Origin of the sequence: Labrys monachus (assembly GCF_030814655.1) — a bacterium.
Lineage (GTDB): Bacteria > Pseudomonadota > Alphaproteobacteria > Rhizobiales > Labraceae > Labrys > Labrys monacha.
The window spans coordinates 683,707-739,096 of the sequence record NZ_JAUSVK010000001.1 but is presented as its reverse complement, the minus strand read 5'-3'; the positions used below and the strand labels follow the sequence as shown (position 1 = coordinate 739,096).

Sequence of the window (55,390 nt, the reverse complement as noted above, 5' to 3'; positions counted from 1 at the left end):
CGCTTGGGATGTTCCAGCGCGCGGGACAAGGCCTCGATCTCCCCCTGCATGGCGCGGCCGGCACAGGCGGGCAGCACATGGCCGAGCCCTTCCGTGGAGGCATGGGCGCGGTGGGCCGCCGAGAACGCGTCATTGACCCAGATGTCGCCATTGGCGGCGAGCGCCTTGACGAAGTCGGGATCGTTCTTCTCCTCGCCCTTGTGGAAACGGGTGTTCTCCAGGCAGAGGATGTCGCCCGGCTGCATCGCCGCCACGGCGCTCGAGGCGGCCTCGCCGATGCAGTCCTCGGAGAAGGCGACCGGGCGCTTGGCGATCTCGGCAAGCTTGGCGGCGACGGGCCTGAGGCTTTCCTTGGGATCCACGCCCTTGGGCCGGCCGAAATGCGCCAGCAGGATGACCTTCGCCTTGGCCCGCGACAGCTCCAGGATGGTCGGGATCACGCGCTCGATACGCGTGGCATCGGTGACCACCCCGTTTTCGGCGGGCACGTTGAGGTCGACGCGCACCAGCACGCGCTTGTTTTCGACATCGACGTCATCAAGGGTACGGAAAGCGCTCATCGGACGGCGGTCCTTGCTCGTAGAGTGGGAAGGGTTTGCGTCGAAACGCCGATGGGCGGATCGACCGCGAAGACGCAACTGGCTCCCCCGGAAGGGAAGGAACGGTCCGGACGCCCTGAGGCCGGGCTGCGGGACGTCCCGCGCGTTCTTTCGCCGTCGGAAGGGCGGGCCGGCAGCCCGCCCTCCATGCGGCCGCGGCCCGCCTCAGATCAGGCCGGCCAGAACCACGGCCGTATCGGCCATGCGGTTGGAGAAGCCCCATTCATTGTCATACCAGCTCAGCACGCGCACGAACTTCTCGTCGATGACCTTGGTCTGGTCGAGCGCGAAGATCGAGGAGGCCGGGTTGTGGTTGAAGTCGCGGCTGACCAGCGGCTCATCGGTGTAGGACAGGACGCCCTTGAGGGGCCCGCGCCGGGTGGCCTTGAGGATCGCCTCGTTGACCTTCTCGACGCTGGTGCGCTTGCGGGTGTTGAACTTGAAGTCGACCACCGAGACGTTCGGCGTCGGCACGCGGATCGAGGTGCCGTCGAGCTTGCCCTTGAGCTCGGGCATCACCAGGCCGACCGCCTTGGCCGCGCCGGTCGAGGTCGGGATCATCGACAGCGCCGCCGCACGGGCGCGGTAGAGATCCTTGTGCATCTGGTCGAGCGAGGGCTGGTCGTTGGTGTAGGAGTGGATCGTGGTCATGAAGCCACGCTCGATGCCGAAGGCGTCGTGCAGCACCTTGGCCACCGGCGCCAGGCAGTTGGTGGTGCAGGAGGCGTTCGAGATGACCAGATGGTCCTTCGTCAGCTCCTCGTGGTTGACGCCGTAGACGACGGTGAGGTCGGCGCCGTCGGACGGAGCGGACACGATGACGCGCTTGGCGCCGGCGGCAAGATGCGCCGCCGCCTTGTCGCGGGCGGTGAAGATGCCCGTGCACTCCATGGCGATGTCGATGCCCATCTCCTTGTGGGGAAGCTGGGAGGGATCCTTGATCGCGGTGACCCTGATCTTCTGGCCCTGCACGATGATCGAATCGCCCTCGACCTTCACCTCGGCCGGGAACTTGCCGTGGATGGAGTCATAGCGCAGCAGATGGGCGTTGGTCTCGACCGGCCCCAGATCGTTGATCGCAACGATCTCGATGTCCTTGCGCCTGCTCTCGACCACGGCACGCAGAATGTTGCGGCCGATGCGGCCGAACCCGTTGATCGCGACACGAACTGCCATGCGAACCTTCCTTCCTGTTCTGTCCCAAATATCGATCCGAAATGCCAATCCAAAAGCGTCGGTCCCAGGCCCCCCACCCCTGGGCCCGGGCGCCTCCGGTCAGACAGCCCTAGAGCAAAGCGCGTTTAGGCAGAAACGCCGCTTTGCTCTAACTCTTTGTTTTTCGACGCGTCTTTGCGTTCTGCCGAGTCCGTCAAAACGCAAAACGCTTTAGCCATTGTGGCGGCGCAGCGCCGTCTCGGCCACCGCTTCCGGCGTGATGCCGAAATGGTTGTAGAGGTCCTTGATCGGCGCGGAGGCGCCGAAGCCGCTCATGCCGACGAAACCGCCCTCCGGGCCGATGATCGCATCCCAGCCGAAGCGCACCGCCGCCTCGACCGCGACCTTGACCGGCGCATCGCCGATGATCCGCGCCTTGACCTCGTCGGACTGGCCGATGAAGAGCTCCAGCGAGGGCACCGAGACCACCCGAGTCGGCAGGCCGCGCTGGTTGAGGATGGCGCGGGCATTCATCGCGATCTCGACCTCGGAGCCCGAAGCGAACAGCGTCACCTCGGCCTTGCCGCCGACGGGCGCGGCGATCTCGTAGGCGCCCTGGGCGCACGGATTGTCCGCCGTGGCCTCGCGCAGCAGCGGCAAGTTCTGGCGGGTCAGCACCAGGATGGTCGGCCCGGACCGGCGCTCCAGCGCCAGCTGCCAGCATTCGGCCGTCTCGATCGCGTCGCAGGGGCGGAAGGTGCGCACATTGGGGATGGCGCGCATCGCCGCCAGGTGCTCGACGGGCTGGTGGGTCGGCCCGTCTTCGCCGAGGCCGATGGAATCATGGGTCATGACGTAGACCGGCGATGTCCCCATCAGCGCGCCGAGGCGGATCGCCGGACGGCAATAATCGGTGAAGGCGAAGAAGGTGCCGCCCGCCGGCACGAAGCCGCCATGCAGCGAGATGCCGTTCATCGCCGCGGCCATGCCGTGCTCGCGGATGCCCCAATGGATGTAGCGGCCGCCGAAATCCTGCGGCGAGATCTCGACCAGCCCCTTGGCCTTGGTGTTGTTGGACGGCGTCAGGTCGGCGGAGCCGAGCACCAGCTCGGGCATGATGCCGACGATGGCGTTGAGCGCGAGTTCGGAGGATTTGCGCGTCGCCATGGCGGCCGGCGCGGCAGCCAGCGCCTTCTTGTGGGCGAGGATCGCCTCGCCCAGCCCGGCGGGACGCTCGCCCGCCATGCGGCGGGTGAATTCGGCCTGCAGGTCCTCCGCCAGCGCGCCGAAGCGCCCTTCCCACTGCTTGCGGGCGGAAACGCCGCGGCTTCCTGCTTCCCGCCACGCCTTGAGGATGTCGGCGGGCACCTCGAACGGCGCACCCTCGATGCCGAGATTGGCCTTGGTGAGAGCGGCCTCCTCCTGCCCGAGCGGCTCGCCATGGGCCTTGGAGGTGCCGGCGCGGTGGGGTGAACCGAAGCCGATCGTGGTCTTGCAGGCGATCAGCGTGGGGGCGTCGGACTTCCGGGCGCTCTCGATCGCGGCCGCCACGGCATCCTGGTCGTGGCCGTCGACGTTCACGGCGTGCCAGCCGGCCGATTCGAAGCGCTTCACCTGGTCGACGGAGTCCGACAGGCTGAGCGGCCCGTCGATCGAAATGCCGTTGTGGTCCCACATCACGATCAGCTTGTTCAGCCTGTAATGGCCGGCCAGCGCGATCGCCTCCTGGCTGATGCCCTCCATCAGGTCGCCGTCCGAGGCGATCACATAAGTGTAATGGTCGACGACATCCTTGCCATGCCGGGCGGCGAGCATCTTCTCGGCGAAAGCGAAGCCGACGGCCGTCGCGATGCCCTGGCCGAGCGGGCCGGTGGTGGTCTCCACGCCGGCGGTATGGAAATTCTCCGGGTGTCCGGGCGTCTTGGAGCCGAGCTGGCGGAAGCGCTTGAGTTCGTCCACCGTCATGCCGGGCGCGCCGGTCAGGTAGAGAATGGAATAGAGCAGCATCGAGCCATGGCCGGCCGACAGGATGAAGCGGTCCCGGTCGGGCCAATGCGGGGCGGCGGCATCGAACTTCATGAAGCGCGTGAACAGGACCGTCGCGACGTCCGCCATCCCCATCGGCATGCCGGGATGTCCGGATTTCGCGGCTTCGACGCCGTCGATCGCCAAGCCACGGATGGCGTTCGCCAAGCGGTTCTGCAATTCGCTGAGTGCCATGGAGTGTTTCCTGATGAATCCGCCGGACACGGCGAAATGGGCGGTGGGTTCTTAGCACCTCATCCCCGACTGTCAATGACAGCGGGATTTCCGGCACTTTCCGGGAGAGAATCGCACCCCATATGGGTGGCATGACGGCGAAATCTATCGCGTTGCGTGCCGGCGGTACAGTCTTACGCTCGTGGCGGGAGGCGCGGCGTTCCGGCTTGGCCCGGCGGGCAATGCGCGGTAATTTGCTGTAATATTGCTGGAGGCCGCGTCTCGATTCGAGCGCGGCCGTCTTCGGAAAGTGAGTACGCTCTTGTCCCTGGAAGCAGCCCTGCAACGACTGAACGACGCGTTGGCCCGGCTCGAGGAGGCGGCCGAGCATCGGATCGAGCTCGATCTCACGATCGCCGGTCGCGGCATCGAGGTGCAGGCCCTGTCGGAGGACCGCAGCCGCCTCGCCCGCGAGCTCGATGCGAGCTATGCGCGCTTCTCCACCCTGGAGACCGCCAATCGCGACGTCTCCCGCCGCCTCGACCAGGCAATGGAGTCCCTCCGCCACGTTCTCGAACCGCAGGACAGGTAACCCCGCCATGGCGCATGTTTCAGTCACCATCGCAGGGCGGGCCTATCGCATGGCCTGCGACGAAGGGCAGGAGGAACACCTGCTCGAACTCGGACGGCAGCTGGATGGAAAGATCGACCAGTTGCGCAGCGCCTTCGGCGAGATCGGCGACATGCGCCTGTCCGTGATGGCCGGCATCATGATCGCCGACGAATTGTCCGAGACGCAGCGGCGCGTGGGCGCGCTCCAGCATGACCTCGACGAGCTGCGCAACGATCGCGCCGGCGTCCTGCAGCGCGAGGAGGAGACGCAGGCCCGCGTCACCCAGGCCCTCGACGAGGCCGCCAACCGCGTGGAGAAGCTCGTCGACGCCCTCTCGCGCACCGGGGTCTGACCGGGCCGCCCTTCGGGAGGCCGCCGCGGAGCTGTGAATCGGCGCCGCAAGGGGATTTCTCGGTTCATCCGGGCGGTGCCATGTCGCGGCACCGCCGCTCACCGGCGAATACCAGCCGGCGTCCGTCAGGCAAGAGCGGAGCGCCATCTAGATCGGTGTCCGCTCAGCACCCCCCTACACCATCGTCACAGTCAACGAGACACTGCCGCGATTGTTGTCATAGGCCTGCCAGGCATCATTGGCGAAACCGTAGAGATAGCCGCTGCTCCTGGGCGCGAAGGAGGTGCCGTCGCCGATGAAGAAGGTCTCGCCGGCTGCGAGATTGGAATCGGGTGCGGTCACCGCGTTGGCCACGAACCCCATCAGCGCGAACCAGGGCCGGCCGTCATCTCGGCGTGTCCACCAGAAATCCACGTTCCCTCGCCGGGTCAGCAGTTTGTAGTCCGTCTCGAGCGAGCCCAGGACGCTCGACGCCAACCGGGCGACGTCGCCGAAATGAAAGCCGCTGGGCTCCTTGCCCGCCGGAGAGAATTTGTCCTCCTGATCCATCCATTCGCCCGTCGCCGCAAAGCGGTACGCCTTGCCGCCTTCCAGGAAGAGGCCCGTCGCATTCCAGCGTTCCCGGGCGAAGATGTCACAGGTGGCCGACTGGCCGGGCTGAAGCACGATCGTCCGCCAATAGCGCCCCTGGCGCAGGACCGGCGTGCCCCAGCGGATGCGGGCGGACTCGTCGAGATCGGCGCTCTCTGTCTGCAGCAATGGGGTGGATCGCGGCTTCGTCTTCAGAAACTTGAAAATTCCATCGCATGAATCGTGCACGATCCCGAGAGGGTCCGACCTGAGTTGATCCTCGACGCCGGCATGAATTTGGAGGCCGCAATCCGACGCCTCCTTGATCATCCATTTCAGCGCCCTGTCGGAGAGCTCGCTCTGCAGATAGCCCCCGCCGACATCGCCATGCGATCCCGGAAACCAGATTTGTTCGATATCCTGTCCGGAACCGATATTCGACCAAAGCGTCGGAGCGAAGCTCGCCCTTCTTTCATCCAGCGCCACGGCATGGCGGCCATGCGCAACGATGGGACTGAGGTCCGTGTTGTGGAAACGGTATTTCTCGGCATTGTCGAACAATCCGAGAAAGGCGAGATCCTCGGGTATGCCCAGGGCTCCGACCGTGTCCCAGACGCCGATGAAGTGAATCGCCGTGGAATCCTCGACGGCTTCGCCCGGACGGACGTTGTGGAACTCGTAGCCGCGAATATTCTTGTATGGCACCTTGTTCCTGTACGCGTCGAAGACGTCCGCGACCCTCGCCCAGCCTGTCGGTGCGTCGACCCCGGCGTCACCGAGATCCAGAAGGCCGCAATGTGCGATCAGGCCGCCGAGGCTGCGGACCGTATAGGCGCCACGGCTGAAGCCGAATAGAAAGATGTTATCGCCGGCACGATAGTGCCTGGAAAGCCAAGCATAGGCGCTTTTCGTATTCTGATCCAATCCTTCGCCGGTTCCGCCGCCGACCAGATGGTCCCACCAGCTGCTTCCGGTGCCGACGCCGGGATGGTAATACATTATCTGATCGTCATTGTTCTCGATTGAATTGTAGATCTTGACGACATTTGTCGGTGAAGGAAGGCCGTTATCCTTCTCGTCCGGCGTATTCCATGTTCCATCGCAACATACGATCAGATTCTTCATCGCGCACCACTCGGATCGAGGGACTGACGGATCATGACGAAACACTACATTGCGAACTTGCCTTTCACAAGAGGCAATGATAATGTCGATCTCTTGAATATATCGATTTTCTTGTAATTAAAACATATATAAAATCGTTATATTATGTTATTTTATTTATATTAAAGATACTTTCGTCGTTTTAAAATTTTAAAGGGTGGGGAGAAAATCGATATGAAAAAGAGAATGGCTTTTTTTCTGGCATCGGCGATGGCTCTGGCGTCGATCGGCTCCGCAAATGCTTGGGGCGATCGAGGACATTCGATCGTTGCAGAAATAGCGCAGCATCATCTGAACCCGCAGGCCGCCGCCGCCGTACAAAAGCTGATCGGCCCGTCGTCGATGGCCGGCGTTGCGAGCTGGGCCGACGACTTCAAGAACACGCCGGCCGGCACGGGCACCAAGCCGTGGCATTACGTCGATATCGACATCGCCAAGCCGGGCTATTCCGAGGACGACTGCAAGGGCAGCTGCCTCGTGTCGGCGCTGCGAGACCAGAGCAGCCTTCTTGCCGATATCAAGCGCAGCGACGCCGACCGACGAAAGGCGCTGCTCATGGTGATTCACCTCGTCGGCGACTCGACCCAGCCGTTCCACTGCAGCGAGCGCAACGGCGATGGGGGAGCCAACAACGTCGACGTCTTTCTCAGGATCAATGGCCCTGACGGAAAGGAGCTTCCCATCCTGCCAACCAACCTGCACGCGGTCTGGGACGAGAGCCTGGTCAATGCGCGGGCTTACGGGTGGGGTGGGTATGCGGACGACCTCGACAGCAAGGTCTTGCCGACCTTGCCGAGCCCTCGGACCGACCAGGACTTTGCGAAGGCATGGATCGACGAATGTCACATCGTCGCCCAGGGCGTCTATGCTCTGACGCCTCCGTCTTCACGGGCCGGTTCGAAAGCGCCGATCGCGCTTGGTCCTGACTATCAGAAGGCGGCCGAGCCGGTTCTCGACAAGCAGCTCGCAACCGGCGGTCTTCGCCTCGCCGCCCTGTTGAACAAGCTGCTGGGGCCGTAGACAGGGGAAGCCCGCCGCTTCGCGGCCCTTCGCACGCCGGACGTCCGTTTTCATGAGCCTGCTAAATCTTCGCCGACCTCTGGCGCTTGGGGCGGCGCAGCCCTATTATCATTAGGCGGTGCTGCCTGGTGCGTCAGGACACATCAATCCCCGGGGCCATACGACTCCCAAGGGAGCTGTCACTGTCCCTGCCCGTGGGCTTGGACATTACGGCGCCCACCTACATTAGTAGGCACCCGGGATCGAACAGTCCAACGGCCGAGGTGGCCCGCTCCTCATTTTCCTTCCCCGCGTGATCATGGCCTCCACCGACCAGAAGACCGAGCTTCGCCGGAAGGCGATGGCAGCGCGCGCCGAGTTGCGCGGGCCCGCCCGGCACGAAGCAACGGCGAAGGCCGCGGCACGCGCCTTCGAGCGCCTCTCCGGCACGACCGGCATCGTCGGCCTCTACGAAGCCTTCCGCGACGAGATCCATCCCGGCGAGGTCGCCCGCCGCCTGGCGGCCGGCGGACGCAGGCTGGCCCTGCCCGCCACGCCGAAATTCGGCCAGCCCCTGGTCTTCCGCGCCTGGGCCCCGGGCGATCCGCTGGTGCAAGGGCGCATGAACATTCCCGAGCCCTCGCCGGATGCGCCGGAAGTCTATCCGCAGGTCCTTCTGGTGCCGCCGGTCGCCTTCGACCGGCGCGGCTATCGCATCGGCTACGGCGCCGGCTTCTACGACCGCACCATCCCGATGCTGCGCGCCCGCCATCCCGTCTTCGCGCTCGGCTACGCCTTCGCCTGCCAGGAGACCGAGGACCTGCCGGCCGAACATCACGACGTTCCGCTCGACGCCATCGCGACCGAGGCCGAGATCATCGCCGTGGCGGGCGCCTGACATGCGCCTGCTCTTTCTCGGCGACATCGTCGGCCGCTCGGGGCGCAATGCCGTGGCCGACCGCCTGCCGGGCCTGCGCCAGGCCTGGAAGCTCGACGCCGTCGTCATCAACGGCGAGAACGCCGCCGGCGGCTTCGGGCTGACGGAAGCGATCTACGACGATATCATGGCGGCCGGCGCCGATGTGGTGACGCTCGGCAACCACTCCTTCGACCAGCGCGAGGCGCTCGTCTTCATCGAAAGGGCGCCGCGCCTGCTGCGCCCCGCCAATTATCCCAAGGGCACGCCGGGGCGCGGCGCCACCCTGATCGAGACGCGGAGCGGCGCCCGCCTGCTCGTCGTCCAGGTCATGGGCCGCATCTACATGGATGCGCTCGACGATCCCTTCGCCGCGCTGGAGCGCGAGCTTGCCGCCTGCCCGCTCGGCCTCGGCGCCGATGCGGTCATCGTCGACGTGCATGCCGAGGCGACCAGCGAGAAGCAGGCGCTCGGCCATTTCGCCGACGGCCGCGCCAGCCTCGTCGTCGGCACCCACACCCATGTGCCGACCGCCGACCACCAGATCCTCAATCACGGCACCGCCTATATGTCGGATGCCGGCATGTGCGGGGATTACGACAGCGTGCTCGGCATGGACAAGGAAGAGCCGGTGCGCCGCTTCGTCCAGAAGACGCCGGGCCTGCGCCTGGAACCGGCCACCGGCGAGGCCACCCTCTCCGGCATCGCTGTCGAGACCGACGACCGGACCGGCCTCGCCATCCGCATCGCGCCGGTGCGCGTCGGCGGACGGCTGTCCCAGGCAGTGCCCGACTTCTGGTGACGCGATTTTGGTGGGCCGGTCCCCCGACCGGCCCCTTCCGGAAGCATCGCACGTGTCGAGAGGGCGGTTCGGGACCCGCCCACCCATGCAGAGCCTCCCGCCCCGCACCGCGAAAATATCGGCCGCGATGGATTTTTCCGGCGTTCGCTTCTATAAGCCGCGCCACAAATCATCCGACTCCCCTATCGAGTTCAGGACCCGATTAACGAAGGACAAGAACAAATGGCAGGTCATTCGCAGTTCGCCAACATCATGCACCGCAAGGGCAAGCAGGACGCCAAGCGCTCCAAGCTCTTCTCCAAGCTGGCGCGCGAGATCACCGTGGCGGCCAAGCTCGGCGTGCCCGATCCGAACATGAATGCGCGCCTGCGTGCCGCCGTCCTCGCCGCCCGCGCCGAAAACATGCCCAAGGACAATATCGACCGCGCGATCAAGAAGGCTTCAGGCGCCGACAGCGAGAATTACGACGAGATCCGCTATGAGGGCTATGGCCCCGGCGGCGTCGCGCTGATCGTCGAAGCCCTGACCGACAACCGCAACCGCACCGCCTCGGATGTACGCTCCTACTTCACCAAGGCCGGCGGCAACCTCGCCGAGACCGGCGCCGTCTCCTTCATGTTCGACCGCGTCGGCCTCGTCGAATACGACGCCGACAAGGGCACGCCCGACGAGATGCTCGAAGCCGCGCTCGAAGCGGGCGCCGACGATTGCATCTCCTCGGAGAGCGGCCATGAATTCATCTGCGCCGCCGAAAACCTCGCCGATGTCGTCAAGGCGCTGGAGGAGCGCTTCGGCGAGGCGCGCAAGTCCGGCCTGGTCTGGCGTCCGCAGACGGCGATCGCCGTCGACGACGAGACGGGCGAGCGGCTCCTCAAGCTGGTCGACACGCTCGACGATCACGACGACGTCCAGAACGTCTATGCCAATTTCGAAGTCTCGCCGGCGCTGATGGCCAAGCTCGGGGCCTGATGTCGACGATTCCCCTCCGTATCCTCGGCGTCGATCCGGGCCTGCGCCGGACGGGATGGGGCGTGATCGAGGCCTTGGGCAACCGCCTGAGCTTCGTGGCCTGCGGCACCGTGCTGTCCGACGAGAAGGAGGAGCTCGCCCATCGCCTGCTGGCCCTGCATCGCGGGCTGACCGAGGTGCTGGCGAGCTTCACCCCGGACGAAGCGGCGGTGGAGCAGACCTTCGTCAACAAGGACGCCGGCGCGACGCTCAAGCTCGGCCAGGCGCGCGGCATCGCCATGCTGGTGCCGGCGCAGGCCGGCCTGCTCGTCAGCGAATACGCGCCCAATCTGGTGAAGAAGACCGTCGTCGGTTCCGGCCATGCCGACAAGAAGCAGATCCGGGTGATGATCAAGGTGCTGCTGCCCAAGGCCGACCCGAAATCCGACGACGCCGCCGACGCGCTCGCCATCGCCATCACCCATGCCCATCACCGCACCAGCCGGGCCCTGCTCGCCTCCCTGAAATGAGCGGCCTCCGGAGCCCCTCCCCGGGACCGCCGGCGTCCCGCCGGCCTCTTCCTCAAGCCATCCCGGCATCGCCGGCCCTGCGCCGCATCCGCCCGGAAAATCCTTGCGGCCCGCGCCGTCCTTGCCTAGAACAAATCATGAATGATGGGAGAGGTCGATGTCACAGGCGCAGCGCGCGGCGGAATTCGCGGAGCTTCACCGGCGCGAGGGGATGTTCCTGCTGCCGAACGCCTGGGACGGCGGAACGGCCAAGCTCATCGCCTCGCTCGGCTTCGAGGCGATCGCCACCACCAGCGCCGGCCTCGCCTTCGCCCTCGGCAAGGTTGACGGCGAGGGCGCGGTGACGGGCGAGGAAACGCTCTCCAACGGCGCGGCGATCTCCGCCGCGACGGATCTGCCGGTCAATGCCGACCTCGAAAACGGCTTCGGCGACGCGCCCGCGGACTGCCGGCGCACCATTCTGGCGGCCATGGCGGCGGGTCTCGCCGGCGGCTCGATCGAGGACGCGACCGGGCGGGCCGATACGCCCATCTACGAGCTCGGCCATGCCGTCGAGCGGATCGCGGCCGCTGCCGAGGCCGCCCGCAGCGGCGCCTTCGTCCTGACCGCCCGCTGCGAGAATTTCCTGCACGGCCGGCGCGACCTCGCCGACACGATCCGCCGCCTGCAGGCCTATCAGGAGGCGGGCGCCGACGTGCTCTACGCGCCCGGCCTGACGACGATCGAGGAGATCCGCAGCCTGGTCGCCTCGGTGGACAGGCCGGTCAATGTCCTCGCCAGCGTCGCGGGCCAGGACTTCGCCGTCGCCGATCTCGCCGCCGTCGGGGTGAAGCGCGTCAGCATCGGCGGCTCCTTCGCCCGCGCCGCCTTCGGCGCCCTGCGGCGCGCCGCGCTGGAATTCCGCGGCCGGGGCCGCCTGACCTATATGGCGGACGCCATGACGTTCGCCGAACTCGGCGCGCTGTTCCGGACATGAGCGCGCGGACGAATCGCCGCAAGACGATAGAGAGGACCGGGAGGGTTCCATGATCGGCAAATTGCGCGGCATCGTCGACAGCTATGGCGAGGACTGGGTGATCCTCGACGTGCAGGGCGTGGGCTATATGGTGTTCTGCTCGAGCCGCACGCTCGCCGCCCTCCCCGCCGCCGGAGAAGCCGCCATGCTCGCCATCGAGACCTATGTCCGGGAGGACCAGATCCGCCTGTTCGGCTTCGCCGGCGATCTCGAACGGGACTGGTTCCGCCTGCTGCAGACCGTGCAGGGCATCGGCACCAAGGTGGCGCTCGCCATCCTCTCGACCTTCAAGCCGGGGGACCTCGCTTCCGCCATCGCGCTCGGCGACAAGGCTGCGGTGGCGCGCGCGCCCGGCGTCGGGCCCAAGGTCGCCCAGCGCATCGTCACCGAGCTGAAGGACAAGGTGCCCTCCTTCGGCGGCGTCGCCTCCGACGTCATCGCCCTGCAGGGCGGCATCGGCGAGAGGAGCGCGCCGGGGCCGGCGAGCGACGCGGTGTCGGCGCTGGTCAATCTCGGCTATGCCCAGATCCAGGCCTCGGCTGCCGTCGCCGCGGCCCTGCGCGAGGCCGGTGAGGATGCCGAGACCGCCAAGCTCATCCGCCTCGGCCTGAAGGAATTGTCGCGATGAAGCCGACGCGCCGGACGACAGGCGGCGAGGCGCCGAAATCGGGCCGCCTCGTCACGGGCGACACCCGCGAGGAGGATGTCGCCGATTCCACGCTGCGGCCGCAGAACCTGTCCGAATTCGTCGGCCAGGCGCAGGCGCGCGCCAACCTCTCGGTCTTCATCGAAGCGGCGCGGGGGCGCGGCGACGCACTCGACCATGTCCTCTTCGTCGGCCCGCCGGGCCTGGGCAAGACGACGCTGGCCCAGATCGTCTCGCGCGAGCTCGGCGTCAATTTCCGCGCGACCTCGGGCCCGGTGATCGCCAAGGCGGGCGACCTCGCCGCTTTGCTCACCAATCTGGAAGAGCGCGACGTGCTCTTCATCGACGAGATCCACCGCCTCAATCCCGCGGTCGAGGAGATCCTCTACCCCGCGATGGAGGATTTCCAGCTCGACCTCATCATCGGCGAGGGGCCGGCGGCGCGCTCGGTGCGCATCGACCTCGCCAAGTTCACGCTGGTGGGGGCGACCACGCGCGCGGGACTGCTGACGACGCCGCTGCGCGACCGCTTCGGCATCCCGGTGCGGCTGCAATTCTACACGGTGGAAGAGCTGGAACTGATCGTCAAACGCGGCGGCCGGGTGCTGGGCGCGCCGATCAGCGAGGACGGCGCCAACGAGATCGCCCGGCGCGCGCGCGGCACGCCGCGCATCGCCGGCCGCCTGCTCCGCCGCGTGCGCGACTTCGCCTCGGTCCTCGGCGCCGATACCATCACCCGCGCCGTTGCCGACAAGGCGCTGCGGGCCCTCGAGGTCGACGAAGCCGGGCTCGACGCCATGGACAACCGCTATCTGCGCCTGATCGCCATGAGCTTCGGCGGCGGCCCGGTGGGGATCGAGACCATCGCCGCCGCGCTCTCGGAACCCCGCGACGCCATCGAGGACATCATCGAGCCCTATCTGATCCAGCAGGGCTTCCTCCAGCGCACGCCGCGCGGGCGCGTGCTGACGCCCCATGCCTTCCGGCATCAGGGCCTCGCCGTGCCCTCGGCCGCACCCCAGATGCAGCTTTTCGCCGACGACGAATAGAAGAGAGACTCTGGGGAAGACGCTTGCGCGTTGCCGCCCGCGCCGTTGAGCACCGTGACGGCCTCGCCGGCGACGAATAGAGTGGAGATCCCGGGACCGCAGGCATCTCGCCCATATGCGCTAACTTTGCCGACAATAGCGCGATTTTCCTTCTCCCATGCGGGACTTCGCATTTCCTGCGGAAATGCTGGGGGTGGCGCGAAGCGCCGGATGAGGGTCTGGACTTGTGCAATTCCAGCGCGACTATTGAGCTATCTGCGTTGAAGTTTAGACCCTCATCCCCCTGCCGGGACCCCAAGCATTTCCAAAGGAAATGCGGTGTCCCGAACCGGGAGAAGGCGGGTATTTCCGTTATGTCAGCGCATATGGGCGTCTCGCCTGCTCTTTCCGGCAAGCACCCGTTTTCAAGAGCAGGCTGGAAGCCTGCGGTCCCAGGGAAGACGTTTACGAGTTGCCGCCCGCACCGTTGAGCACCGTGACGGCGCGACGGTTCTGCGACCAGCAGGAATTGTCGTCGCAGGTGGCGACCGGCCGTTCCTTGCCGTAGGAGATCGTGCGCATGCGCGAGGCGGCGATGCCCTGCGACCGCAGATAGTCGAAGGCGGCCTGGGCACGGCGGGCACCGAGGCCGAAATTATATTCGCGCGTACCGCGTTCGTCGGCATGGCCCTCGATCGTCACGGTGTAGCGCGGATAGGCGCGCAGCCACTGGGCCTGCTTGCCGAGCGTGGCCTGGGCCTGGCCCGTGAGATCGGACTGATCCTGCTCGAAGAACACGCGGTCGCCGACATTGACCACGAAGTCCTGCTGGCTGCCGGGGCTCGCCGCGCCGCCGGCGCCGTAGCCGCCGCCCGCGCCGCCCATGCTGCCGTCGGCGGTGCTCGAACTGCTCTTACAGGCCGCCAGGGCGAGGACACAGGCGATCGCGGCAGCGAAACGCAGTCCATGGACTGCGCGAAGGGACGTCATCATTCCGGTTACTCCTCCGGTCGAAATTGGTGATTCAGCCATAGTGGCACTCGGTTAATCGAACGTTCTGGAAACCCTGTTCGCAGAGTTTTTCAGTGTGTGGCGGCCCGGCAACAGCACTCAACCGCGAGCGACCTGATTCTATGGTTAACGGAGTGCTGCCGGATTCTGGCACAAAGGTGGCCTTGGTCCGCTGCCGGGCGATTAGGGCATACCGATGCAGAAATGTCACACATCGTTTTTCTGCGGATTGCCGCGTTTCACACATTGACAATGTCGATTGATTTAGTAGACGATAGCCCAATGTTGATTTCGGGTCCCGTCATGACAAAGCCTCTCAGCCTCGCCCGCCTCCGGGATACGGCCGCCGTCCTCGTCGCCCTCGGCTTCGTGCTGTGGATGACGTTCGGAGCCCATGCAGCCGGACTGCTCAACGTGAGCTACGATCCGACGCGCGAACTCTACAAGGACATCAACAAGGCCTTCGCGGCCGACTGGAAGGCCAAGACCGGCGAGGATGTCACCATCCGGCAGTCCCATGGCGGCTCCGGCAAGCAGGCCCGCGCCGTCATCGACGGCCTCGACGCCGATGTGGTGACGCTCGCCCTCTCCGGCGACATCGACGCCATCGCCGCCCAGACCAAGAAGATCCCCGAGAACTGGCAGAGCCGCCTGCCGCACGGCTCCTCGCCCTATACCTCGACGATCGTGCTCGTGGTGCGCAAGGGCAACCCCAAGGGCATCAAGGACTGGGACGACCTCGTCAAGCCCGGCGTTTCCGTGATCACCGCCAATCCGAAGTCGGGCGGCGGCGCGCGCTGGAACTATCTGGCGGCCTGGGGCTATGCCCATGAGAAGTTCGGCGGCGACGAGGCCAAGACGCGCGATTTCATCGCCGCGCTCTACCACAATGTCGCGGTGCTCGATTCGGGGGCCCGCGGCTCGACCCTCACTTTTGCCCAGCGCGCCACCGGCGACGTGCTGATCGCCTGGGAGAACGAAGCGTTCCTGACCCTCGACGAGTTCGGCGCCGACAAGTTCGAGATCGTGGTGCCCTCGATCTCGATCCTGGCGCAGCCGCCGGTCGCGGTCGTCGACGGCAATGTCGACGCGAAGGGAACCCGCAAGGAGGCCGAGGCCTATCTGCAGTTCCTCTACACGCCGGCGGCCCAGAAGATCATCGCCCACGACTATTATCGCCCGATCGACGAGGCGGCCGCCGATCCGGCCGACCTCAAGCGCTTTCCCAAGCTCAAGCTGCTGAACATCGACGATCCCGTCTATGGCGGCTGGAAGACGGCGCAGCCCAAGCATTTCGGCGATGGCGGCGTCTTCGACCAGATCTACAAGCCCAAGGGCTGACGTCCTCAAGCGCTGACGTCCCCAAGGGCTGATGCCGCTCCGTCCTCGCAGCCGGGCGGCCCGGAAAACACCGAAATCCCCTGCCCTGCGAAGGGCCAGGGGATTTCGACCGTAAGCGACACCAAAGACAGGCATCATCGATGGCTTCGACCATGACTTCGGCATCGACAGGGAGATGGAGAGACGCCTTCGTCAAGCCCAGTGCCCTGCCGGGCTTCGGCCTGACCATGGGCTACACCATCCTCTATCTCAGCCTCCTCGTGCTGATCCCGCTGGCCGCTCTGATCCTGAAGGCGGGCACGCTCGGCCTGTCCGGCATCGTGGCGGTCGGCGTCGATCCGCGCGTGACCGCGGCGCTGCGCGTCACCTTCGGGATCTCCTTCCTGGCGGCGATCGTCAACGTCGTCTTCGGCACGGTGGTCGCCTGGGTCCTGGCGCGCTACGACTTCACCGGCAAGCGCCTGGTCGACGCCGCAGTCGACCTGCCCTTCGCGCTGCCGACCGCGGTGGCGGGGCTGGCCCTCAGCAGCCTCTACGCGCCCAATGGCTGGCTCGGGCAGTTCTTCGCGCCCTTCGGCATCAAGATCGCCTATTCGCCGATCGGCATCTTCATCGCGCTCGTCTTCATCGGTCTGCCCTTCGTGGTGCGCACGCTGCAGCCGGTGCTCGGGGAGCTCGACAGCGAGATCGAGGAGGCATCCGCCACGCTTGGCGCCTCGCGGCTGCAGACGGTGACGCGGGTCGTGCTGCCGCCGCTGGTTCCCGCCATCCTCACCGGCTTCGCGCTCGCCTTCGCCCGGGCGATCGGCGAATACGGGTCGGTGATCTTCATTTCGGACAATCTGCCCTACCGCTCCGAGATCGTGCCGTCTTTGATCGTGCAGGAACTGGAGCAGAACAAATATGCGCAGGCGACGGCCATCGCCATCATCATGCTGGCCATATCCTTCGTCATGCTGCTGGTGATCAACCTGATCCAGGCCTGGAGCCGCAAGAGGATGGGCCATGTCTAGACCTGCCGCCTCCGAACTCGCCATCGAGCTCTACCGGGATCCGCCGGTCTCGCGCGAGCACAACGTCACCACGGAAGCACGCTGGTTCCGCTGGCTCCTCACCGGCATCGCGCTCGTCTTCCTGGCGCTGTTCCTGGTGATGCCGCTGCTCGACGTCTTCTACGAAGCGTTCCAATACGGCGTGGCGACCTATCTCCAGGCGCTGGAGGACCCCGACACGCTCGACGCCGTGATGATGACACTGCTCGTCGCGGCCATCGCGGTTCCCCTCAACATCGTCTTCGGCATCGTCGCCGCCTGGGCGGTGGCGAAGTTCGACTTCAAGGGAAAGAGCCTGCTGACGACGCTGATCGACCTGCCCTTCTCGGTTTCGCCCGTCGTCGCCGGCCTCGTCTTCGTGCTGCTGTTCGGCGCGCAGGGCGTTTTCGGCCCCTTCCTCGCCGCGCACCGCATCCCGATCATCTTCGCGGTGCCGGGCATCGTGCTCGCCACCCTCTTCGTGACCTTCCCCTTCGTCGCCCGCGAGCTCATTCCCGTGATGGAAGCGCAGGGCAAATCGGACGAGGAAGCCGCCCTCACCCTCGGCGCCTCGCCGCTGAAGATGTTCTGGACGGTCACCATACCCAACATACGCTGGGGCCTGCTCTACGGCGTCCTGTTGTGCAATGCGCGGGCCATGGGCGAGTTCGGCGCCGTCTCCGTGGTGTCCGGCCACATCATCGGCGGCACCAACACCATGCCGCTGCATATCCAGATCCTCAACGAGGGCGGCGACACCGCCGCGGCCTTCTCGGTCGCGTCCCTCCTCGCCTTGCTCGCCCTCGTCACCCTCGTCGCCAAGACGCTGCTCGAATGGCGCTACGGCGACGAGCTGGCGCGCAGCCATAAACATTGACGGAGACCGCCATGGACATCCGCGTTACCGGCCTCACCAAGAATTACGGCGTCTCCCCGGCGCTGCACGGCGTCGACATCGACATCCGCTCGGGCGAGCTGCTCGGCCTGCTGGGCCCCTCCGGCTCCGGCAAGACGACGCTCCTGCGCATCATCGCCGGCCTCGAGCAGCCGAGCGGCGGCACGGTGTTCTTCGGCGAGGAGGACACCGCCCGGATGAGCGTGCAGCAGCGGCGTGTCGGCTTCGTGTTCCAGCATTATGCGCTGTTCCGGCACCTGTCCGTCGCCGACAACATCGCCTACGGCCTGCGCGTGCGCAAGCGCGCCCAGCGGCCGCCCGAGGCCGAGATCGTGAAGCGGGTCGCCGACCTGCTCGACCTCGTCCAGCTCGGCAGCTTCGGCACGCGCTTCCCCGCCCAGCTCTCCGGCGGCCAGCGCCAGCGCGTGGCGCTCGCCCGCGCCCTAGCCGTCGAACCCAAGGTGCTGCTGCTGGACGAGCCCTTCGGCGCGCTCGATGCCAAGGTGCGCAAGGACCTGCGCAGCTGGCTGCGCACCATCCACGATAGGACCGGCCACACCACCATCTTCGTCACCCACGACCAGGACGAGGCACTCGAACTGTCGGACCGCATCGCCGTGCTCGACAAGGGACGGATCGACCAGCTCGGCGTGCCCGACGAGATCTACGACCACCCGGCCTCGCCCTTCGTCTTCGGCTTCATCGGCGAATCGAGCCGCGTGCCCGTCATCCTCTCGGCCGGACGCATCCTGTTCGAGGGCTCGACCCTGCCCTTCGACGCCGAGGGCCTGCCCGACGGTCCAGCCAGCCTGTTCGTGCGCCCGCACGACGTGGCGCCGGTGGAACCGGTCCCGACCACGCTGAACGGGCTCGTGGTGGCGCAGCGCCGCGTCGGCGCCACGCGGCGGCTCGAAGTCGCGCTCGGGGCGCAGCGCACCATCGTCGAAGCCGACCTGCCGAGCCTGCGCAGCAGCGAGCTCAACAACAAGCCGGTCGGCCTCAGGATCCTGAACGCCACGGTCTTCGCCGCCTCGGGCGAGGCCCGTTATTTTCGCAGTTCCGCCAAGGAGCCCGTGATCGTCAGGCCCAGCGCCTTCCACCGGGCCTGACGCGGAGACGCGCCCTGCGCCTCGGGCAGGGCCGCCCTGCATCCATGCGATGCCGCCTGTGCGAAAATCGGCTATGATGCCGGGCCCGGACGTGGAATGATCGCCGGTGCCGTTTTTCGACATCGACAGCGCTCTTTTCATACGGATCGATCTTGTTCTCTCGCATACGCCCCGACAATTTCACATTGGCGCTGGTCGCGACCGTCACCCTGGCGAGCTTCCTGCCGATCCAGGGCATGGCCGCCGAATTCTTCGGCTATCTCGTCAATGCCGCCATCGCCCTGCTGTTCTTCCTGCACGGCGCGCGCCTTTCGCGCGAGACCGCCCTCGCCGGCCTCTCCCATTGGCGCCTGCACATCACCATCGTCCTCTCGACCTTCGTGCTGTTTCCGCTGCTCGGCCTGGCGATCGACCACGGTCTCGCGTCCGTGCTGACGCCGGCGATGGCGAGCGGCATCCTGTTCCTGTGCATCCTGCCCTCGACGGTGCAGTCCTCGATCGCCTTCACCTCGATCGCCGGCGGCAATGTGCCTGCCGCCGTCTGCGCGGCCTCCGGCTCCAATATTTTCGGCATCTTCCTCACGCCGATCCTTGCCGGCATCCTGTTCAGCGCCCGCGGCGTCGGCTTTTCCGCCTCGGTGCTGACGACGATCCTGCTGCAGCTCTTCCTGCCCTTCGTGCTCGGGCAGGTGCTGCAGCCCTGGATCGGCAATTTCGTCCGCCGCCACCGCAGCGTCCTCTCGCTGGTCGATCGCGGCTCGATCCTGATGGTGGTCTATCTCGCCTTCAGCGAGGCGGTCGTCACCGGGCTGTGGCGGCAGAACTCCGTGGGATCGCTCGTCGTCGTGGCGGTGGTCAACGCGCTGCTGCTGGCGCTGGTCCTGCTGGTGACCACCTATGGCAGCCGCTGGCTCGGCTTCGCCAAGGAAGACGAGATCACCATCGTGTTCTGCGGCTCCAAGAAGAGCCTGGTGAGCGGCATTCCGATGGCGACGGTGATCTTCGCGGGCCAGAATATCGGCGCGATCGTGCTGCCGCTGATGCTGTTCCACCAGATCCAGCTGATGACCTGCGCGGTCCTCGCCCAGCGCTACGCCAGACGGCTGAAGCCGGGCACGGCCATGCCGGACGCGGCCCCGCAGCCGGTCAAGGCGGCGTAGGGAACGCCGAGCCCGCCGGATGGAAGGGCGATCACCGATCGCCCTTCTTGGAAACATCGAGCCCACCGGGACGGGAAGAGGTCGATCGGGGATCGACCCTCCGACCCGCGTTCAGTCCGGCGCATACCTGCCGCAGATGGAGGGGCGATCACCGATCGCCCTTCTTGGAGACGCCGAGCCCATACCGAGGCGCGGCGCCTATCCAGCCGCCCTCAATTCGGGCTCATGCTGGCCGACCAGGCAGGATCGGAGGCGAAGCCCGGCGTCGGCACGCGCTGTTCGGGCGTGCCGAAGATCGAGGCCTGCCAGAGCTGCGGACCCTGGCCGAGGTCGCGGAACCACATCACATACAGGCCATTCGGCGCCCAGGTCGGCCCCTCATTGTGGAAGCCGTCGGTCAGCATGCGCTCGCCCGAGCCATCGGGATGCATCACGCCGATGCCGAACTTGCCGTCCTTCTGGCGGGTGAAGGCGATGAGGTCGCTGCGCGGCGACCACACCGGCGTCGAATAGCGCGCCCCGCCCTCGCCCGAGGTGACGCGCTGCTGGTTCGAGCCGTCGGCGTTCATGATATAGATCTGCTGGGTGCCGCCGCGATCCGACTCGAACACGATCCGGCTGCCGTCGGGCGAGTAGGACGGCGCGGTATCGATGGCGCTTCCCTCGGTCAGCGCGCCGACCTGATGCGTCTGCAGGTTCATGACGTTGATCGCCGCCGCGCCGTTCTGCTCGAGGCTCATGACGATCTTGCGGCCGTCGGGCGAAAAGCGCGGCGCGAAGGTCATGCCGGGGAAGTTGCCGACCACCTCGCGCTGGCCCGTCTCGATGTTGAGCAGGAACACGCGCGGATCGGCGTCGCCGAACGACATATAGGTCAATTCCTGGCTGGTCGGCGAGAAGCGCGGCGTCAGCACGAGATCATTGCCCCGGCTGAGGTAATGCACATTGGCGCCGTCCTGGTCCATCACGGTCAGCCGCTTGCGGCGCTGGTCCTTCGGGCCGGATTCGTCGATGAAGGCAATGCGCGTGTCGAAGGCGCCGGGCTCGCCGGTCACCGATTTGAAGATCGAGTTGGCGACCATATGGGCGAGCCGCCGCCAGTTCGCGGCATTGGTGGCGAACTGCTCGCCGGCGATCTGCCTGCCCTGCGCGATGTCCCAGACGCGGAACTGCACCCGGATGCTGCCGTCGCCGGCCGGGATGACCTTGCCCGCGACGACGACCTGGGCGTTCAGCGTCTGCCAGCTGCTGAAATTCGGCGCGGCATCGGGGCCGACCTGTTCGACGAACGCCTTGGGATCAATCGGCTGGAACAGGCCGGAGCGGCTGAGATCGTTGCTGACGATGCCCGATATGTCGCGGCCGCCGCCATTCATGCTCATGATTGCGACGGAAACGGGCTGTATGCTGGTACCGCCGTCGACCTGCAGTGTCAGAATCTCGGCCGTCGCCGGCGTCGCGATGCCGAGAGCGGCCAGGGCCAGGGCGGCCGCGAGCAGGCGAACCGGCTTGAGGGCGATGAGGACGAAGGACATCATGATCTCATGCGTTCCGTTACGAGGCGATGGCGTGATCCTCAGAACCCGCTCGGCTTGACGACCAGGTTGAAGACTTTCCATGAGGCGTAGAGCTCGCGCCTGAATTTGAGGGGGTTCTGGGCGGTGATGCAGCGTATCACGGCGCGGGTCGCCGTGTTGCCGGCGGAGGGGCTGCCGGCCTTGACCAGTTGCGGCGTCGCGGCCAGCGTTCCGTCCTCGTTCATCTGCAGGCGCAGGGTCGCGACCGAGGCGCTGGCATCCGCAGCGAAGGACGGCGGCAGGCAGGGCTTGATCTGCTGGTTGATCATGCTCTGCATCGCCATCTGCTCGCTGATGCTCAGCTTGGGCGCATCCGCGTCGGGCGCGCCGGTCGAGGCCGTCTGGCTCGGGGCATCGCCCGTCCGGGCGGCGCGGGCAGCCGGCTCCCGGCTCGGGACGGTGGCGGGAGCGCCGGCCGAAGCCACCTTGGTGTTCTTCTTCGACGCGTGCTTACCGATGACCGCTTCGATATTGTTGATGTCGAAGGCGGCCGCCTGCTTCCTGGCCGCCTCGGCCTTGGCAGCGGCGACCTTCTCGGCTTCCGCCTTGGCCGCGGCCGCGGCCGCTGCCTTCGCGGCCTCCGCCTTGGCCTGCGCCACCTTCTCGGCCTCGGCCTTCGCGGCGGCGGCCTTGGCCGCTTCGGCCTTCGCGACCTTGTCAGCCTGCGCCTTGGCAGCAGCAGCCTTGGCGGCGTCGGCCTTGGCCTCGGCGACCTTGTCCGCCTGCGCCTGCGCGGCCGCCTCGGCGTCGGCCTTCGCCTGCGCCAGCTTTTCGGCATCGGCGGCGGCCTTGGCGGCAACGGCCTTGGCCGCCGCAGTCTTGGCCTGCGCCGCCTTCTCGGCCTCTGCCTTGGCAGCGGCCGTCTTGGCCTCCTCGGCCTTGGCGGCATCGGCCTTGGCCTGCGCATCGGCTTTAGCCTGCGCGTCCGCGGCGTCGACGGCGGCCTGCGCCATCTGCGCGAGCGCCTTGGAATCCGGCGCATCGACCGGCTTGTCGACCTTCCTGGGCGTCGGCTTGGCCGGCTTGGCTTCGGCCTGCTGCGGCGGCGTCGGCGGCTCGGGCACCGGCTCGATGTTGGGCCGCGGCGGCGGAGGCGGCGCGTCGGCCTCGGCGGTCTGCTGCGTATCGGGCTGGTCGTCGCGCTGCGGCGGCAGCGGCGGCGTCACCGCATCGGCCTTGACGGGCACATTGCTGTCGGGCGTGTCGGTCGGCGGCGCCACCTTGTCGACCTTCCGGGCCTGCCTGGTCTGTTCCTTCGCCGTCTTCTCGCCCTTGGTCAGCGCGTCGAATTGCTGCGAGGTCATGACCTCGACGGGCAGGCTTTCCATGGGGGGCTCGAGCGGCTGCGCACCCGGAAGCACGAAGATCATCGCGCCCAGGATCAGCACATGCAAAACCGCCGAAACGGGAAGCCCATAATCACGCATCGTACTCAAACCGACCCTTGCTTCGAACCGACCCCTGGGCCGCCTACTGGTTGTCCTGGTCGGTGATCAGGGCAACCTTCTTGTACCCCGCTCCCGAGATGCGGCCCATGACCTGCATGATGGCCCCGTAATTCGCCGCCTTGTCGCCGCGCACGAAGATCCGCTCGTCCGTGCCCGCGCCCTGGCCGGCGATGGCCTGCAGATGGCCGAGGAGATCGGTCTCCGGCGTCTCGCTGTCGTTGATGTAGACCTGCCCGTCCGCCTTGATCGAGACGGTCAGCGGCTTCTTGTCGACATTGAGCGCCCCCGCCGCGCTCTGCGGCAGGTCCAGCGTCACGCCCGAGGTGAGGAGGGGCGCCGCGACCATGAAGATGATGAGGAGGCAGAGCATGACGTCGATGAACGGCGTCATGTTGATGTCGGCGATCGGCGCCTTGTGCCGCCGCCGGCGGCGGGCGCCGCCCCCCGATCCGCCCGATCCTGCCGCGAGACTTCCAGCCATGACCTGTCCTTGCTGTTGGGATGCCGCCGGGAGGCCCGCTCAGGCGGCCATGCGCTCGTCGATCTGGCGCGACAGAATCGCGGAGAACTCGTCGGCGAAGCCCTCGAGGCGGCCCTGCTGCTTGGAGACTTCCGCATTGAACTTGTTGTAGGCGATGACCGCGGGGATGGCGGCGATCAGGCCCATGGCGGTGGCGAACAGCGCTTCCGAGATGCCCGGCGCCACCGCGGCGAGCGAGGTGTTCTTGGTGGCGGCGATCGACTGGAAGGCCGTCATGATGCCGAACACCGTGCCGAACAGGCCGATGAACGGGCCGGACGAGCCGACGGTCGCCAGCACCAGCAGCTTGGATTCCAGCCGCTCGACCTCGCGCTGGATGGTGACGTCCATCACCTTCTCGATGCGGGCCTGGAGGCCGAGGAAGGAACGGCCGGGCGTTTCGAGCGACCGCTTCCATTCGCGCATGGCCGAGACGAACAGGCCGGCCATGCCGCTGTTCTGGCGCTGCGACAGCGACCGGTAGAGATCCTCGAGGCTCTGGCCCGACCAGAAGACCTGCTCGAAACGGTTCATCGCGGAGCGGGACCGCGAGAACAGGATCGTCTTGTCGAAGATGATCGCCCAGCACCACACCGATGCGATCAGCAGGCCCAGCATCACCAGCTTGACGACCCAATGGGCCTGGAGAAACAGCCCCAGAAGGCTGACGTCCCCCACCGGGGCAAGCGCCGTCTGGGCGATATCGACAGTCGAATTCATGGCGTCCAAAATCCTCGTCCTGAAGCCGGCAGGCCGGTGGGCGCCCCTCCGGATGCCTCGCATCCGTCCGAATCATCCCACGACATCAATCCTCATGTGTTCCGCACCCGGCAGACGGAGACAGCTCCCGTCGGGTTCGAATCACACAGGCCACACCAGGCGAACTCAGGAAATCCCGCCGCGCCTCGCTGCGCCCAGCGACAACGACCACGGCGTAAGCCCTTTTCGCCTTTGAATGTGACGGCAGTACGGCACTTTCCTATGCTGCAGGTTGCAGCAGATTCGGTACCTATTGACCATCGCCATCCTTAATGCCGGGTTACGGCGAGCGCGATTTCGCGATTTCGCCGGCGCCGGGCTCCCGGCCGAGCCCTGTCATGCGGTGCTCCCGGCGTCGCCAAGGCCGGCCAGCACGAGGCGGAGCGCCTCCGGCAGCCGCCGGGGCCGTCCGTCCCTGACGCAGACGACGGTGACGCGGGCCGTGGTCAGGATATCCGATCCGCGGCGAATCGTCTGGTCGAGGCCGAGCGAAGACCCGCGCACGAGGCCCGCCCGCGTCTCGACCGCGACGATGTCGTCCATCAGGGCCGGCCGCAGGAACTCGACATTCATCGACCGCACGGCGAAGGCGACGCCTTCGTCCCGGTGCAGCGAGCGCTGGTCGATTCCGAGCGCCCGGATGAATTCGGTGCGGCCGCGCTCGAAGAAACGCAGGTAATTGGCGTGGTAGACGATGCCTGAGAAGTCCGTGTCCTCGTAATAGACCCTCAGGGGCAGGACATGGACGTCTCCATCGAGAACGCCGCCGGAAAGCGCCGGGGTCCCTGCCGATGTTTGGTTGCCGATCATTGGGGGAAAGCACCATTCAAAGTTTCGCCGAAGTTGCGCGCTGTGGTATCCGAATGTCCAATCACGGACATTTTGCAACCGGATGAGCCGCCTATGCTCCGCTCTGCCTCCGCCGCCCTTCTCCTGGCCTTGACCCTGGGCGCGGCGCATGCCGCCTCACCCGACGACGGCCTGCTGCCGCCGGGTTCCGTCGGCTCGGCCCAGAACGACCAGGACCAGTACGGCCAGGACAAGGGCGGCCAGGCGTATGACCAGCCGCAATACGGCCAGTCGCAATATGATCAGGCCCCCTCCGCTCAGCCGCCGACTTATCAGGTCTCACCGGCGCGGAGCAACTATGTCGTGGCGCAGAACGACAGCCAGGTGGGCGACCTCCTCGTGCGGGTGCAGCGCCTGGAGGGCGACAATCGACGCCTGAACGGCATGGTCGACGATCTGCAGGCGCAGATCCGCAAGCTGCAGGACGACATGAAGCGCGCCCAGGACGATACCGAATATCGCCTGCAGGCCCTCGAAGGCGGCAAGGGCGGCGCTGCACCGGCGCCGAGGCCGGCGCCGCAGGCTCCCCCCGCGCAGGTGCCGCGGCAGCAGCGCAGCGACGCCGCGCCGCCGCGCCAGCAGAACGGGCTCGGCACGCCGCCCCGTACGCTCGGCACCCTCTCCGGCGGCGATCAGACCGGCACCGCCGGGCAGGATCCGGGCCAGGACCAGATGTCGGCCGACCAGGGCGGCGACGACCTGCAGGCGCCGCCTCCGCCGCGCCAGCGGATGAACTCCTCCACCATCACCCCCGGCCTTCCGGGTGTCGCCGTCGACACCAGCCGGCCGCTCGCCAGCAACGAGCCGGCCGCCGGCATCCCGCCCACCGCGGCGGCGACGCCGGAGGAGGAATACAACAACGACTACCGCCTGATCGCGGCGCAGAAATACGAACAGGCCGAGAGCGCCTTCCGCGGCTTCGTCGAGGCCCATCCCCGGGACAAGCGCGTGCCCGACGCGATCCACTGGATCGGCGAGAGCCTCTACCAGCGCCGGCAATACAGCGATGCGGCCGAGCAGTTCATCAAGGTGACGAAGACCTACGCCAATTCCCGCCGCGCCCCTTCGAGCATGCTGAAGCTCGGCATGTCGCTGGCGGCGATCGGGGAGAAGGACACCGCCTGCGCCACGCTGCTGGAATTGCCGCGCAAATATCCCAAGGCCGGCCCGAGCATCCTGAACGGGGCCAGCCGCGAGGCCAAGCGGAACAGCTGCCCGGGGACGTGAGCGCGACGCCGCATCGGCCCGACCGTGGCCCGTCGGCCGACGGCGGCGCCCGCCTGACGATCGCGGGCCGGCGCCGCCTTTCGCTTCGGTGATTCCGTCGCCGGCCTGCTATAGGAAGGCATGCCCGTCCCGCTCCGGAAAACGCCATTGTACCGCGATGCCGCCGCTTCTCCTCTGTCCGAGGACGAACTGCCCGCCCTCTTCGCGTCCTTCGGCGGGTGCCGGCACATCCTGCTCGCCGTCTCCGGCGGACGCGACTCGACGGCGATGATGCTGCTCGCCGCGCTCCGGCGCCGGCAGGCGGGCGGACCGGACATCAGCGTGGCGACGATCGATCACGGCCTGCGGGACGAGAGCGCCCGTGAATGCGCCCTCGTCCTCGAGCGGGCGGCGAGCCTCGGCCTGCGCGGCCTCATGCGCCGCTGGACCGGCGAGAAGCCGGCGACGCGGCTGCAGGAAAAGGCCCGCGAGGCCCGCTACCGCCTGCTCTCGGAAGCGGCGGCCGATATCGGCGCCGACGCGATCGCCACCGCCCACACGCTGGACGACCAGGCCGAGACGGTGTTGATGCGCCTCGCCCGCGGATCCTCGCTCGACGGGCTCGCCGCGATGCGCGCGGCGACCCGGCGCGGGGCCCTCCTCCATCTGCGTCCGCTCCTCGGCACGCCGAGGGCGCGGCTGACCGCGACGCTCCGGCAGGCGGGAATGCCCTGGATCGACGATCCCTCGAATGTCGATCCCCGCTTCGAGCGCACCCGCATCCGCGACCTGCTCGCCGCGCTCGGCCCGCTCGGCCTTCAGGCCGAGCGGCTCGCCCTTCTCGCCCGCCGCGCCGCCCGCGGCGCCGACGCCCTCGACCATGTCGCGCAGGCGACCCTTGCCGCGGCGATGCGCCGGGACGAGGAAGGCGTCGTGCTGGACCCCGGACTGCTTGCCGGGGTTCCCGCCGAGATCAGGCTGCGCGTGCTCGAAAAGGCCATCGCCGCCGTCCGGACCGGCGACCGGCCGTCCTACCGGCTGCGGCTGGAAAGGCTCGAATCGCTGCAGGCGGAGGCGGAGGCGGCCATCGCGGCGGGGCGCGGGGGATGGCGCCGAAGCCTCGGCGGCGCCCTCGTCAGTCTCGACCGCGACGGCCGGCTTCTCGTCCGTCCGGAGGGCGAGCGGCATCGGGGACGCGGCCCGGCGATGCCGCAGGTGTAGAAAATGTCATGTGCGGCACGCCGAGGCCGGCGCCGCAGCGGAACCTGGCGGCGTCCCGGCGCACCATGACGATCAATTCCTTTTATATTCAGGCGTTTGCCGGCGCCCGTGGCGCGAGATCTCCGCGGCCGGGCCGGCATGCCGGCCCGGCTTTCGGGCCGCCCGGGCGGGGGCCCGGGCAAATCGGCGGGCCATACATTGCCATCTATCGTGCCGGCTCGCCTTGGCATTTGTTTGCCATGTGCCTATTTTAGGCGTGATATCCGGCGACGCCGCTTCCAAACCGGGAGCAAGGCGCCGCGAAAGGCGAGAGATGAACGCGAATTTCCGCAATTTTGCGCTTTGGGTGATCGTGGTGCTGCTTCTGCTGGCGCTCTTCACCCTGTTCCAGAAGTCGGGCCAGAGCGCGGCCGCGAGCAATGTGATCTCCTATTCGGAGCTCCTGAACTCGGCCGACGCCGGCAAGGTCAAGGCGGTGACGATCACCGGCAACGAACTCGCGGGGCAATATACCAATGGCGAGAACTTCTCGACCATCCTGCCCAATGATTCGACCCTGATCAAACGCCTGAGCGACGCCAAGGTGCAGATTTCCGCGGCCCAGCCCGGCGAGGGCACGCCCTGGCTGCTCCAGCTCCTGCTGCAGGCCCTGCCGATCCTCGCCTTGATCGGCGTGTGGATCTTCCTGTCCCGCCAGATGCAGGGGGCGGGCGGCAAGGCCATGGGCTTCGGCAAGTCGAAGGCCAAGCTGCTGACGGAAGCGCATGGCCGCGTCACCTTCGACGACGTCGCCGGCATCGACGAGGCGAAGGAGGACCTGCAGGAGATCGTGGAGTTCCTGCGCGACCCGCAGAAGTTCCAGCGCCTGGGCGGACGCATCCCGCGCGGCGTGCTGCTCGTCGGCCCGCCCGGCACCGGCAAGACGCTGACGGCGCGTGCCGTCGCCGGCGAAGCCAATGTACCCTTCTTCACCATTTCGGGCTCGGACTTCGTCGAGATGTTCGTCGGCGTCGGCGCCAGCCGCGTGCGCGACATGTTCGAGCAGGCCAAGAAGAACGCGCCCTGCATCATCTTCATCGACGAGATCGACGCGGTCGGCCGCCATCGCGGCGCCGGCCTCGGCGGCGGCAATGACGAGCGCGAGCAGACCCTCAACCAGTTGCTGGTCGAGATGGACGGCTTCGAGACCAACGAAGGCATCATCATCATCGCCGCGACCAACCGGCCCGACGTGCTCGATCCCGCTTTGCTGCGGCCGGGCCGCTTCGACCGCCAGATCGTCGTCTCCAACCCCGACCTCTCCGGCCGCGAGAAGATCCTGCGCGTGCATGTGCGCAAGGTGCCGCTTGCTCCCGACGTCGATCTGAGGATCATCGCGCGCGGCACGCCGGGCTTTTCCGGCGCCGACCTGATGAACCTCGTCAACGAGGCCGCCCTGCTCGCCGCGCGCCGCAACAAGCGCATGGTCACCCATGTCGAGTTCGAGGATGCCAAGGACAAGATCCTCATGGGCGCCGAGCGCAAGACCATGGCGATGTCCGACGAGGAGAAGAAGCTGACCGCCTATCACGAGGCCGGCCACGCCATCGTCGGCCTCAACGTGCCCAAGGGTATCCCGGTGCACAAGGCGACGATCATTCCGCGTGGCCGCGCGCTCGGCATGGTCAAGTTCCTGCCCGAGGGCGACCGCTATTCGATGAAATATATCGAGTTCACCTCCCAGCTCGCGGTTGCGATGGGCGGGCGCGTCGCCGAGGAGATGACCTTCGGCAAGGAGAACATCACCTCCGGCGCCTCCGGCGACATCGAGCAGGCGACGCGCATGGCCCGTGCCATGGTCACGCGCTACGGCTATTCGGACGAGCTGGGCACCGTGATGTATGGCGAGAACCAGGACGAGGTCTTCCTCGGCATGTCGATGGGACGCACCCAGAGCGTCTCGGAGGCGACGTCGCAGAAGATCGATGCGGAGGTGCGGCGCCTGATCACCCAGGGCTGGGAGGACGCCAAGCGCATCCTCACCGACCATCACGCCGATCTGGAAAGCCTCGCCCAGGCCCTGCTCGAATATGAGACGCTGACCGGCGACGAGATCCGCGACCTGCTCAACGGCAAGCCGCCCTCACGCGACCCGACGGACGAGCCCGCTTCGCCCCGCGGCTCGGCCATCGCCTCCGGCACCAAGCCCCGCCGCCGCCCGCCGCAGGCGGATCCCGGCGGGCTGGAGCCGGCACCCACGGCGTAGGAGAAGAGATAGAAGGCCGGTCGCGAGACCGGCCTTTTTCGTGGAACCCGTGCTTTGCTGCCCGGCTCTCGCAGGCCATGCCGTCCTCGCCCGCCACGGCCGCGCGGCTCTCCCGGCGTTGGCGACGAGGGCTGCCCATGCGCGCGAAGAGTGAGGAAGAGGCGCTTTTTTTCATAATCGGGCCTGTCCCACGGGTGTTCAGGCTTCGTCCGGAATGAGGACAGGCGGCCCGGCGGGCTTGCCGGGACAAACCCGCCAATGCCAGATCCTGACGGTTGCAGGCCGAGAAACGCCTTGGCTCGGCGCCTGTACGAGAGCCGCCTGCCCTCTTTCCCATCGCACACGGCCTGCTCGGAACAGGCGTCCGGAAGCGCCTCGATCGCCGTCAAGCCGGGAGGGCTGAGAAACCGCTGGCTGTCGCTTCAGGCGGCGTCCCGGAACTGAAGCCGCGCCAGCCGGGCATAGAGGCCGCCGCCGGCGACGAGGGCCTCGTGCGTGCCTTCCTCGACGATCCGCCCGTCCTCGATCACGACGATGCGGTCGGCCGCCTGCACCGTCGCCAGCCGATGGGCGATCACCAGGGTGGTACGGCCGGTCATCAGGCCTTCCAGGGCATGCTGGACGACCTTCTCGCTCTCCGAATCGAGGGCGGAGGTCGCCTCGTCGAGCAGCAGCACCGGCGCGTCCTTGAGGATGGCCCGGGCGATGGCCATGCGCTGGCGCTGGCCGCCCGACAGCGTGACGCCGCGCTCGCCGATCATGGTGTCGTAGCCCATCGGCAAGGCGCGGATGAAATCGTCGGCAGCGGCGAGACGGGCGGCCTGCTCGATGTCGACATCGCTGGCGTCCGGCCGGCCGAAACGGATATTGTCGCGAGCGGAGGCGGCGAAGACCACCGGATCCTGCGCGACCACGGCGATGCGCTGGCGCACGCGCTTGGGATCGGCCGACGGCAGCGGCACGCCGTCGAGGACGATGCGGCCCACCTGCGGGTCGTAATAGCGCAGGAGCAGCTGAAACAGCGTGCTCTTGCCGGCGCCCGAGGGGCCGACGATGGCGACCGTCTCGCCGGGCTTCACGACGAGGTCGATCGCGGTCAGGACGGGCCTGCCCGGCTGCGCCGGATAGGCGAAGCCGACATTCTCGAAGGCGATGGCGCCGCGCGGAGCTTCGGGCAGCGGGACGGGCCGCGCCGGCGCGGTGATCGCCGGGCGCTCGTGCAGAAGCTCGCCGAGCCGTTCGGCCGCGCCCGCCGCCTGGGCGATCTCCGACCAGACCTGGCCGAGCTCCGAGAGGGCGCCGGCGCCGAACACGGCATAGAGGACGAACTGGCCGAGCGCGCCCGCCGTCATCGAGCCGGCGACGACGTCCTGGGCGCCGAGCCAGAGCACGCCGACCACCGAGGCGAAGATCAGGAAGAGGGCGATGGCGGTGAGGAAGGAGCGCGAACGCGTCGACACCGCCGCCGCCTCATAGGCCCGCTCGACGGCGCTCGAAAAGCGGCCGATCGCCAGCCGCTCGGCGGTGAAGGCCTGCACGACCCGCATCGCCCCCACGATCTCGGCGGCATAGGCGGAGGCATCGGCCAGCGTGTCCTGGGCGATGCGCGAGCGCGCGCGCACCGAGCGGCCGAAGGCGAGCAGAGGCAGGACGATGACGGGAATGGCGACCAGCACCAGCACCGACAGCTTCGGGCTCGTCACCACCATCATCACCGCGGCTCCCGTGAACAGGAACAGGTTGCGCAGCGCCACCGAAGCGGAGGAGCCGAACGCCGCTTTGATCTGCGTGGTGTCGGCCGTCAGCCGCGAGATCACCTCGCCGGTCTTGGCGGTGTCGAAGAAGAGCGGCGACAATTCGGTCAGATGGGCGAAGACGGCCGTGCGGACATCGGCCACCACGCGCTCGCCCAGCGTCATGACGAGGTAATAGCGCGAGGCGCTGGCGAGCGCGAGGATGAGCACGACGCCGGTCATGGCGAGGAAGTAGGAATTGATCGCGCTCTCCCGGTCGGCGGAGAAGCCGAAATCGATCATGCGCCGCATCGCCACGGGCACGACGAGCGTGGCCGCCGAGGCAACGGCGAGCGCGACGAAGGCCAGGAAGATACGGCCGCGATAGGCCATGGCATAAGGCAGCAGCGTTCCCAAAGGCTTCAGGGAACGGCGTCTTCTGGCCTCTGCGGCGGTATCGGGAGCGGATTCCATGGCCACGTGACGATCTTCCTTGAGAACGAGCGGGACAATGCAGCGACATCGCATCGCCCGCAATCGCACCCTTCCAAACCGCTTCAGTTTGCCGCGCCGGATCGCGCCGAACGCACTGCAAAAAACTGCTTGACTGCGACGACTTACAGGCGCAATTCGCGGTTACGCCGGTGCACGGATTTTTCCTGCCGGACTCCACGAGACCAACCCCGCCATGCCAAGCGACAGTACCAGTCGAATGTTCGCGCCGTTGACGGCTGAGATGGACTGACCGTTCCCGCGGCTCGTCCTCCTTCCGGCAACGGCCGAAAGGAAGGAAAGAGCCATGGAAGACCTGGCCGAAAAGCATGCCGATGCTGCCGATCGCGATATTCTCGCGCTGTGCCTGCAGCAGGAACATGTCGCTGACATCGTCGAACTCCTCAACGAACAGGATATCGAGGAGCAGGCGCGCGTCCTCATCCACCTGCCGGACGACAAGGCCGTCGAAGTTCTCGACCAGCCCAATCTCGACGATCCCGCGGGCCTGATCGAGGCGCTGCCGACCGAACGGGCGCTCAAGCTGCTTTCCGGCATGTCGTCCGACCGCGTGGCGGACGTCTTCCGCTATATGAACGACCCGCCGCGCGCCGACCTGCTGCGCCAGCTCGACGCGGAGACCCGGACATCGCTGGAGAAGGTGCTGTCCTATCCGGTGGACAGCGCCGGCGCGCTGATGACCACCGAATTCGTCTCCGTGCCCGCCTCCTGGACCGTCGAGCAGACGCTCGACCATATCCGGCGCGTGGAGCGCACGCGCGAGACGATCTACTCGGTCTATGTGCTCGATCCCAAGACGCGCCAGCTTCTCAAGGCCGTGGCGCTGCGCCGCCTGATCACCGCCGATCCCAAGGCCTCTGTCCTCTCGGCGGCCCGCTTCGACAAGCCGATCACCGTCTCGCCCACGGCCGACCGCGAGGAAGTGGCACGGCTGATCTCGAAATACGACCTGCTGGCGGTGCCGGTGGTCGACGAAAGCTGGCACGTCATCGGCATCGTCACCGTCGACGACATCATCGACGCCATCGTGGCCGAAGGCACCGAGGACGCCCAGAAGTTCGGCGGCATGGAAGCGCTCGACGAGCCCTACAACACCATCGGCTTCTGGGCGATGATCAAGAAGCGCGCCGGCTGGCTGTGCATCCTCTTCCTCTCGGAAATGCTGACCGCCAGCGCCATGCAGCATTTCTCCGACGAACTCGACAGAGCCGCCGTGCTCACCCTCTTCATCCCGCTGGTGATGTCCTCGGGCGGCAATTCCGGTTCCCAGGCGACGTCGCTGCTCATCCGCGCCATCGCGCTCGGCGAGGTCAAGCTGCGCGACTGGTGGAAGGTCGCCCTGCGCGAACTGCCGACGGGCATCTGCCTCGGCGCCATCCTCGGCATCCTCGGCGTGCTGCGCATCACCGTCTGGCAGACGGCCGGCTTCTTCGACTACGGCACGCATTGGATCCTCGTCGCCTTCACCATCGCCACGGCGCTGACGGCGATCGTCACCTTCGGCTCGCTGACGGGCTCGATGCTGCCTTTCGCGCTCAAGAAATGCGGCCTCGATCCGGCCAGTGCCTCGGCGCCCTTCGTCGCGACGCTGGTCGACGTCACCGGCCTGGTGATCTACTTCTCGGTCGCCCTCCTCATCCTGAAGGGGACGCTGCTCTAGCGCGTTCGACCGTCGGGTCGAATCACCAGGAATCGCAAAATTCTTGTGATACCAATGTGTTGAATGGGTGAACCGCCCCTGCTTGAACGCATTTTGCTCCAGGAGAGGCTTGTGCCGGCGGGAAATTTGCGCTATCGACCCGCCCACTCATTCGAATTTGACTTGTACGAGCCGGGGTAGCGCTCCGGTGCACAGCAGGATTTGACCCCATGAAGGCCGACATTCATCCGAACTACCACAAGATCAAGGTGCTCATGACCGACGGCACCGAGTTCTTCACCCACTCGACGTGGGGCAAGGAAGGCGACACGCTGCAGCTCGACATCGATCCGAAGTCGCATCCGGCCTGGACCGGCGGTTCGCAGCAGCTCCTCGACCGCGCCGGCCGCGTCTCCAAGTTCAACCAGCGTTTCGCCGGCATCAACTTCAAGCGTTGAGACGTCCTGCCGAGGGAGCCGGGCATTTTCCATGCGGGAATGCCGGCCGTCGCCGGACCGATCCATGAGCGGACCCCCTGGGTCCGCTTTTTTGTTTTGTCGGAGGGGAAGACGGCAGGCTGCGCGCCGCACGACGCCGGCGCCGTCTCGGCGGCACGCCAGCAGAGTCCTCCCCGCCGCTCAAAAAGGAGCCGCGACGAATCGCGGCTGTCAGGGTCGAAGCAGGGAGGAGTCGAACAGCATGAACAGGAGCCACTCGGCATGGTGAGGCTACCGCATAAATCCTAAGATTTGGTTAACGGCAGCCGCCACCCCTCACTTGCCTGTCTTGAAGAAGGCGCTCGCCGCGGACAGCGAGGCGGCCTTGCGTTTCCTGGCCTCCTCCAGCCTGGCGATCTCGGCCTTGAGCAGCTCGATCCGCTCGTCGAGCTCGTGCAGCGAGAGCGCGGAAAGATCCTGCCCGATCTGATGCTGGGCCGGCGGCCGGCGCGGCTCGTCGTCGAAAAGCGTCATGGCATGTCCTCCGTTGCGGCAGAAAACATATAGCGCGTCGAGCGAAGCTGGGAATGCCCTTGCTTAGCCATGCTGGGCCGCCGTCTCCGCCGCCGTGGCGAGCCGCACGCCGCCGGGACCGGCGACGAAGAGCGCGCCGGTCAGCGGATGGGAGAGCGATTCGCTGTCCGTTTCGACATGGGCGGCAAGCATGGCGCGGGCGGCGCAGTCGGGCGTCCACGCCACCAGGCGATCGCGGCCGGGAATGCCGACGATGACGGTATCCGCCAACGCTTTGCGCAACCGCTGCATGAAGCGCGGCGCCAGCAGGCGGGCCGCATCATAACCATCCCCCGCCGCAAGGACCGCATAGGCGCCGGGACCGCCGGCCGGCCGGCTGACCGCGATCGATGTCTTCTCGGACAGCCTGTCGAGCCCGGCGACGGCGGCCGCGTGGACGAGCCCAGGGTCGACGCCCCAGGAGGTCACCATCTCCCGCGTGACGAGAATATAGGACAGGGTCTCGTCCAGCGCATAGACGATGATGTTCTGCGGGGTGAAATCCCGGGACAGAAGCTCGACCGACAGATTGCGGTACGCCGCCGGCGCGATCTGGATCCGGAGCCGCTCCTTGTCCAGCCGCCAGCTTCCGGTCGACGTTTCTCCGTTCTTCCAGTCGCGGGTCAACCGGTCGATGAAGTGGAGGATGGCCTGCTCCCGCGCGGCCCCGCCCAGCCCCTCGACGTCGCGCTGCAGGTTGCCTGTATAGATGTGGGCCGAACCGACGACGATCGTCTCGGGACCCGCCGGCAAGGTGAAACGCAGGGCCGGTCGGCGACGGCGCAGCACCTCGGCGACCTCGTCGCGAAAGCTGCCGTCCCCGCCCGGCTGCGCGAGCGCCCTCGGCAACACCATCATCATGCCCCCCACCACGAGCGCCCCGACGAACGTCCGGCGTCCAAGCCTCATCCCCCCGCCTTCGCCGGTCGGCGAGGCTCGTCCCGCCGTTGATCCGGCCCAGGCCGTGACCTTCGACAACGAAGAGCCGGGCCACCGACAGTCCGGTCCGAAATGCCGGCGATCGGCCCGCCCCCGTACCGCCGCCCGGCGCCGATGAACGTCGCCCGCATGTCCTCGCCCGCCCCGGCCGGCACGCCGTGCACCCGGGAAAGCGAGACTCGGTTTCATGATACCGCCTCCCTTCGCCTTGTCGATACCGAAAGGCGCGCAAATGCGTGCGCGGCCTTTCCTTCCGCTCAAACGCCGACTATATGTAATCGGGAATCCCGACAATCAGCCCGCGTCGGGCTTCGTTCCAGGAGGCTGGAGCGAGGCGGCAGCGGGCTCATGTCCGCAACAGCCCTGTTTCGAGATCAGCCCCGTGAGGAGAAGCCATCATGTCGACCGCCCCGCTGATGCCAAAGGCCACCGCTGTCTGGCTGGTTGAAAACACCGGCCTCACCTTCGACCAGATCGCCGACTTCTGCAAACTCCACCCGCTCGAGGTCAAGGGCATTGCGGATGGCGAGGTCGCGGCCGGCATCAAGGGCCAGGACCCGATCGTCGCCAACCAGCTGACGCGCGATGAGATCCAGCGCGGCGAGCGTGACCAGCATTATCGGCTGAAGCTCGCCGAATCCAAGGTCAAGATCGCCGTCGCCAAGGTCAAGAAGGGCCCGCGCTACACGCCGGTATCCCGGCGCCAGGACCGCCCCAACGCCATCCTCTGGCTGGTGAAGAACCATCCGGAACTGAAGGATGCGCAGATCATGCGGCTGGTCGGCACCACCAAGACCACCATCGCCGCCATCCGCGAGCGCACCCATTGGAACACCCAGCAACTGGCGCCGGCAGACCCCGTCATGCTCGGCCTTTGCTCGCAGATCGACCTCGATTTCGAAGTCGGGCGCGCCTCGAAGGACCGCCCGGCCGAGCCGGAAAGCGCGACGCTGCTGCCGGCGGAGATCACCACCGGGCCGGTCGACCGCTCGCCCCGCGTGGACGACAATCCCTTCGCCTCGCTTTCCGGCTCCTCGCGTCACGTCGAGGACGAGGACAAGCTCGACCTCAACAGCGTCTTCGGCAAGCTGAAGGGCATCAGGCAGAAGGACTGACCTCGGCCTCCGTCACGCCCGCGCCAGCCCCTCCGGCGGACGCGGGCCGGCCCGGCCCCGGGGAGGCCCCGTCCGCCCGGGCGGGCTTCGCCCCCGGCCGCGCATTGTTGAGCCAGAGCGCCGATATGACCAGGACCAGGCTGATCCAGAGCCAGATGTCGGGCCGTTCCTGGAAGAACGCCATCCCATAGAGGACGCCTGCCGGCGCGGCGACATAGATGCTCTGCGCCGTATAGACCGGCCCCCTGTCGCGGATGAGCGTGTAATAGACGATGCGCTCGGCGACCCACATCACGGCGAGGAAGCCGACCAGGCCGTAGCTCGACAGGCTCGGCAGCGCCATCGCCCAGGGCGGGGCTGCGATCAGCAGGACCGGCAGCGCGAAAAGCGCGGAGGCGAAGGATTCCGCCATGCCCGCCTGGTAGACGCTCACATGCGGCGGCCAGCGATGCGCGGTGAACCAGTTGTAGACCGCGAACAGCACGGGGCAGGAAAAGGCCGCCAGCGTCCACAAAGAAAAGCCGCCGCCCTCCGCGTGGTCGCGCGTGACGACCAGCACCACACTGGAGGCGAGCCCGGCCAGCAGGGCGAGCACCCGATGCGGCTGCAGCCGGTCGCGCCCCGTCGCCAGCGCGAGCACATAATTGCAGAACGGCGCGGTGGAGAACACGATCGCCAGCACCGCCGCCGGAATATGGGCCGCGAACATGATCTGCAGCGCGAAGGGCGCATTCAGCAGGCCCCCGCAGCCGAGCCCGTAGAGCAGCAGCCGCCGGTCGGCGAGGCTGCGCCGCAGCGACACACGCCCGCACACCGCCAGTCCGGCGCCGACACCGAGGCCCGCCAGCACGATGATGTGGCTGATCGGCATGCCGTCCGGCCCCAGCACCTTGTAGAAGGACGGCGACAGGCCCCAGAAGGCGCCGAGCAACACGAAATACGCCACATGCACGGGCGGGCCTCCGACGCCCGCTGCCCCGGCAAGGAACTCCCCTGCCGGGACCGGGCGGATCAAGCATGGTGTCGGGAACCCGGCGGCCGGCCGCCGGATCCATGAAGGCCGGACGTCCCGGCCCGGCACTTCGGCGATCAGGCCAGCGGGCGGCCGAAGGCGTCCCGGATTCCGTCGAGCCGGTCGGCCCGCACCGGAAGCACGGCGTCCTCCGGAAAGATGTCGCGCAGAGCCTCGGCACTCATGCCTTCGAAGACCTTCCGGTCGCGCTGCTCGGCCGAACGGGCGCGGAGCTCCTCCAGCCGCGCCTCGATCCATCCCCGCATGCCCGCAAATGAGGAGCGCGAACGCCTCGGCGCCCTCTGCTGCGGCAGCGGGGCATGGCTCCAGTGGCGGCCCCATTCATCGTCGTGAAAATCGATGGTCGACATGGCGCATCCTCAACGAAATGTTAATTTCAAACCCTTGCATGCTTAGTGTTTTCAATGTTTTATCGGCTGAGATCAAGGTAGATGACCTATCTTCATCAACAAGAATAACTTGATGATATCCATGAGCAGATCCGGCATCGGGCTCGGCGCCCTCTGGACTTTCGCGGTCGCCGCCCGCCATCTGAGCTTTGCCCGCGCCGCGACCGAGCTCGACGTCACGCCCGCGGCCGTCAGCAGCCAGATCCGCGCCTTCGAGGAGCGGCTTGGCACGCGCCTGTTCTTTCGCACCAGCCGGACGATGCAACTGACCCGGGCCGGCGAGGAACTGCTCGCCTCCACCGGCGCGGCGCTGCGCACCATCGACGAGGCGCTCCGGCGTGCCGCGGGGACGACGCATCGCGAGACGCTCGCGGTCTCCTCCGGTTCCTCCTTCGCGGCCAAATGGCTGGTGCCCCGCCTGCCGAAGTTCCGGCAGAAATTCCCCGATATCGACATGCGCATCGACATTTCCGACACGCTCGCCGATTTCCGCCGGGACGAGATCGATGTCGGCATCCGCTTCGGCAACGGCGCCTATCCGGGCCTGCGCTCGGACCGCCTGTTCGTCGAGGACGTGTTTCCGATCTGCAGCCCCAAGCTGCTGGAGGGACCGCGGCCCCTGCGCGAGCCGGACGACCTGCGCCATTTCACGCTGATCCATCTCGACTGGCACGCCCAGGACGACATCTGGCCGGACTGGCGCATGTGGCTGCTGGCGGCCAAGGCCGACAAGCCGGACCCGACCCGCGGCCTCCATTTCAGCCAGTCGATCATGGCCCTGCAGGCGGCGGTCGACGGCCAGGGCGTCGCCCTCGGCAACACCAGCCTCGTGGGCGATGACCTCGCCGCCGGCCGCCTCATCCGGCCGTTCGACCCCGCTTTGAAGATCGCGTCCGATTTCGCCTATTATCTCGTCGCGCCCAGGGCCCGGGCCGACAAGCCGATGATCAAGGCGTTCCGCGAATGGATGCTGGCCGAGATCGCGCAGGGAGGCGTCGAGACGGCCGCCGGCTGACGAGACACGCGCCGGCCTGCCCGAACTCTCAGGCGATGATGTCGGGCGTCAGCGTATCCTCGATGAAGGAGATGCGGTCCTTCAGGCTCAGCTTGCGCTTCTTCAGCCTCTGCAATTGCAGCCGGTCGGGCGCGCCGATCAGTTCCAGGGCCGAAATCGCGGCATCGAGATCACGATGCTCCTGGCGCAGCCGTGCCAATTCGGCAACCATCGCAGCCTCTTCCTCCTTGCTGATCGGATTTGGCAAGCCTGTCCCCTTCCGTTCTTCCGGCCGGCCCCGCCTTTGCCGAAAAGGCGCGCCTCGCGAAGTCGTGTCGCCATGGCCGGCGCCGTGCCTTCCGCTCGCCCCTCCTACCCACCGCCAAGGGCCGCGGAAGAGGCGGCAGACTATGCAAGCATGGCCGGGCCGCCGCAAGCGCCGGCACCGGATATCGCCGAGAATTTGTCCCGTCCGGGCGGCCGCCGCGCGGCGGCATCCGGCCGCCCTATCTTCTTGTTTTCGCGGACCTTCTCCTCCCGCAGGCGGCCCCACCGCCGGCTGATGACGGATTAAGGCCTTGTTTCGGCTCGACAAATTCCCGCCACAAACACGCTCCGCACGCCGCCGCCATGCGGTTTTTCTTCGACATCACCTCAAAATCGTGAGAGGTTTACATGTCGGAACGATGACACAAGGAGCCCATTAATGCCTGTGCAACCGCATTTGGTCGAACTGGAGCGTAAGCATCACGCCCTTGAAGTCGAACTTACGACCGCGCTGGCCCATCCCTCCTCGGATGACCTCAAGATCGCGGAGCTCAAGCGCAAGAAACTCATTCTCAAGGACGAGATCGAGAAACTGAAAAGCACCGGAACGGTGCACTGACCCGGAAACAATCGGGTATCGTCCATCCGTCGGCCCGGATATGGCATCCGGGACCGACGGTTTCACATCGGGGCGCATGACACCGCCGCCGGTACGGCGTTTCATCCGCGGCATTTCAGGATGGCACCGCCGAGGGAAGCGGCTAGAGTGGACCGGGAGCTGCGCGATCGTGCAGGCACCGCCGTCCAAGCCCGTTCCTCCGGATTTCCCATGCCCAACGCTTCCTCGCTTCCCCGCCGCCACTGGCTCGACATGACGACGGAAGAGTTCCGCACGTCCGATACCGCCTCCTGGATCGCCGTTCTGCCCGTCGCCGCGATCGAGCAGCATGGACCGCATTTGCCGGTCGGCACCGACGCCCTCATCATGCAGGGCTATCTCGACCGCACGCTGTCGCACATCCCCGCCGATATCCCGGCGACCTTCCTGCCGGTCCAGACCATCGGCAAGTCGAACGAGCACCTGGAATTCCCCGGCACGCTCAGCCTCTCGGCCGAGACGGCGATCCGCGCATGGGTGGAGATCGGCGAAAGCGTGCACCGCGCCGGGGTCAGGAAGCTGCTGATCGTCAATTCGCATGGCGGCAACGCCAGCGTGATGGATATCGTCGCGCGGGAATTGCGGGTGCGCCACGGCATGCTGGCCGCCTTCACCTCCTGGAGCCTGTTCGGCTATCCCGCCGAGACCTTCGGCGTCGACGAGATGCGGCTGGGCATCCATGCCGGCGAGATCGAGACCGCCCTCATGCTCGAATTCCGCCCGGATCTCGTCCATATGGACAAGGCCGCCGATTTCCGACCGGTGACCTACGAGATGGAAGCGAGCTTCCGGCATCTGCGCACCGGCCGCCCGGGCGGGTTCGGCTGGATGGCGCAGGACCTCCATCCCGAAGGCGCCGCAGGCGACGCCTCGAAGGCGACGCCGGACCACGGCGCCGTGTCGGCCCGCTTCGGCGCGGCGGCGCTGGTCGAATTGCTGCGCGACCTCAGGGATTTCGACATGTCCCGCCTGAAGGACGGGCCGCTGAAGGCGGGGCACGACCGGGGCCGGGCACCCGTTTGAGAGCGGCTGGACGTCGATCTAGGCCGCGACCTTCACGGCCTCTTCCAGAGGCTGCAGATCGTCGTGGCCGAAGGAGACCGTGACTTCCTCTCCCATCTGGGGTGGCTTCGCACTCGAAGTGTTGAACGTATCGAGCGTCACCAGGTTCTTGTCAAAACGCACGCGAATGCGCACGATCGAACCGAGGAAGCTGACGAGTTCGATTTTGCCGTGCAGCGTATTGCGGTTTTCACCACCCTGGCCGAGCGTCACCGCCTCCGGCCTCAGGGCCAGGGAACGGGTATCGCCGTTGCTGGCGCCCTCCAGGCCGCGATTGGTGATCACTTCCTGGCCATCGACCAGAATGCGGCCGGCGGCGGCATCGACGACCTTGCCGGTGAGGAAATTGAGCGTGCCGACGAAGGAGGATACGAAGCGCGTCTTCGGGAAATTATAGATCTCGAAGGGCGTGCCGACCTGTTCCATGCGTCCCTCGCTCATCACGACGATGCGGTCTGACATCGACAGCGCCTCTTCCTGGTCATGGGTCACGAACAGGGTGGTGATGCCGAGCTGCTGCTGCAGCACGCGGATTTCGTCGCGCAGCGAGACGCGGATCTTGGCGTCGAGCGCCGAAAGCGGCTCGTCGAGAAGCAGGATCTTGGGCTGCACCGCGATCGCCCGCGCCAGTGCGACACGCTGCTGCTGGCCGCCCGAAAGCTGGAAGGGATAGCGATCCGCGATCTGCGGCAGCTTGATCATGTCGAGCATCTGCTTGACCCGGGCGGCGATTTCCGAGGCGGGCCGCTTGGCGATCTTCAGGCCGAAGCCGATATTCTCGGCGATCGTCATGTTGGGGAACAGCGCATAGGCCTGGAACACCATGCCGACATTGCGCTGGTTCGGCGCGAGCGCCGTAACATCCTTGCCGTCCATGCTGATGGACCCGGATGTCGGCATTTCGAATCCGGCCACCATGCGCAGCACAGTCGTCTTGCCGCAGCCCGAGGGGCCGAGGAGGGTGATGAACTCGCCCCGCTCGACCTTCAGGTCGAAATGCTTGACGACCTGGTTGGCGCCGAAGCTCTTCTTCAAGGTCGAAATTTCGAGAAATGCCATGAGAGTGAACTCCTTCGCTCAGCGCGCGGGCCTGGCGCCAGGGGCGCGGCCGACAAATTGGATGAGGCCCATGCAAGCCCAGGTGATGGCGAAGGCGATCAGGGCGAGCGCTGACGGTTCATAGGCCTCGTTGGCTCCGATGCGCTGCAGATAGGTGCCGAACACCTCGCGGCCGAGAAGGCTTGCAAAGGTATATTCGCCGATGACGATGGCAAAGGTCACGAAGGCGCCGCCCAGCACCGCCGAACGCACGTTCGGCAGGATGACCCGGAACAGAATGGTGAAGCCGCTCGCCCCGAGACTCTGAGCCGCTTCCGTAAGGGTCTTGATGTCGATGGCGCGCATGCCGGTATCGACCGAGCGGTACATATAGGGCAGAGCGAGCGTGACATAGCCGACGGCCAGGAGCACGTCCGTGGCCAGACCGGTCTTGAAGGGCGACCAGGAAGGCACGATCCACAGCCTGGTATAGCCGAAGACGATGATGATCGCCGGAATCACCAGGGGCAGCAGCGTCACGAACTCGACCGGCGAACGCCATTGCGGCAGCTTGAGCCGGATCAGGTAGACGGTCGGCACCACCAGCAGGATGCCGCCCACGATCGAGGCGATCGCGAGGAGAGCCGAACGCAGGAAAGCGAGCTGGAAATCCGGGCTGACGATCGATGTGACGAACGCATCGAAACTATGTTTCCGGCCGAGAAACATGAAAGTGAAACCGCTGTCGGGCAACTGACGCATGGCGAATTCGAGCGTCGCGAACAGCGGCACGAAGAAATAGATCGCGGCAAGGGCGAGGATCACCCAGGACAGAACCGAACTGCTTTTCATCGCAGCCACCTTTCGCTGCGGCTCCGCAGCCAGATATAAGCGCCGCTGGTGATGCTGGTGATCACCACCATGCCGAAGGCGATGGCGTAGCCGAGGCCGGGATCGTTGAGAACGTCCCCTCGGATCTGGGCGTATAGTTCAATGGGGATGATCGGGAAACGCGCCGATAGCGAATAGGCGGTGGCAATCGCACCGAAGGAATTGGCGAACAGGAGCAAGGTCGCGCCGAGAACGCTGGGCCAGAGAACCGGCAGGGCGACATAGCGCCAGTAATGATAGTTCGTTCCGCCCAGCACGGAGGTCGCCTCCCGCCATTCGCGCTTGAGGCCGTCGAGCGCGGGCACGATGACCAGTACCATCAACGGGATCTGGAAGTAGAGATAGACCAGCGTCAGGCCGGTGGACTTGTAGAGAATGATACCGCCCACATTGATGTTGACCCCGAGATTCTGCCTCAGCATCATGGTGATCAGGCCGACCGGCCCGATGGTGGCGATGAAGGCGAAAGCGAGGGGAACGCCGGCGAAATTCGATGCCACGCCCGAGAAGGTCAGGACCGGGCTGCGCAGCCATGACGGCAAGCCGCCGAGCACGACTGCATAGGCGAGGAAGAAGCCGCAGAAGGCTCCCGAGACCGCGGACGCGGCGCTGACCTCGATGCTGAACAGGAATTCGCCGCGGATCCGCTCATTGAGGAACAGTTCCCCGATATTGCCGAACGTGAACGCTCCTGTCTGATCCTCGAAGGCCCTGACCAGCAGGAGCGCCGTGGGAAGGATGAGGAACAGCAGGGAGAAAGCGACAAAGGGCGTCATGCCGAGCATGGCCCAGGAGAAGAACCCCGTCCCTGCGGAGCGGGCTTTTGCCGGAGGGGCTGTGGTGAGCACGGTCGTCGTCATTATTCACCGGAACAGCGGAGCGGAAAATGCGTGCCAGAGCCCGCCGGTTCTTCCGGACGGGCCTGGCCTCGAGGGGTATCTCCGTGAGGAGGCTTCCGCGGAACGTCGGATCGGCCTATCCAGCCGCGCCGGCGCTCCGCTTCGATACGCTTGAGCTACTTGGCGGAGCTGACCTTGCTGTCCCAGTTCTTGGTGATCTCGGCCTTGGCGGCGTTCTGCTCGTCGAGGGAGGGGAATACAGCCTTCGCATAGCTTTCGGCCGGCGGCAGCTTGGCGAGCAGATCAGCCGGGATCTTCTTGTTGGCGGCCAGATCGTTGAAGCGGATCGGGTGGCAATAGCCCTTCAGCCAGCCGATCTGACCCTCGTCGGAATAGAGGTATTCCATCCACAGCTTGGCTGCGTTGGGATGCGGGGCATAGGCGCTGATGGCCTGGACATACACACCGGCGAGCACGCCCGTCTTCGGCACGACGACGTCGATGCTGGGATTGCCCTTGGCCGCGTCACGATCGCCGAGAGCCAGGTAGTCCCAGCGGACGATGACCGGCGTGGTGCCCTGGGTCAGCGAGGCGATCTTGCCGACGACCGGGACGAAGTTGCCCTTCTTGTTCAGATCGGCGAAGAACTCGATGCCGGCGGCGGCGGCCTTCGAGGCGTCGCCCTTGGCGGCGGACAGGCCCGAGGCGTAGACGGCCTGAATCGCCTGGTTGGAAACGCGCGGGTCGCCGTCGAGGGCCACCGAATTGGCGAAATCGGAGCCGAGCAGATCCGGCCAATCCTGCGGCGAGGTCTTGATGATGTCCTTGTTCACTTCGAAGGACAGCACGCCATAATAGTCGCCGTACCAGAAGCCGTCGGCATCCTTGGCGGTGTCGGGGATCGTCGACCAGGTCGAGACCTTGTAGGGCTGCAGCAGGCCGGCGGCCTTGGCGGTCGGGCCGAAAGACAGGCCGACATCGATGACGTCGGGCGCCTGCGGGCCGGTATTGCCCTTGTTGGCCTTGATCGCCTCGACTTCGTCGCCCGAACCGGCATCCGGGTTGAGCTCGTTGACGGTGATGCCGTATTTCGCCTTGAAGCCGGCGATGACGTCGCCATAGCCGCACCAGCTGTGCGGCAAGGCGATAACGGTGAGCTGGCCTTCTTTCTTGGCCGCGGCAACGAGGTCGTCGCTGGCCTGGGCGAAGGCTCCGCCCATCGAAGCCGTGAAGGCCAGGGCCGATACCGAGGCGATGCCGGCCCAGATGTTCCTGCTCATTGTCCCAACTCCTTGATGGTGCCGCGCTGGCCCCGTTTCGTAAGGGTTTTTACATCGGCGCTGGTATCAATGAGCGTTGACAGTTTTGTGTCAAGACCGGCTGTCACATATGACAGGCATGAGTTTCACATTGCCGGGTTTACTCGCCTCCGGCGATACGGTAAGGAACCAAAAAGCCCGGCCATCGCATGTGCCGGGCTTTTCCGCGTCCGGAGCAGCGTCGTGCCGGGCCACAGCAGAGGAGAGCACCATGGCCAATGTCGTCGTGGTCGGGTCGCAGTGGGGCGACGAAGGCAAGGGCAAGATCGTCGACTGGCTGTCGGAACAGGCTGATGTCGTCGTTCGCTTCCAGGGCGGGCACAATGCCGGCCACACCCTCGTGATCGGCGACAATGTCTACAAGCTCTCCCTCCTGCCCTCCGGCGTCGTGCGCGGCAAGCTCTCCATCATCGGCAACGGCGTGGTGCTCGATCCGCGCGCCTTCGTCGCCGAGGTCCGCAAGCTCTCCGACCAGGGCGTCACGGTCACGCCCGAGACGCTGCGCATCGCCGAGAACACCCCCCTCATCCTGTCCCTGCACCAGGAGCTCGACCGCCTGCGCGAATCGGCGACGGACGGCACCAAGATCGGCACCACCGGCCGCGGCATCGGCCCCGCCTATGAGGATAAGGTGGGCCGCCGCGCCATCCGCCTGATGGATCTCGCCGACCTCGCCTCGCTCCGCCCCAAGATCGCCCGCCTCCTGAACCATCACAACGCCCTGCGCCGCGGCAACGGCCAGGCCGAGATCGACGCCGAGGCGCTCTTCGCCGAACTCTCCGACGTGGCGCCGCTGGTGCTGCCCTTCATGGACGACGTCGGCGCCCTGCTCGACAAGGCCCGCAGGGCCGGCAACCGCATCCTGTTCGAGGGGGCCCAGGGCGCCCTGCTCGACATCGACCACGGCACCTATCCCTATGTGACCTCCTCCAACACGGTGGCCGGCCAGGCGGCGATCGGCTCCGGCCTCGGCCCGAGCGCGCTCGACTACGTGCTCGGCATCACCAAGGCCTACACCACCCGCGTCGGCGAAGGCCCCTTCCCCACCGAACTCCTCGACGAGACCGGCCGGCTCATCGGCGAGCGCGGCCGCGAATTCGGCACCGTCACCGGCCGGGCCCGGCGCTGCGGCTGGTTCGACGCCGCCCTGGTGCGCCAGACCATCCGCACCTCCGGCATCACCGGCATCGCCCTGACCAAGCTCGACATCCTCGACGGCTTCGAGACGATCAAGGTCTGCGTCGGCTACGAACTCGACGGCCGCAGGATCGACTATCTTCCCGCGAGCCAGACGGCGCAGGCCCGCGTCAAGCCGATCTACGAAGATATCGAGGGCTGGCAGGAGACCACGGCCAAGGCACGGTCCTGGGCCGACCTGCCGGCGCAGGCGATCAAATATGTGCGCCGCATCGAGGAACTGATCGGCGCGCCGGTCGCCGTCCTCTCCACCAGCCCGGATCGCGACGACACGATCCTTGTGCAAAATCCGTTTCAAGTCTAAGAGCGACCGTATCGGCCCGGATGTACCCACAATCCCGTCAGATTCGGGCGTTAGGGCATTGTCCGGTCGCAAGCGCGTGAGGCGTCTGCGAGGGTCGCGGGCTTTCGGATTGGATCGAGCCAGGAACAGTGTCGACGGATTATTTCCCTCCCATCCAGCGAGCCGTTCAAGGGCTCTCGCCCAACAATCAGGACACGCGCGCGGCCCTTTACGAGAAGGCACGCAAGGCGCTGATGCGCCAGCTCCATGCGGCTGACCCGGCGCTGACCCACAGCCAGATATCGCGCGAGCGCAACCTGCTCGAGGACGCGATCCTGCGCATCGAACAATCCTATGACGAGCCCGCGCCCGAGCCGGAGGGACCGGTCTTCCAGGCGCCGCCGGCCCCGAGGCCTGCCCCGGCCGACCAGCCGGCGGATGCTCCCGCAGCGGGCGGCAAGGCCAGGGATCGGCTCGGCCCGGCCGCCGCCGACCGCCGGCCGGAGCAGCGGCGCCCGCAGGCGCCACGGCGCGCGCCGTCCAACAACAATGCCAGGCGATACGCCGTCATGGCCGTGGTCGCCGCCCTGATCGTGGGAGGCGGCGCCGCGACCGCACTCTATCTGCGCGGGGCGGGCGCCGGCGACGGCGAGTCGTCGCAGGCCGTCACCGCACCCGCGACCACGCCCGCGGCGCCCGCACCGGCGGATCCCGCCAAGCTGGACGACCGGGTCGGCAGCGGATCGAACGCCGCGCCGCAGCAGGCCGCGCCCGATCATGGCGCCGAGCCGGAAGCGCCGACGCGCTCGATCGCCCCCCAGCCTTCCAAGCCGGCTCAGGCGCCCGCGCCGGCCGCCCCCGCGCCCCTCCTCCCCTCCACGCAGGGAGAGACGAGCGAGAACCAGCGCGCCCGCATGGTGGAGGAGGACCCGCTCGCCCCCATGCGCAACCGCGTCTTCGACGGAACCGTCAACTGGCGCACCGAATCCCAGGCGAGCGGCAGCAACGCGCCGCTTGAAACCGTCATCATCGGCGACCTGAACATCCCCGACCGCAAGTTGAGAGCAGTGCTGACACTGCGCCGCAACAGCGATCCGGCCTTCCCGGCCGCCTTCCTGCTGCAGGTCCAGATGACGGTGCCGCAGGATTATCCCAACGGCAACGTCGCGGCGCTCAAGGGCATCTCGGTCAAGCCGGCGCCGCAGCAGGCCGGCATTCCGCTCGACGGCGCGCTGATGAAGGTCACCACCGGCGTCTTCCTGATGGGCATTGCCGATCCCTTCAACGAAAAGGGCCGCAACGCCAAGATGCTGCAGAACAATTCGTGGTTCCAGCTGGAGTTCGCCTTCGACAACGGCCGCAACGCCATCCTCACCTTCGAGAAGGGCGCGACCGGCACGAAGGTGTTCGACGACGCCATGGCCGCCTGGAACAACGGGACGGCCGCCCGGCCCTGAGCGGCACCGAGCACAGGCGCTCGCGAAAAAGGCCGGTCCAGGGGACCGGCCTTCGTTCTCTTTCGATCCCGCGCCGAACGCAGGCTCAGGCGTGCTGCGCTTCCAGGCGGGCGACGCCCGAACGCACCGCGGCCTGGACCTTCTCGAACGCCCGGACCTCGATCTGGCGCACCCGCTCGCGCGAGACGCCGAACTCGTCCGACAACTCCTCGAGCGTTATCGGATCGTCGGCCAGCCGGCGCGCCTCGAAGATGCGCCGCTCGCGATCGTTGAGCACGCCGAGCGCCTGCCGGAGGGCCTTGGAGCGGTTGTCGTTCTCCTCGGACTCGGCAAGCCGGGTCTCCTGGTTCGACGTCTCGTCGACCAGCCAGTCCTGCCACTCGCCTTCGCCGTCCTCGCGCACCGGCGAGTTCAGGGATGCGTCGCCGCCCAGGCGGCGATTCATCTCCACGACTTCCTGCTCCTGCACGCCGAGCGACTTGGCGATCGACTTGACCTGGTCGGGACGCAGATCACCCTCGTCCAGCGCCGAAATATGGCTCTTGGCCTTGCGCAGGTTGAAGAAGAGCTTCTTCTGGTTCGCGGTCGTCCCCATCTTCACGAGGGACCACGAACGCAGGATATATTCCTGGATCGAAGCGCGGATCCACCACATCGCATAGGTGGCGAGACGGAAGCCTTTTTCCGGCTCGAAGCGCTTGACGGCCTGCATCAGGCCGATATTACCTTCGGACACCACCTCGCCGAGCGGCAGGCCATAGCCTCGATAGCCCATGGCTATCTTGGCGACGAGCCGCAGATGCGACGTGACGAGTTGATGCGCCGCCTCGCGATCCCCCTGCTCGCGCCAGCTTTTCGCCAGCATGTATTCCTGCTGCGGCTGAAGCATGGGAAAGCGACGGATTTCATCGAGGTAACGCGAAAGGCCACTCTCGGCGGCCAAGACGGGAAGTGCGGCGGAAGCCATATGTTCCTCTCCTCTGAACCCCCAATCCGGGCAGTTCAACCGTTGTTCCTCATCCAGAGCAAACAACGCTATCGCAATATGGGGACGGCAGGGGCATTTGTGAAGACCCTTGTCTGGCGGCCCCGCATGTGCTGCCGCGATTGCGGAGGCACGGGCCAATCCCCATATCTCTATCATGCGCCCGAATGCGGCGATTTCACGTTGCAAATTTGCGATGCCCGCCATGCGTTCCGCTGGGGCATTGCGGCTCTGGCGCGCGGGAAAGGCGGCGGATGATCGCCGCCGGCGGGAACAGTAACGTTAATAAGGCGTTAGCCTTGCGTCGGGGCATGCCGCGCTTAAGCTTGCCGCGGGCGGCCGGGCGGTCCCTCATCGCGGTCAGACAAAGCCTGCCACGACGTTTGATTGTTGTACCTCCATGGGAGACAAGGAAATGGATCAGGCCAAGTCGAAGCTTCCGGGTGACATCGGAAGCGACCTCGATTCCCTGCGCGCCGATGTCGCCAGGCTGTCCGAACAGCTCAGCGCCTATATCAGCGAGGAAAAATCGACCTGGGCGCGTTTCCTCGCCCGCGAGGCCAAGACCGCCCGATCGGTTATCGACGAAACCCTGAGCGACGTCGGCGCCAAGGCCAGCGAATATGGCGACGTCGCCCGCAGCCAGGCGGCGGACCTGCAGAAGGCGACGGCCGATTACGTCAACAGGAAGCCGCTGCAGGCGCTGGCCATCGCGGCCGGCGTCGGCCTCGTGCTCGGCATCTGGAGCAAGAGCAGATCGTGATACAGCTCCTCGCGCTCGGTTCGCTGGCCAAGGACGAGATGATGGCGGCCCTGCGGCAGCGCGGGACCATCCTCGTCTGCAGGGCGGTCGCCGGCATCTTTCTCCTCTGCCTGGTCGGCACCGGCGTCGTCAGCCTGCACCGCTGCGTCGCGGACCGCTACGGCCCCTATTGGGCCGATGCGGCCGTCGCCGCGCTGTTCGCAGTGCTGGCGATCGTCGCGCTGATCGTCGCCGCCGTGCTGGAAAGGCGGGCGCAACGGCGCCAGAATCTCCAGGCGACGCTGCTCGCCGCGACCCGCGTCGCCGCCGACGCCCTGCCGGACCGTTCGACGCTGCTCAATGCCCTGGTGATCGGGGCCGTGGCGGGCGGCTTCTGGTTCGGGCGCAAGCGATAGACGCCAGGACCGCAGGCGGCCGCGCCGCGGGCGGCGGCCGTCTCATTCCCACCCGCGCCGCAGGGCATCGGCCAATTGCGCCAGGTCGGCCGGCAGCTCGCTCTCGAATACGAGATGCTCGCCGGTCACCGGATGTTCGAAACCGAGCAGGCGTGCATGCAGGGCCTGGCGGCCGAGCCCCTCCAGGACCGGCCGGGCGGCAGGAGACAGGAGCGCCGCCTTCGTCTTGAAGCCGCCGCCATAGACGGCGTCGCCGAGCAGCGGATGGCCGAGATGCGTCATATGCACCCTGATCTGATGCGTGCGACCCGTTTCTAGGCGGCATTCGACCAGGCTGACCAGGGGGGCGCCGGCCCGGTCCCCGAAGATTTCCAGGCGCGCATAATGGGTGATCGCCTCGCGTCCGCGGCCGGGCGGCACCGCCTGCATCTTCTCGCGGTTGCGGATGGACCGGTCGATGCCCGTCTCCACCGTGCCGTGGTCGCGAACGCCGCCCCACACGAAAGCCAGATAGGCCCGCTCCAGCGGGCCGGTGCGGCCGTGATCGGCGAATTGCGCCGCCAGGCCCTGATGCGCCCTGTCGTTCTTGGCGACCACCAGCAGCCCTGACGTGTCCTTGTCGAGCCGGTGCACGATGCCCGGGCGCCGCACGCCGCCGACACCCGACAGGCTGTCGCCGCAATGGGCGATGAGGGCGTTGACGAGCGTGCCGGTCTGGTGCCCGGCCGCCGGATGGACGACGAGGCCGACCGGCTTGTCGATGACGAGGAGGTCGGCATCCTCGTAGAGGATGACGAGCGGGATGTCTTCGCCCAGCGGCTCCGCCGCGACGGGCGGCGGCACCGCCAGCCGCACGCTCTGTCCCGCCTTGAGCGTGTGACCGGCATCCAGCACGGGCATGCCGTCGAGCAGCGCCTGGCCCTCCTCGATCAGCGCCTTGATGCGGGTCCGCGACAGCGCCTCCCCCTCGCGGCCGAGAAATTGCCGGGCCAGGAAGCGGTCGATGCGCTCGCCGGCCTGGTCGGCGGCGAAAACCAGGGGAGAGGGATTGTCTGTCTTGTCGGTCATCTGCGCGTAGTTAAGGGGGAATGCGGGGAAAGCCAAGCTGCCGGTGGTGCGGGATCGCAAATTCGGTCTTGCTGCCGCTGCGGTTTGCGGCTATACGGCCACACCTCGCCGCTGCTCCCATCGTCTAGTGGCCCAGGACGTCGCCCTCTCACGGCGAAAACACCGGTTCGAACCCGGTTGGGAGCGCCAAGGATTTCAAGCACTTGGCTGGCCTTAGATGGATTGAATATTTGCGGCGGCCAAGCGTAACGTCGTTCACGTGCGCATCATACCTATCAAGGATAGCCTCATTATCGAAACCATTGATGTCGAGAGAGAGGCTATCGCGCCGACGCCTCCTGACCTTCGCATCGTGGAGGGCAAGGACATTATTCTCTAGTAAGCCCATACCTCGTCTTCAAGAATCTGGTTTCAGGAGCAGAGGAGCCTTTCGGCGCAGGTTCCGCCGAAAGGCGATCGCGATGTCAGCGTGAGGAAGGCGGCAGTCGATTCACCCTGAATGATACCCCCTTGAACAGCATTCTCGAAAAAATCCACAACGGCAAAAAAACAGACCCGTTACGATAAGAAAAAAGATCTTGTACAAGATATCCATTCCCATTCCTCCGCAGCTATCAGAGCTGGCTCGGGAAAAACGGACAGGACCGATAAGTGGAATTTGGCCCTGAACCTGGCATAGGATGCCAAGGACAGGAGCGACGATGACGAGACGAGCACGCCGGAACCATGGCCCGGCTTTCAAGGCGAAAGTAGCCTTGGCGGCGATCAAGGGCGAGAAGACGCTGAATGAGTTAGCTCAGCAGTTTGATGTCCACACCAACCAGATCAGTCAGTGGAAGACACAGCTTCTTGAAGGGGCAACCGGGGTATTCGGTGCGGGTGGCACGGCCGTGCCAGCTTCGTCCGCGGTTGATGTCAAAACCCTCCATGCCAAGATCGGGGAGCTGACGCTTGAGAATGATTTTTTAGAAGGAGCGCTCACCAAGGCCGGCCTTCTGAGCGCAAGAAAATGATCGACCGCACGCATGAACTTCCGATCACTCGCCAAGCCAAGGCTTTGGGACTGGCGCGAAGCAGCGTCTACTATCTGCCCCGTCCTGTGCCGCCCGCCGACCTTACCCTGATGCGGCAGATCGACGAGCTGCACCTTGAGCATCCCTTCGCCGGTTCTCGCATGCTGCAAGGTCTTTTGGCTGCCGATGGGCACCAAGCCGGACGGTTGCACGTCGCCACGCTGATGAAGCGCATGGGGATAGAGGCAATCTACCGGCGACCGAACACCTCGAAACCAGCGCCGGGACACAAGATCTATCCCTATCTCCTGCGCGAACTGCCGGTGACCAAGCCCAATCAGGTCTGGGCGATGGACATCACCTACATCCCGATGCGGCGTGGCTTTGTCTATCTGGCAGCCGTGGTGGATTGGTTCAGCCGCCGCGTGCTGTCCTGGCGGCTCTCGATCAGCATGGAGGCGGACTTCTGTATCGAGGCGGTCGAGGAGGCTCTGGTGCGTTATGGCAAGCCGGAAATCTTCAATACCGATCAAGGCAGCCAGTTCACCAGCGAGGCCTTCACCGGCTTGCTGATCAAGAACGACATCAAGATCAGCATGGATGGCAGGGGCGCCTGGCGCGACAATGTCTTCGTCGAGAGAATTTGGAGGTCGGTGAAATACGAGGAAGTCTATCTCCACGCCTACGACACGGTGTCCCAGGCCCGCGCCTCGATCGGCCGATATTTGATTTTCTACAATACCCGCAGACCCCATTCGAGCCTTGACCGGAAGACACCCGATCAGGCCTACTTCAGCCAGCCAACCCCAATCCCGGCCGCGGCATAATACGGGCTGAAATCCACTTATCCGGCAGGGCTAAGCTGTCCAAACAAACCGAGCCAACTCTATCAAGCCGCGGTTGATTGGAGGATTGCCCAGATTGACCCACGCAGCTAATACGGTATTTGCATACTATTGGGATTCTTCTTAGTGGCAGTTGGCACAAAGTTAATCCTACTGTCATCGATGCCCATTCTAAGGAACACAGCTAGATACCTGTCCGACTTCTCTCCTAGCGACGGACTTTGATGAATCTCTCGTGCATAGTGGTATAACTGTTCAGCTAAATAATATAGCTCCGCCGAATCATATGGACTACGCGAAAGTTCGGCAGGCATTATCGAGCCAAACTCGATCTTCTCCTTCAATGCTTTAACGCGTGCCTCGTGGATCTGAAGCCAATTTGCAAGGCTAGCGAGCATTTCCAATCTTTCAGGACTGTCTTCGTGGCGAATGCATTCGCTTATGGGCTTTAATACTGCTCCCGGAAATGTTGGGAAGTGCTTTGAGTTGGTCGGCACGGGCAAACCTGAAGCTTCTGCCTGCAACACTGCGCAGTTATGCGCAACGAGGGCGTGAGCGCAGCCTTCGGCGTATTCAAGAATTTGATCAAGCGCGAACGTTAGCATTGCCCGTGCTGCGCGGGTTTCTGCTTGACGACGTCTCGCCTCCGTTGCCCTACTTGCACGAATTTGCCACCACGCAGCCAACAACGTAAAGGCGCCAGCCAACACGGCTAAGACGCCGGTCACAAGAGTCTGATATTCATACAAGCAATCTACAAAACCGGAGCACATCCCGCGATGCGCCTCAGGCACCGTCTGCATTACCCGACCAATCAACGGCAGTAAGCTGCCATCTAAATAATCAAAAATGGTTTGCATGAGCGCCTTCTCAATATGTCTTTTATATCAAGATACTCTTTAGCGAAAGCTCAAGATATATGCCGCCAGCGGCAGCGATTGAGCGTCAAAATCCTTCAGATATATGACCTTTCCGCCTTGCGCTCGCGCATCCCTTATCGGACCGTTTTTCTTGTCGTTCGTTAGAACGACGGAGTGCGACGAACTAGCAGCAAGCGCCGCATCAGCCTCGTATTGAGTTAGGCCCGATGGCCTCTGCGATCTACCGACAAGATAGCGCTGAGTGCCAGTGTCGGCGTAATAGGTGCGCTCTTCATCAGAGGCAAATGTGCCGCCACCGAATCCGGCATAGCGATGCAATCCAAAAGCGCCCCCAGCTTCTGCGAATCCGAAGGTTGCGCTTGTCTGGACTTGCCGGCTTTCAATGCTGGCCCAGACGTATCGCCTGAGCGCAACCTTGGACTGGCCATCTTTGCCAATGTCAGGCGTGGCGCCGAGTTCGACTTCAACCTCGCGCGGAATAAAAACATTGAAAGTATCCGGCGGAAGCTCGGCCGTCAGGTCGATTGCCTTCTCAAACAGATAGTTCCACGCGCTGCCATCGATTGCGATAGACACCTTCATTGGGTTTCTCTAGCTCTGCGGGTCGAACGCCTATGTTCCTATCACACGATAGACGCTAGCTAGCACGATGTTCTGGCGGAAGGCCTCTCCTGCGGCCTGCATCGCATCGAAAGGCTCATGCGGGAGAACGGGCTGCGGGCCCGGCCTCGGCGACGTGGGTTGCCGAAGGATACCGGCCAGCGAGCCGCAGTGTCAGAGAACCTCCTCGATCGCACCTTCCAGGCATCGGCACCGAACCAGAAATGGATCGCCGACTTCACGTATATCTGGACCGCCGAAGGATGGCTCTATGTTGCCGCCGTCATCGATCTGTTCTCCAGGCGTGTCGTCGGCTGGGCGATGAGGCGGAGATGACGGCGCAGCTCGTCGCCGAAGCCCTGATCATGGCGTCTGGAGGAGAGGCAAGCCCGACAGCCTGCTGCATCACTCGGATCAGGGATCGCAATACACCAGCGAGCAGTTCCAGCGCCTGACGTCCGACCATGGCATCACATGTTCGATGAGCCGGTCGGGCAACGTCTGGGACAATGCTGCGATGGAGAGCTTCTTCTCGTCGCTGAAAAAACGCGCCGCG

53 protein-coding genes, 1 tRNA gene, 1 other RNA gene and 1 pseudogene (1 of these 56 cut by a window edge) are annotated in these 55,390 nt (G+C 66.0%); 32 read left to right on the top strand and 24 right to left on the bottom strand.

Annotated elements, in window-relative coordinates:
* The 3 genes from J3R73_RS03260 to tkt form a co-directional block, all read right to left on the bottom strand.
* Positions 1–560, bottom strand: the start of a protein-coding gene (locus J3R73_RS03260; RefSeq protein ID WP_307422336.1) for a phosphoglycerate kinase. 634 nt of this gene lie to the left of the window's left edge; the window shows 560 of its 1,194 coding nt (coding positions 1–560); its start codon is at positions 558–560; the stop codon falls past the left edge of the window.
* Between the two features lie 204 nt (positions 561–764).
* Complete coding sequence (gene gap, locus J3R73_RS03255; RefSeq protein WP_307422335.1) at positions 765–1,775, bottom strand: type I glyceraldehyde-3-phosphate dehydrogenase; 1,011 nt, start codon at positions 1,773–1,775, stop codon at positions 765–767.
* A 210-nt stretch (positions 1,776–1,985) separates the two neighbouring features.
* Entirely contained in the window at positions 1,986–3,974 is a 1,989-nt protein-coding gene (gene tkt / locus J3R73_RS03250) for a transketolase (RefSeq protein ID WP_307422333.1), read from the bottom strand.
* 301 nt (positions 3,975–4,275) lie between these two features.
* Between tkt and J3R73_RS03245 the strand changes: the two genes are divergently transcribed.
* Entirely contained in the window at positions 4,276–4,545 is a 270-nt protein-coding gene (locus tag J3R73_RS03245) for a DUF4164 family protein (protein WP_307422332.1), read from the top strand.
* A gap of 7 nt (positions 4,546–4,552) precedes the next feature.
* Complete coding sequence (locus J3R73_RS03240; protein WP_307422330.1) at positions 4,553–4,918, top strand: cell division protein ZapA; 366 nt, start codon at positions 4,553–4,555, stop codon at positions 4,916–4,918.
* 174 nt (positions 4,919–5,092) lie between these two features.
* Here J3R73_RS03240 and J3R73_RS03235 read toward each other — a convergent pair whose 3' ends face one another.
* Entirely contained in the window at positions 5,093–6,613 is a 1,521-nt protein-coding gene (locus tag J3R73_RS03235; RefSeq protein ID WP_307422327.1) for a T6SS phospholipase effector Tle1-like catalytic domain-containing protein, read from the bottom strand.
* Between the two features lie 225 nt (positions 6,614–6,838).
* Between J3R73_RS03235 and J3R73_RS03230 the strand changes: the two genes are divergently transcribed.
* The 9 genes from J3R73_RS03230 to ruvB all read left to right on the top strand — a co-directional run bounded on the left by J3R73_RS03230 (position 6,839) and on the right by ruvB (position 13,557).
* A complete protein-coding gene (locus J3R73_RS03230) occupies positions 6,839–7,672 on the top strand; it encodes a S1/P1 nuclease (protein ID WP_307422325.1) in 834 nt (277 codons plus the stop codon).
* A 115-nt stretch (positions 7,673–7,787) separates the two neighbouring features.
* A non-coding RNA gene (gene ssrS, locus J3R73_RS03225) (6S RNA) lies at positions 7,788–7,945 on the top strand.
* Positions 7,946–7,970: 25 nt separating this feature from the next.
* Positions 7,971–8,549 carry a 5-formyltetrahydrofolate cyclo-ligase gene (locus J3R73_RS03220; RefSeq protein ID WP_307422324.1) on the top strand — a complete coding sequence of 193 codons (579 nt, stop codon included), beginning with the start codon at positions 7,971–7,973 and terminating at the stop codon, positions 8,547–8,549.
* Position 8,550: 1 nt separating this feature from the next.
* Complete coding sequence (locus J3R73_RS03215) at positions 8,551–9,369, top strand: TIGR00282 family metallophosphoesterase (RefSeq protein WP_307422322.1); 819 nt, start codon at positions 8,551–8,553, stop codon at positions 9,367–9,369.
* Positions 9,370–9,591: 222 nt separating this feature from the next.
* Entirely contained in the window at positions 9,592–10,338 is a 747-nt protein-coding gene (locus J3R73_RS03210) for a YebC/PmpR family DNA-binding transcriptional regulator (RefSeq protein ID WP_307422320.1), read from the top strand.
* Positions 10,338–10,847, top strand: a complete 510-nt coding sequence (gene ruvC / locus J3R73_RS03205; protein WP_307422318.1) for a crossover junction endodeoxyribonuclease RuvC — start codon at positions 10,338–10,340, stop codon at positions 10,845–10,847. The genes J3R73_RS03210 and ruvC overlap by 1 nt, the downstream gene beginning before the upstream one ends.
* 157 nt (positions 10,848–11,004) lie before the next feature.
* Positions 11,005–11,823 carry an isocitrate lyase/PEP mutase family protein gene (locus J3R73_RS03200; RefSeq protein ID WP_307422317.1) on the top strand — a complete coding sequence of 273 codons (819 nt, stop codon included), beginning with the start codon at positions 11,005–11,007 and terminating at the stop codon, positions 11,821–11,823.
* Positions 11,824–11,872: 49 nt separating this feature from the next.
* Positions 11,873–12,490: a Holliday junction branch migration protein RuvA gene (gene ruvA / locus J3R73_RS03195; protein ID WP_307422315.1), complete on the top strand. Its 618-nt coding sequence runs from the start codon at positions 11,873–11,875 to the stop codon at positions 12,488–12,490.
* On the top strand, positions 12,487–13,557 hold the full coding sequence (ruvB, locus tag J3R73_RS03190) for a Holliday junction branch migration DNA helicase RuvB (protein WP_307422314.1): 1,071 nt from the start codon (positions 12,487–12,489) through the stop codon (positions 13,555–13,557). Before ruvA ends, ruvB begins: the two co-directional genes overlap by 4 nt.
* Positions 13,558–14,001: 444 nt before the next feature.
* On the opposite strand, the gene pal is transcribed toward ruvB, so the two are convergent.
* On the bottom strand, positions 14,002–14,529 hold the full coding sequence (gene pal, locus J3R73_RS03185; protein ID WP_307422313.1) for a peptidoglycan-associated lipoprotein Pal: 528 nt from the start codon (positions 14,527–14,529) through the stop codon (positions 14,002–14,004).
* A 321-nt stretch (positions 14,530–14,850) separates the two neighbouring features.
* Here pal and J3R73_RS03180 point away from each other — a divergent pair, with 321 nt between their 5' ends.
* The 5 genes from J3R73_RS03180 (at position 14,851) to J3R73_RS03160 (ending at position 20,083) form a co-directional block, all read left to right on the top strand.
* Positions 14,851–15,888, top strand: coding sequence for a sulfate ABC transporter substrate-binding protein (locus J3R73_RS03180; protein ID WP_307422311.1), 1,038 nt, complete (start codon positions 14,851–14,853; stop codon positions 15,886–15,888).
* 152 nt (positions 15,889–16,040) lie between these two features.
* Positions 16,041–16,901, top strand: coding sequence for a sulfate ABC transporter permease subunit CysT (cysT, locus tag J3R73_RS03175; protein WP_307422309.1), 861 nt, complete (start codon positions 16,041–16,043; stop codon positions 16,899–16,901).
* Positions 16,894–17,796, top strand: coding sequence for a sulfate ABC transporter permease subunit CysW (cysW, locus tag J3R73_RS03170; protein ID WP_307422307.1), 903 nt, complete (start codon positions 16,894–16,896; stop codon positions 17,794–17,796). Before cysT ends, cysW begins: the two co-directional genes overlap by 8 nt.
* 11 nt (positions 17,797–17,807) lie before the next feature.
* Entirely contained in the window at positions 17,808–18,923 is a 1,116-nt protein-coding gene (locus J3R73_RS03165; protein ID WP_307422305.1) for a sulfate/molybdate ABC transporter ATP-binding protein, read from the top strand.
* A 152-nt stretch (positions 18,924–19,075) separates the two neighbouring features.
* On the top strand, positions 19,076–20,083 hold the full coding sequence (locus tag J3R73_RS03160) for a bile acid:sodium symporter family protein (RefSeq protein WP_307422303.1): 1,008 nt from the start codon (positions 19,076–19,078) through the stop codon (positions 20,081–20,083).
* A 212-nt stretch (positions 20,084–20,295) separates the two neighbouring features.
* Here J3R73_RS03160 and tolB read toward each other — a convergent pair whose 3' ends face one another.
* From tolB to ybgC, 5 genes are all read right to left on the bottom strand, one after another.
* Complete coding sequence (tolB, locus tag J3R73_RS03155) at positions 20,296–21,618, bottom strand: Tol-Pal system beta propeller repeat protein TolB (protein WP_307422301.1); 1,323 nt, start codon at positions 21,616–21,618, stop codon at positions 20,296–20,298.
* 41 nt (positions 21,619–21,659) lie between these two features.
* The gene (gene tolA, locus J3R73_RS03150) at positions 21,660–23,087 is read right to left on the bottom strand and encodes a cell envelope integrity protein TolA (protein ID WP_307422298.1); all 1,428 of its coding nucleotides are present in this window, start codon (positions 23,085–23,087) and stop codon (positions 21,660–21,662) included.
* A 43-nt stretch (positions 23,088–23,130) separates the two neighbouring features.
* On the bottom strand, positions 23,131–23,589 hold the full coding sequence (locus J3R73_RS03145; protein ID WP_307422296.1) for an ExbD/TolR family protein: 459 nt from the start codon (positions 23,587–23,589) through the stop codon (positions 23,131–23,133).
* A 39-nt stretch (positions 23,590–23,628) separates the two neighbouring features.
* A complete protein-coding gene (gene tolQ, locus J3R73_RS03140; protein WP_307422294.1) occupies positions 23,629–24,348 on the bottom strand; it encodes a protein TolQ in 720 nt (239 codons plus the stop codon).
* Between the two features lie 375 nt (positions 24,349–24,723).
* Positions 24,724–25,197, bottom strand: coding sequence for a tol-pal system-associated acyl-CoA thioesterase (gene ybgC / locus J3R73_RS03135; RefSeq protein WP_307422292.1), 474 nt, complete (start codon positions 25,195–25,197; stop codon positions 24,724–24,726).
* Between the two features lie 93 nt (positions 25,198–25,290).
* Between ybgC and ybgF the strand changes: the two genes are divergently transcribed.
* The 3 genes from ybgF (at position 25,291) to ftsH (ending at position 29,908) form a co-directional block, all read left to right on the top strand.
* The gene (gene ybgF / locus J3R73_RS03130; RefSeq protein WP_307422290.1) at positions 25,291–26,463 is read left to right on the top strand and encodes a tol-pal system protein YbgF; all 1,173 of its coding nucleotides are present in this window, start codon (positions 25,291–25,293) and stop codon (positions 26,461–26,463) included.
* A 147-nt stretch (positions 26,464–26,610) separates the two neighbouring features.
* Positions 26,611–27,663, top strand: coding sequence for a tRNA lysidine(34) synthetase TilS (tilS, locus tag J3R73_RS03125; RefSeq protein ID WP_307422288.1), 1,053 nt, complete (start codon positions 26,611–26,613; stop codon positions 27,661–27,663).
* A gap of 313 nt (positions 27,664–27,976) precedes the next feature.
* The gene (gene ftsH, locus J3R73_RS03120) at positions 27,977–29,908 is read left to right on the top strand and encodes an ATP-dependent zinc metalloprotease FtsH (RefSeq protein WP_307422286.1); all 1,932 of its coding nucleotides are present in this window, start codon (positions 27,977–27,979) and stop codon (positions 29,906–29,908) included.
* 422 nt (positions 29,909–30,330) lie between these two features.
* On the opposite strand, the gene J3R73_RS03115 is transcribed toward ftsH, so the two are convergent.
* Positions 30,331–32,115, bottom strand: coding sequence for an ABC transporter transmembrane domain-containing protein (locus tag J3R73_RS03115; RefSeq protein WP_307437062.1), 1,785 nt, complete (start codon positions 32,113–32,115; stop codon positions 30,331–30,333).
* A 325-nt stretch (positions 32,116–32,440) separates the two neighbouring features.
* Between J3R73_RS03115 and mgtE the strand changes: the two genes are divergently transcribed.
* A complete protein-coding gene (mgtE, locus tag J3R73_RS03110; protein WP_307422284.1) occupies positions 32,441–33,814 on the top strand; it encodes a magnesium transporter in 1,374 nt (457 codons plus the stop codon).
* A 209-nt stretch (positions 33,815–34,023) separates the two neighbouring features.
* Complete coding sequence (rpmE, locus tag J3R73_RS03105; RefSeq protein WP_307422282.1) at positions 34,024–34,251, top strand: 50S ribosomal protein L31; 228 nt, start codon at positions 34,024–34,026, stop codon at positions 34,249–34,251.
* 315 nt (positions 34,252–34,566) lie between these two features.
* Here the strand turns inward: rpmE and J3R73_RS03100 are convergent, their stop codons facing one another.
* Both J3R73_RS03100 and J3R73_RS03095 read right to left on the bottom strand, forming a co-directional pair.
* Complete coding sequence (locus J3R73_RS03100; RefSeq protein WP_307422280.1) at positions 34,567–34,764, bottom strand: DUF1192 domain-containing protein; 198 nt, start codon at positions 34,762–34,764, stop codon at positions 34,567–34,569.
* A 63-nt stretch (positions 34,765–34,827) separates the two neighbouring features.
* Positions 34,828–35,712, bottom strand: a complete 885-nt coding sequence (locus J3R73_RS03095) for a DUF1444 family protein (RefSeq protein ID WP_307422278.1) — start codon at positions 35,710–35,712, stop codon at positions 34,828–34,830.
* A gap of 428 nt (positions 35,713–36,140) precedes the next feature.
* On the opposite strand from J3R73_RS03095, the gene J3R73_RS03090 reads away from it, so the two are divergent.
* A complete protein-coding gene (locus J3R73_RS03090) occupies positions 36,141–36,857 on the top strand; it encodes a DUF1013 domain-containing protein (protein ID WP_307422276.1) in 717 nt (238 codons plus the stop codon).
* Here J3R73_RS03090 and J3R73_RS03085 read toward each other — a convergent pair.
* The gene (locus J3R73_RS03085; RefSeq protein ID WP_307422274.1) at positions 36,841–37,809 is read right to left on the bottom strand and encodes a DMT family transporter; all 969 of its coding nucleotides are present in this window, start codon (positions 37,807–37,809) and stop codon (positions 36,841–36,843) included. The genes J3R73_RS03090 and J3R73_RS03085 overlap by 17 nt on opposite strands.
* Positions 37,810–37,946: 137 nt before the next feature.
* Complete coding sequence (locus J3R73_RS03080) at positions 37,947–38,240, bottom strand: hypothetical protein (protein ID WP_307422273.1); 294 nt, start codon at positions 38,238–38,240, stop codon at positions 37,947–37,949.
* A gap of 121 nt (positions 38,241–38,361) precedes the next feature.
* On the opposite strand from J3R73_RS03080, the gene gcvA reads away from it, so the two are divergent.
* The gene (gcvA, locus tag J3R73_RS03075) at positions 38,362–39,294 is read left to right on the top strand and encodes a transcriptional regulator GcvA (RefSeq protein WP_307422271.1); all 933 of its coding nucleotides are present in this window, start codon (positions 38,362–38,364) and stop codon (positions 39,292–39,294) included.
* Between the two features lie 28 nt (positions 39,295–39,322).
* Here gcvA and J3R73_RS03070 read toward each other — a convergent pair whose 3' ends face one another.
* Entirely contained in the window at positions 39,323–39,505 is a 183-nt protein-coding gene (locus J3R73_RS03070) for a YdcH family protein (RefSeq protein WP_370880066.1), read from the bottom strand.
* A gap of 474 nt (positions 39,506–39,979) precedes the next feature.
* On the opposite strand from J3R73_RS03070, the gene J3R73_RS03065 reads away from it, so the two are divergent.
* Entirely contained in the window at positions 39,980–40,159 is a 180-nt protein-coding gene (locus J3R73_RS03065) for a YdcH family protein (RefSeq protein ID WP_307422270.1), read from the top strand.
* 210 nt (positions 40,160–40,369) lie between these two features.
* A complete protein-coding gene (locus J3R73_RS03060) occupies positions 40,370–41,221 on the top strand; it encodes a creatininase family protein (RefSeq protein WP_307422268.1) in 852 nt (283 codons plus the stop codon).
* Between the two features lie 18 nt (positions 41,222–41,239).
* Here J3R73_RS03060 and J3R73_RS03055 read toward each other — a convergent pair whose 3' ends face one another.
* The 4 genes from J3R73_RS03055 to J3R73_RS03040 all read right to left on the bottom strand — a co-directional run bounded on the left by J3R73_RS03055 (position 41,240) and on the right by J3R73_RS03040 (position 45,248).
* On the bottom strand, positions 41,240–42,319 hold the full coding sequence (locus J3R73_RS03055) for an ABC transporter ATP-binding protein (RefSeq protein ID WP_307422267.1): 1,080 nt from the start codon (positions 42,317–42,319) through the stop codon (positions 41,240–41,242).
* Between the two features lie 18 nt (positions 42,320–42,337).
* Positions 42,338–43,150, bottom strand: a complete 813-nt coding sequence (locus J3R73_RS03050) for an ABC transporter permease (RefSeq protein WP_307422266.1) — start codon at positions 43,148–43,150, stop codon at positions 42,338–42,340.
* Positions 43,147–44,049, bottom strand: coding sequence for an ABC transporter permease (locus J3R73_RS03045; RefSeq protein ID WP_307422264.1), 903 nt, complete (start codon positions 44,047–44,049; stop codon positions 43,147–43,149). Before J3R73_RS03045 ends, J3R73_RS03050 begins: the two co-directional genes overlap by 4 nt.
* Positions 44,050–44,204: 155 nt before the next feature.
* Positions 44,205–45,248: an ABC transporter substrate-binding protein gene (locus J3R73_RS03040; protein WP_370880065.1), complete on the bottom strand. Its 1,044-nt coding sequence runs from the start codon at positions 45,246–45,248 to the stop codon at positions 44,205–44,207.
* 310 nt (positions 45,249–45,558) lie between these two features.
* On the opposite strand from J3R73_RS03040, the gene J3R73_RS03035 reads away from it, so the two are divergent.
* Both J3R73_RS03035 and J3R73_RS03030 read left to right on the top strand, forming a co-directional pair.
* Entirely contained in the window at positions 45,559–46,848 is a 1,290-nt protein-coding gene (locus J3R73_RS03035) for an adenylosuccinate synthase (protein ID WP_307422259.1), read from the top strand.
* 128 nt (positions 46,849–46,976) lie between these two features.
* The gene (locus J3R73_RS03030; protein WP_307422257.1) at positions 46,977–48,284 is read left to right on the top strand and encodes a hypothetical protein; all 1,308 of its coding nucleotides are present in this window, start codon (positions 46,977–46,979) and stop codon (positions 48,282–48,284) included.
* Positions 48,285–48,369: 85 nt separating this feature from the next.
* Here J3R73_RS03030 and rpoH read toward each other — a convergent pair whose 3' ends face one another.
* On the bottom strand, positions 48,370–49,251 hold the full coding sequence (gene rpoH, locus J3R73_RS03025) for an RNA polymerase sigma factor RpoH (RefSeq protein ID WP_307437056.1): 882 nt from the start codon (positions 49,249–49,251) through the stop codon (positions 48,370–48,372).
* 433 nt (positions 49,252–49,684) lie between these two features.
* Between rpoH and J3R73_RS03020 the strand changes: the two genes are divergently transcribed.
* Both J3R73_RS03020 and J3R73_RS03015 read left to right on the top strand, forming a co-directional pair.
* Positions 49,685–50,032 (top strand): ElaB/YgaM/YqjD family protein, encoded by a 348-nt coding sequence (locus tag J3R73_RS03020; RefSeq protein ID WP_307422254.1) that lies wholly within the window; start codon positions 49,685–49,687, stop codon positions 50,030–50,032.
* A complete protein-coding gene (locus tag J3R73_RS03015) occupies positions 50,029–50,427 on the top strand; it encodes a phage holin family protein (protein WP_307422252.1) in 399 nt (132 codons plus the stop codon). The genes J3R73_RS03020 and J3R73_RS03015 overlap by 4 nt, the downstream gene beginning before the upstream one ends.
* Before the next feature lie 42 nt (positions 50,428–50,469).
* On the opposite strand, the gene J3R73_RS03010 is transcribed toward J3R73_RS03015, so the two are convergent.
* Complete coding sequence (locus J3R73_RS03010; protein ID WP_307422250.1) at positions 50,470–51,495, bottom strand: RluA family pseudouridine synthase; 1,026 nt, start codon at positions 51,493–51,495, stop codon at positions 50,470–50,472.
* A gap of 113 nt (positions 51,496–51,608) precedes the next feature.
* Here J3R73_RS03010 and J3R73_RS03005 point away from each other — a divergent pair.
* Together J3R73_RS03005 and J3R73_RS03000 are read left to right on the top strand one after the other, a co-directional pair.
* Positions 51,609–51,684: transfer RNA gene (locus J3R73_RS03005), tRNA-Glu, on the top strand.
* Positions 51,685–52,196: 512 nt separating this feature from the next.
* Positions 52,197–53,335 (top strand): IS3 family transposase gene (locus J3R73_RS03000; protein WP_307422248.1). Its coding sequence is split into 2 segments (ribosomal slippage): positions 52,197–52,464 and positions 52,464–53,335, totalling 1,140 coding nucleotides; the frame shifts between segments, so codons are not numbered across the junction.
* 107 nt (positions 53,336–53,442) lie between these two features.
* Here the strand turns inward: J3R73_RS03000 and J3R73_RS02995 are convergent.
* On the bottom strand, positions 53,443–54,213 hold the full coding sequence (locus tag J3R73_RS02995) for a hypothetical protein (protein ID WP_307422246.1): 771 nt from the start codon (positions 54,211–54,213) through the stop codon (positions 53,443–53,445).
* 39 nt (positions 54,214–54,252) lie between these two features.
* Positions 54,253–54,816 (bottom strand): hypothetical protein, encoded by a 564-nt coding sequence (locus tag J3R73_RS02990; RefSeq protein ID WP_307422244.1) that lies wholly within the window; start codon positions 54,814–54,816, stop codon positions 54,253–54,255.
* Between the two features lie 63 nt (positions 54,817–54,879).
* On the opposite strand from J3R73_RS02990, the pseudogene J3R73_RS02985 reads away from it, so the two are divergent.
* Positions 54,880–55,378 (top strand): annotated as a pseudogene (locus tag J3R73_RS02985) (IS3 family transposase); the annotation flags it as partial.
* Positions 55,379–55,390 lie beyond the last annotated feature (12 nt).

What these genes read in the sequence shown, in the direction of transcription:
- gap (WP_307422335.1), bottom strand. Translation starts at nt 1,775, where the DNA reads ATGGCAGTTCGTGTCGCGATCAACGGGTTCGGCCGCATCGGCCGCAAC.
- tkt (WP_307422333.1), bottom strand. Translation starts at nt 3,974, where the DNA reads ATGGCACTCAGCGAATTGCAGAACCGCTTGGCGAACGCCATCCGTGGC.
- J3R73_RS03240 (WP_307422330.1), top strand. Translation starts at nt 4,553, where the DNA reads ATGGCGCATGTTTCAGTCACCATCGCAGGGCGGGCCTATCGCATGGCC.
- J3R73_RS03235 (WP_307422327.1), bottom strand. Translation starts at nt 6,613, where the DNA reads ATGAAGAATCTGATCGTATGTTGCGATGGAACATGGAATACGCCGGAC.
- J3R73_RS03230 (WP_307422325.1), top strand. Translation starts at nt 6,839, where the DNA reads ATGGCTTTTTTTCTGGCATCGGCGATGGCTCTGGCGTCGATCGGCTCC.
- J3R73_RS03220 (WP_307422324.1), top strand. Translation starts at nt 7,971, where the DNA reads ATGGCCTCCACCGACCAGAAGACCGAGCTTCGCCGGAAGGCGATGGCA.
- J3R73_RS03215 (WP_307422322.1), top strand. Translation starts at nt 8,551, where the DNA reads ATGCGCCTGCTCTTTCTCGGCGACATCGTCGGCCGCTCGGGGCGCAAT.
- J3R73_RS03210 (WP_307422320.1), top strand. Translation starts at nt 9,592, where the DNA reads ATGGCAGGTCATTCGCAGTTCGCCAACATCATGCACCGCAAGGGCAAG.
- ruvC (WP_307422318.1), top strand. Translation starts at nt 10,338, where the DNA reads ATGTCGACGATTCCCCTCCGTATCCTCGGCGTCGATCCGGGCCTGCGC.
- J3R73_RS03200 (WP_307422317.1), top strand. Translation starts at nt 11,005, where the DNA reads ATGTCACAGGCGCAGCGCGCGGCGGAATTCGCGGAGCTTCACCGGCGC.
- ruvA (WP_307422315.1), top strand. Translation starts at nt 11,873, where the DNA reads ATGATCGGCAAATTGCGCGGCATCGTCGACAGCTATGGCGAGGACTGG.
- ruvB (WP_307422314.1), top strand. Translation starts at nt 12,487, where the DNA reads ATGAAGCCGACGCGCCGGACGACAGGCGGCGAGGCGCCGAAATCGGGC.
- pal (WP_307422313.1), bottom strand. Translation starts at nt 14,529, where the DNA reads ATGATGACGTCCCTTCGCGCAGTCCATGGACTGCGTTTCGCTGCCGCG.
- J3R73_RS03180 (WP_307422311.1), top strand. Translation starts at nt 14,851, where the DNA reads ATGACAAAGCCTCTCAGCCTCGCCCGCCTCCGGGATACGGCCGCCGTC.
- cysT (WP_307422309.1), top strand. Translation starts at nt 16,041, where the DNA reads ATGACTTCGGCATCGACAGGGAGATGGAGAGACGCCTTCGTCAAGCCC.
- cysW (WP_307422307.1), top strand. Translation starts at nt 16,894, where the DNA reads ATGTCTAGACCTGCCGCCTCCGAACTCGCCATCGAGCTCTACCGGGAT.
- J3R73_RS03165 (WP_307422305.1), top strand. Translation starts at nt 17,808, where the DNA reads ATGGACATCCGCGTTACCGGCCTCACCAAGAATTACGGCGTCTCCCCG.
- tolB (WP_307422301.1), bottom strand. Translation starts at nt 21,618, where the DNA reads ATGTCCTTCGTCCTCATCGCCCTCAAGCCGGTTCGCCTGCTCGCGGCC.
- tolA (WP_307422298.1), bottom strand. Translation starts at nt 23,087, where the DNA reads ATGCGTGATTATGGGCTTCCCGTTTCGGCGGTTTTGCATGTGCTGATC.
- J3R73_RS03145 (WP_307422296.1), bottom strand. Translation starts at nt 23,589, where the DNA reads ATGGCTGGAAGTCTCGCGGCAGGATCGGGCGGATCGGGGGGCGGCGCC.
- tolQ (WP_307422294.1), bottom strand. Translation starts at nt 24,348, where the DNA reads ATGAATTCGACTGTCGATATCGCCCAGACGGCGCTTGCCCCGGTGGGG.
- ybgC (WP_307422292.1), bottom strand. Translation starts at nt 25,197, where the DNA reads ATGATCGGCAACCAAACATCGGCAGGGACCCCGGCGCTTTCCGGCGGC.
- ybgF (WP_307422290.1), top strand. Translation starts at nt 25,291, where the DNA reads ATGCTCCGCTCTGCCTCCGCCGCCCTTCTCCTGGCCTTGACCCTGGGC.
- ftsH (WP_307422286.1), top strand. Translation starts at nt 27,977, where the DNA reads ATGAACGCGAATTTCCGCAATTTTGCGCTTTGGGTGATCGTGGTGCTG.
- J3R73_RS03115 (WP_307437062.1), bottom strand. Translation starts at nt 32,115, where the DNA reads ATGGAATCCGCTCCCGATACCGCCGCAGAGGCCAGAAGACGCCGTTCC.
- mgtE (WP_307422284.1), top strand. Translation starts at nt 32,441, where the DNA reads ATGGAAGACCTGGCCGAAAAGCATGCCGATGCTGCCGATCGCGATATT.
- rpmE (WP_307422282.1), top strand. Translation starts at nt 34,024, where the DNA reads ATGAAGGCCGACATTCATCCGAACTACCACAAGATCAAGGTGCTCATG.
- J3R73_RS03100 (WP_307422280.1), bottom strand. Translation starts at nt 34,764, where the DNA reads ATGACGCTTTTCGACGACGAGCCGCGCCGGCCGCCGGCCCAGCATCAG.
- J3R73_RS03095 (WP_307422278.1), bottom strand. Translation starts at nt 35,712, where the DNA reads ATGAGGCTTGGACGCCGGACGTTCGTCGGGGCGCTCGTGGTGGGGGGC.
- J3R73_RS03090 (WP_307422276.1), top strand. Translation starts at nt 36,141, where the DNA reads ATGTCGACCGCCCCGCTGATGCCAAAGGCCACCGCTGTCTGGCTGGTT.
- J3R73_RS03080 (WP_307422273.1), bottom strand. Translation starts at nt 38,240, where the DNA reads ATGTCGACCATCGATTTTCACGACGATGAATGGGGCCGCCACTGGAGC.
- gcvA (WP_307422271.1), top strand. Translation starts at nt 38,362, where the DNA reads ATGAGCAGATCCGGCATCGGGCTCGGCGCCCTCTGGACTTTCGCGGTC.
- J3R73_RS03070 (WP_370880066.1), bottom strand. Translation starts at nt 39,505, where the DNA reads ATGGTTGCCGAATTGGCACGGCTGCGCCAGGAGCATCGTGATCTCGAT.
- J3R73_RS03065 (WP_307422270.1), top strand. Translation starts at nt 39,980, where the DNA reads ATGCCTGTGCAACCGCATTTGGTCGAACTGGAGCGTAAGCATCACGCC.
- J3R73_RS03060 (WP_307422268.1), top strand. Translation starts at nt 40,370, where the DNA reads ATGCCCAACGCTTCCTCGCTTCCCCGCCGCCACTGGCTCGACATGACG.
- J3R73_RS03055 (WP_307422267.1), bottom strand. Translation starts at nt 42,319, where the DNA reads ATGGCATTTCTCGAAATTTCGACCTTGAAGAAGAGCTTCGGCGCCAAC.
- J3R73_RS03050 (WP_307422266.1), bottom strand. Translation starts at nt 43,150, where the DNA reads ATGAAAAGCAGTTCGGTTCTGTCCTGGGTGATCCTCGCCCTTGCCGCG.
- J3R73_RS03045 (WP_307422264.1), bottom strand. Translation starts at nt 44,049, where the DNA reads ATGACGACGACCGTGCTCACCACAGCCCCTCCGGCAAAAGCCCGCTCC.
- J3R73_RS03040 (WP_370880065.1), bottom strand. Translation starts at nt 45,248, where the DNA reads ATGGGCGGAGCCTTCGCCCAGGCCAGCGACGACCTCGTTGCCGCGGCC.
- J3R73_RS03035 (WP_307422259.1), top strand. Translation starts at nt 45,559, where the DNA reads ATGGCCAATGTCGTCGTGGTCGGGTCGCAGTGGGGCGACGAAGGCAAG.
- rpoH (WP_307437056.1), bottom strand. Translation starts at nt 49,251, where the DNA reads ATGGCTTCCGCCGCACTTCCCGTCTTGGCCGCCGAGAGTGGCCTTTCG.
- J3R73_RS03020 (WP_307422254.1), top strand. Translation starts at nt 49,685, where the DNA reads ATGGATCAGGCCAAGTCGAAGCTTCCGGGTGACATCGGAAGCGACCTC.
- J3R73_RS03010 (WP_307422250.1), bottom strand. Translation starts at nt 51,495, where the DNA reads ATGACCGACAAGACAGACAATCCCTCTCCCCTGGTTTTCGCCGCCGAC.
- J3R73_RS02995 (WP_307422246.1), bottom strand. Translation starts at nt 54,213, where the DNA reads ATGCAAACCATTTTTGATTATTTAGATGGCAGCTTACTGCCGTTGATT.
- J3R73_RS02990 (WP_307422244.1), bottom strand. Translation starts at nt 54,816, where the DNA reads ATGAAGGTGTCTATCGCAATCGATGGCAGCGCGTGGAACTATCTGTTT.